The organism is Pseudoxanthomonas sacheonensis, assembly GCF_010093305.1.
GTDB lineage: Bacteria > Pseudomonadota > Gammaproteobacteria > Xanthomonadales > Xanthomonadaceae > Pseudoxanthomonas_A > Pseudoxanthomonas_A sacheonensis.
Genome location: NZ_PDWS01000021.1, coordinates 1 through 54110, shown reverse-complemented (window position 1 = coordinate 54110; position 54110 = coordinate 1). Strand labels below are relative to the sequence as shown.

Below are 54110 nucleotides of genomic sequence, written 5' to 3'. Positions count from 1 at the left end.
GTTGCGACTACCTGGACCCGTCGCTGGCCTGGACCGGCGTCAAACACACAGGGCGCGGCGCCACTTTGTCGCGCGTGGGTTATGAAACCCTTACCCGCCCCAAATCCTTCCATCTGCGCCACGCGATAACGAACTGAGAAGCCACCCATGACTGTCCGCGCCAACTGGAACTACCCCACCTCGATCCGCTTCGGTGCGGGACGAATCGGCGAACTGGCCGAAGCCTGCCTGGCCAACGGCATCCGCAAACCCTTGCTGGTGACCGATGCCGGCCTGGCCAACGCGCCGATCACCACCGACGCGTTGGCGTCGTTGCGCGCCGCCGGACTGGATGCCGAATTGTTCGCCGATCTTAAGCCCAACCCTGTGGAAGCCAATCTCAACGCCGGCCTTTTGGCATATCGCGATGGCGGCCACGACGGCGTGGTGGCCTTCGGCGGCGGCAGCGGCCTGGACACCGGCAAGCTGATCGCTTTCATGAGCGGGCAGTCGCGCCCGGTCTGGGACTATGAGGACATCGGCGATTGGTGGACCCGCGCAGACCCCGATGGCATCGCCCCCATCATCGCCGTGCCCACCACCGCCGGCACCGGTTCGGAGGTCGGCCGCGCGGGCGTGCTGACCGACGAAAAGACCCATACCAAGAAAATTATTTTCCACCCGAAGATGATGCCGCGCGTGGTGATCTGCGACCCGGCGCTGACCGTGGGCATGCCCGCCAGGATCACCGCCGGCACCGGCATGGATGCGCTGTCGCATTGCCTGGAAGCCTATTGCGCGCCCGGCTATCACCCAATGGCCGACGGCATCGCGGTCGAAGGCATGCGCCTGGTCAAGCAGGCGCTGCCGCGCGTCTATGCGCAAGCCGGCGACATCGAAGCGCGCGGCGACATGATGGCCGCCGCGGCGATGGGAGCCACCGCATTCCAGAAGGGACTCGGCGGCATGCATGCGCTGTCGCATCCGGTCGGCGCACTGTACGACACCCATCACGGCATGACCAATGCGGTGTTCATGCCCTACGTGCTGGCCTTCAACCGCAGCGCGGTCGAGGAACGCATCGAACGTCTGGCCGCCTACCTGCGGCTTCCGCGCCAGGATTTCACCGGCTTCTTGGATTTCGTGCTCGAACTGCGCGCCTCGTTGGGGGTGCCGCATACGCTGGAGGAGTTCGGCGTGAATGGCGACCGTGCCGGGGAAATCGCGACGATGGCCGAAGCGGATCCTTCGGCGGGGGGAAATCCGGTGAAGTTCGATGCGGCGGCGGCGGGCAAGGTGTTCGATGCGGCGATGGCTGGGCGCGTGTAGGGGGCTGCATCCTCAGCATTGTCATCCCGAACGCAGTGAGGGATCTGCTTCAAGTTTCGACTCGCGCCATACAGCAGATCCCTCACTGCGTTCGGGATGACAGTCGAATTCGAATGACAGTCAAGTTGCGATGACGCCACAATCAGGCCGTCTCACCGCATCAACACCACTTCCTCAGCCGAAGTCGGATGGATCGCCATGGTGTCGTCCAGATCGCGCTTGACGATGCCTTTCTTCAAGGCCACCGCGAACCCCTGCAGCATCTCGTCCGCGCCTTCGCCCAACAGGTGAATGCCGATCACCCGTTCCTCTTCGCCCACGCATACCAGCTTGAACAGGCTGCGCTGCGGCGAATCGGCCAGCGCATGCAGCATCGGGCGGAAGCGGGCGCTGTAGGTCTTCACCCTCGCATCGCCGTGGCGTTCGCGCGCTTCGGCTTCGGTCAGGCCGACCATGCCCAGCGGAGGATGCGCGAAGACCACGGTGGCGATGTCGTCGTAATCCAGCCTCGCTTCGGGTTTGCCTCCGAACAGACGGTCCATCAGACGGCGAGCTGCGGCGATGGCGACCGGCGTAAGCGCGAGCCGGCTGGAAACATCGCCTACCGCATGCACATTGGCGACGCTGGTGTCCTGGAATTCGTCGACCACTACGAAACCTTCGCCATCGACGGTCACGCCGATATTCTCCAACCGGAGCTGCCGGCTGTTGGGCGTACGGCCGGTGGCGAAGATCACGCTGTCGAAAGGCTCGCTTGCCTGTCCGTTGCGGGCATGCAGCACCCGCTGTTCGCCCATCTGTTGCAACGAGGCCAATGGATGCGCGAAATGGCAATGGACGCCGTGTTGCCTGAGGTTCTCCGCCAGTTCGTCGGTCAGCTCGTGGTCGAAGGAATCGAGCAGGCGCGGCCCGCGCACGAACAATTCCACCTTGCTGCCCAACGCCTGCAGCACACCGCCCAGTTCGACCGCGATATAACCGCCGCCCACTATCGCTACGCGCGCGGGCGCCTCGCAAAGATTGAAGAAGTCGTCGGAGACCAGGCCCAGTTCCGCGCCAGGCATATCCGGTCGCTGCGGTTTGCCGCCGGTGGCGATCAGCGCATGCGCGGCGGTGATGCGCAATCCCTGGTGGGTTTCCACCGTGTGAGCGTCGATGAAATGTCCGTAGCACGGCAGATGCACGATGCCCGCGGCGTCCAATCGCTTGCGGTAGCTGTCGTGGATGCCGGCGATGTAACGCTGGCGATGGACGATGAATTCGCGCCAGTCCAGCTTGGGCGGCGGCAGGCCGAAACCCAGCCGCGAAGCCATATCGATGCGCTGCGCCAGTTCGGCCGCCAGCCACATCGCCTTCTTCGGTACGCACCCCACATTGACGCAGGTTCCGCCGAACTCGCCAGGTTCCAGCAGCGCCACGCGCGCACCATGCGACGCCGCGCGGAAGGCGCCGGCCAGGCCGCCGGAGCCGCCGCCGATCACCACCAGGTCGTAGTCGTAAGCCGCTTTGTCGGCGCTCACAGGAAACGCTCCAGGCGATAAGGCGCCGGATCGATCGCAGTGCTGCGTCCGGCGATCAGGTCGGCCATCAATTGTCCGCTGGCGGCGCTCATGCTGACGCCGAGCATGCCGTGCCCGGCGGCCAGCCACAGGTGGCGATGGCGCGGCGCCCGCCCGAGTATCGGCAGATCGTCCCAGGTCATCGGCCGCCAGCCGTACCAGCGCTCCTGCACGGTGGCGCCTACGGGTTCGTGCAGATATTCGGCGGCGCCGCGTTCCAGTGCATTCAAGCGGGTGGCGTTCAAACTCTCGTCGTAACCGGAAAACTCCATGGTGCTGCCCAGGCGGAAACCGCTGTCCCATACCGTCACGCATACCTGGCGGTCCTTCAGCACCATGGCGCGCCGGGGTACCAGGGAGGGACGCGAATAGGTGATCGAATAGCCCTTGCCGGGCTGGATCGGCAGTTTGATTCCCAATGTGCGCGCCAACGCCGGCGACCAGGCGCCGAGCGCGATGACCGCCTCGCCGCCGCTGCGCGTGCCCAGGCTCGTTTCCACGGTTACGCCATTGGCCGAATCCTGCAGCGATTGGACCCGGCAGTTTTCCTCGATTACGCCGCCGCGTTCCCGCACCGCCCTCGCCAGCTCGGCCACGTAGCGGTCCGGGCGCAGGCGCGCGTCGTCGGGGAACCGCACCGCGCCGGCCACGCCGGGTTTCAACGCGGGTTCCTGGCGCAGATAGTCGGCACCGTCGAATATCTCGCTGACGATTCCGAACTCGCGCAGCGCTTCGCATTCTTCCGCGTAGTGGTCGAACCGGGCGCGTTCCCGGAACACGTAATCGAGTCCCTCCTCCGCGAATTCGCACTGCAGCCCGTAACGTGCGACCCACTCGCTCAAACGGGTGCGCGAGTCGTTGAGGATCGCCGAGCGCGATTTGGTGCTCTGCCGCCAGTCCCTGGGGTTGCAGCGGGCGGCGAAATGCGCGAGCCAGCGCCACAGGGCCGGATCGAGCCGCGGTTTCAGATAAAGCGGCGCATCGGGGGTCGACATCCAGCGCAGCCCCTGCGCGACCATGCCGGGAGCGGCCAGCGGTGGCGCATGGCTCGGCGTGATGGTGCCGCAGTTGCCGTGCGAGGCGCCGCTGCCGGCAGCGGCCGCTTCGAGCACGCGCACGCCCCGGCCGGCTTCGATCAACGCCAGCGCCGTGGCCAGGCCGATCACGCCGCCGCCGATGATCAGTACGTCATCTTGTTGTGCATTCATCGCCCTAGTCTATGGCAGCAACGGATCTGGATGCGCAGCGCGCCTCATGCTGGACAGAACGTCGGGAGCGGAAGTCTTGCCGCCGAATGCCGGATACGAAGACGGCCCGCCTGGGCGAGCCGTCCGTACCGATCCGTGGCCGGGATCAGCAGCCGGGATCAGTGATGGTGGCCGCCGTCGCCGTGCACGTGGCCGTGTTCCAGTTCTTCTGCGGTGGCTTCGCGCACTTCCACGATTTCCACGTCGAAATGCAGATCCTTGCCGGCCATCGGGTGGTTCAAGTCGACGTCGACCACGCTCATGCCGACCTTTTGGATGGTCACCGCGCGCGGGCCGAAGTTGGTCTGCAGCACTACCTGCATGCCGGGCTCGAGCTTCTGCGCGCCGAAATGCTTCTTGGGCACGCGCTGGCTCAGGCCGTCGCGCTTTTCGCCGTAGGCATCGGCCGCGGCCACGTCGACGCCGAAGCTGGCGCCGGCTTCGCGGTCCAGCATGGCCGTTTCCAGGCCCGGGATGATGTTGCCGTGGCCGTACAGGATGGCCAGCGGTTCGCGGTCTTTGGAACTTTCCAGCGATTCCTGGCCCACCTCGGACACGGTGTAGTGGAAACGGACCACGCTGTCTTTTGCGATTTTCATGTTCGACTCTGGCTGGGCTGCACCGCGCTTGGCTGGGCGATCGCAGACGGGGGCGGCTTGTGGGCCGCAGGGGATTGCGGTCAATATTGCCCGCAATGAAGGCCGCGCATTATCCCGGCTTGCCGGGTCCCACGCCAGTTGCCGCCCGTAGCGCGGCAGGTCGCGGCGTCGCTTTCCGTGGTGCGGCCTTGCTTGTGCTTGCCCTGCTGCTGGCCGCGTGCGGCAAGGAGCAGGTGCGCCCCACCGCGCCCACCGGCGCAAGCCAGCGGCACTGGCCGCAGGTCAGGCCCACCGATCCCGAGGCCGCCAATGCGGTATTGATGCGGGCCATCGGCCTGGTGGGCACGCCTTATACCTATGGGGGCAATACCCCCGAATCGGGTTTCGATTGCAGCGGCCTGGTCGCCTACGTCTATCGCGACATGCTGGACCTGCGCCTGCCGCGTACCTCGCGCGAGCTTGCCGGCATTCAGGGGCCGCGGATCGCCCCGGAAAAGCTGGCCGCCGCCGATCTGGTGTTCTTCGGCAGCAAAGGCAACGTGAGCCATGTGGGCATTTACGTCGGCGAAGGGCGCTTCGTGCATGCCCCCAGCACCGGCGGGACAGTGCGGCTGGACCGGTTGGACGGCCCTTACTGGCGCGATCATTATTCCGGCGCCAAACGCGTACTGAACTGAAAATGTGACATAAGTCGCGTTACATTCACGGTTTTATAACGAAATTTGAACCACGTGAAGGACTGATGACGGCATGATCGTTGCCTAATTCGCTACACAGAATTCCGCGTGACGACCGACGACCTGCCAAAAGGCCTGCCCGCCGCCCGCCGTCCCCTCCGGGGCGTGACCTTTACCCTCTTCTGTTCTGCCGCTCTTTGTTCTGCCGCTCTTTGCATGGCGGCTTTTTCGGCCCAGGCCCAGACCGCGCCTGCGGCCGCCCCGCTGGAAAATGCCCCCGCCAACGCCCTGGTCGCACCCAGTGCCGATGCCGTTGTGGCCGACGCCCCGGCCAAGACGTTGCCGGCCGTTGCCGAAAAGACCGCCTCCAGCGTCGTCCGCGACAAGGCCACGCAAGCCGCCACCGCCACCCTGACCGCCCTGCTGCCGCGGTTGGCCGCCAGCGACACCATGCCGATGCTGGACCGTTCGGCGATGTTCGCCAGCGACCTGAGCCGCCTGCTGGCCAACTACGACCTGAGCCGGACCGGCGTACTGGCGCCGCAGGACGACGGCGGCAAGGTGCAGACGGTACTCAAGCGCGCGCTGACCCTGCTGGGCACGCCGTACCGCTGGGGCGGCACTTCGCCCGACAGCGGTTTCGACTGCAGTGGTCTGGTCGGCTACGTCTTCCGCACCGCGCTGGGCATCGATCTGCCGCGCGTATCGCGCGACATGGCCAGCAAGACCGACGCCGAACTGATCAAGAACCGCGACGAACTGAAGCAGGGCGACCTGGTGTTCTTCGGCCGCAGGGGCCGGGTCAACCATGTGGGCATCTACGTCGGCGAAGGCCGCTTCCTGCACTCGCCCAGCACCGGCAAGGACGTGCGCGTGGACAGCCTGCTCACCGGCTACTGGAGCGCCAAGTTCATGCAGGCGCGACGCGTTGCGATGTAACGCGTATATCCAGCTTCAACACGATCCGAAGGCCGCCTAATCCGCGGCCTTCTACGTTGAGGGCTGCTGGTAGTGGGCGATGGTCTGCTCGATGCCCTTGCTCAGTTCCATCACCTTGATCGCGTACTCGGACATGCGGCGGTCGTCGTCGGTTTCGGGCTTCCAGGAAGGCACCGGCATGGGCTTGCCTTCCACGCCATCCAGCGCCACGAACACGATGATGCAGTGGGTGCACAAACGGTTTTCCGCCTGGCTGGCGTCCAGCCCCGGATCGCGTGCGCGCACGTCGATAGCGAAATGCATGCTGCTGGTACCGGTGTAGACCAGCGTGGCGGTGACGGTGACCAGGTCGCTGATGCGGATGGGCGCCACGAAACGGATGCCGCCTACGGCCACGGTCACGCTGTAGTGGCCGCTCCAGCCCACCGCCGCCGCATAGCCCGCCTGGTCGATCCACTTCATCACCACGCCGCCGTGCACCTTGCCGCCGTAGTTCACGTCCGTGGGCTCGGCCAGGAAACGGAAAGTCAGCTCGCGTTGTTCGCCGCTCATGCGTCGATCTCCTTTCAATCTTGGTGCCAGCCCGCAGCTTATCCGGTTGCAGGCCGCAAGGCTTGGCGTCATCCTGCGCGGCACGGGGTTCGGATGGGGATCGACCTATGTGGCGTACCTTGCTTGGCGTCGTTGTCGGCGTACTGGCGATGTGGCTGGTGGTGGCGGGCATCGAGTTCGCCAGCCACGCGATCTACCCGCCCCCGCCCGGGTTGGACCCCATGCGAACGGCCGACCTGGAGAAAATACTGGCCGCCTCGCCCTTGGCCGCGTTGGCCATGGTGGTGGCGGCCTGGGTCTTGGGCGCTTTCGCCGGCGGCTGGGTCGCCGCGCGTATAGCGAAGCATCGGCGGGTTGCCGCGGTCCTGGTCGCGCTGGGCGTCATGGCAGGCGTGGCGGGAATGATTGCGATGATGCCCAACCATCCGCGCTGGATGAGTGTCCTGGGCATTCTGCTGCCGATACCGGCCGCGCTTATCGCCGCGCGCCTGGCGAAGCCGCGCGACACGCACCCACCAACGGCGACTTGAGCATGCGTCCGCGATGCCGGCGGTGAAAGCTTCCATTGCGCCAAGGAGATAGACGGTGCAGGCTTCCTTGCTGACCAACCTGCTGTTGCCGCTGGCCCTGGGCGTGATCATGCTGGGCCTGGGCATGGGGCTGACGCTGGACGATTTCCGCCGCGTCGCGCGCTATCCGCGGGCGGTGCTGACGGGCCTGATCCTGCAGGTGCTGATACTGCCGGCCGTGGCGTTCGCACTGGCGCTGGCTTTCGGCCTGCCGCCGGAACTGGCGGTGGGACTGATGCTGCTGGCGGCATCGCCTGGCGGCGCCACCGCGAACATCTACAGCCACCTGGCGCGCGGCGATGTGGCGCTCAACATCACTCTGACCGCGATCAACAGCCTGCTCTGCCTGCTGACCCTGCCGCTGATCCTCAATCTTTCGCTGGAATATTTCCTGGGCGCCGGCCAGTACGTGCCGCCGCCGGTACGCAAGGTGATCGAGGTGGCGGTGATCATCGTGCTGCCGGTCGTCATCGGCATGGTGGTGCGCGCGTACGCGCCGCGATTCGCCGCGCGCGTGGAAAAACCCCTGCGGCTGCTGTCGGTGCTGGTGCTGGTTTTGCTGGTGACGGCCGCAATAGCGCAGGAACGCGACACCCTGGTCGGTTTCTTCGCAGTGGTGGGGCTGGCCTGTTTGTCCTTCAACCTGATCAGCATGGGCGTGGGCTACGCCGCGCCCATCGCGCTGAAGTTGCCGCGCCGTCAGGCCATCGCCATCGCCATGGAAATCGGGATCCACAACGGCACCCTGGCCATCTTCATAGCGCTCAACGTACTGGGCAACGCCAGAATCTCGGTACCGGCCGCCGTCTACAGCCTGTTGATGTTCGCGACCGCGGCGGTGTTCGCTTTCGCGCTCAATCGGCAAGTGCGGGAACCGGCTTGAGGGCCCGTCTGGAGGTGCGGGTTGCGACTTCGTTTTAGTCGCGCCATGCTTGTAGTTCGAACATAGGAGAACAATGCGATGGTACGCACAGTTTTGGGGACTTTTTCCGGCGCGCTGGTCGCCAGCCTGGCGCTGATCGGCTGCTGGTACGGCATCGCGCAGATCTACCCGCTGCCGACACACGCCGATTTCGCCACCACCGAATCGTTATCGGCTTACGCCGCGGCGACTCCCTCCTCCGCGCTGGCCTGCATCCTGGGTGCCTGGGCGCTGGCGGGACTGCTGGGTGGCTGGACTGCGGCAAGGATCGCGCGCGCGCATCGCGGCGGCGCGGCGCTGGTGATCGGGGGTTTGCTGACGGCCACGGTGATCGTCTACGCCACGCTCATTCCCAACGCCGAATGGATGACGGTGGTCGGCGTGCTGCTGCCGATTCCGTTCGCGGTCCTGGCCGCGCTGATGGCGATGCCGCGCAACGAAATCTGAAAGTCATCTTCTGACGATGTAGTCCATCCCCACCGAAACCGGACCGGCCTCGACGAATCCGTATTGGGCATACAGATGCCGCGCGTCGCCATCGGCGAACAAAGAGACATTGGACGAATCGGGCGCATGCGCGCGCAGCCAGGCATCGAGCGCGCCCATGATGCGTTTGCCGAGCCCGCGCCGCTGGTATTCGGGTTGCACCGCTATGTCGACCACGACGAAGAAGCAGCCGCCATCGCCGATGATCCGGCCCATGCCGATGGTGTCGTCGCCCCGCTTCAGGCTGACCCCATACAGCGTGTTCGCCAATCCCAGTGCGGCCGCTTCCGCCGATTTCGGCGACAACCCGGACACGCTGCGCAGGCGACGGTAGTCGTCCACGCCAGGGAAACGTTCCACCAGGACGATCTCTTCAAGCTCGCTCACGTAGTTTCTCCGGCGCCTTCAGATCCCCGTCTTCGAGGCCGATGTTGGTAGGCGCCGCATCGTAGATCTTGCGGTCCAGCACCCCGGTCTCCTTCGCCACCAGCACCGGCACCAGCATCTGTCCGGTGACGTTGGTCATGGTGCGCATCATGTCCAGCACCCGGTCGATCGCGTACAGATAACCGATGGTCTCCAGCGGCAGGCCTGCGGCGCTCAGCACCACCGTGGCCATCACCACCGCCGTGCCGGGCACGCCGGCGGTACCGAAGCTGCCCAGCACCGAGGCGATCATCACGATGAAGTACTGGTCCGCGCTCAACGGATGTCCGGTGTATTGGGAAATGAACACCGCGCACAAAGCCGGATAGATCGCACCGCAACCGTCCATCTTGATGCTGGCGCCCAACGGCACCGCGAAAGAGGCGTAGTCCTTGTCGACACCCAGGTTGTGGGTGACGCTGCGGATGGAGGCCGGCATCGCCGCGAAACTCGATGAGCTGACGAACGCGACCTGCATGCCGGCCGTCGCGCCGCGGAAGAACTTGAGCGGGTTCAGCCCATGGGCCAGCAGCAAGCCGCTGTAGACGAAGACGATATGCAGGGCGCAGGCGAGGTACAGCGCGCCGACGAAGCTCAGTAGCGGCAGCAGCTTTTCGAAACCATAGGCGCCCACCAGCGCCGCAATCAGGCCGAAGGTACCGATGGGGGTGACCTCGAGCACGAAGCGGGTGACCTGGATCATCACCTCGCTCGCTTCGCCGGCCAGCTTGCGCGCGCCGGCCACGCGGTCGCCCAGCTTCACCAGGGCGAAGCCCAGCAGCATGGCGAAGAAGATCACCGGCAGGATCGAGCCCTTGCCGGCGGCCAGCACGGTTTCGCCCGCTGCGTTCTTCACCGTGCCGATGCCGGTCAGCGCCTGGAACGGATTGGAAGGCACCACGTTCAGCAGCACCTGGACCGGGCTGGGAATGTCCTTGGGCACGTAGTCGGGATCGACTTGCAGCGTACCCACGCCCACGCCCGGCTGCACCACGATGCCCACCGCAAGGCCCACGCCCACCGCCAGCACGGCGGTGATCACGAACCACAGGAAGGTGCGTCCGCCCAGCGCGGCGACCGATTTCTGGCCGTGCAGGCTGGACACCGCATTGATCACCGCGAAGAACACCAGCGGTATCGCGATCATCTTGATCAGGGTGACGTACAGATCGCCCAACGGACCGAACCAGGTTTCCGCCGAAGGCCCGAACGCCCAACCCGCCAGCGCGCCCAGCACGAAACCGGCGACCACGCGTTGCCAGAACGGGATCCTGAACCAGGCAGCCACTAGCTTCATTTCATCGACCTGCAATAAACCTGCGCGAACGATAGCCCAGCCGGTCCTGCGGCGCGACGGCAGCATTGGAATTGCGCAATGTCATCGGCAGGACACTGTCCCGCAGGCATAATCGCGCATTGCCTTGCATGGACCCCATGATGCGTCGATTGGCCCCCGCTCTGACCTGCCTTTCCCTGACCCTGCTTACCGCCTGCGCAACGACAACCTCCAACCGCAGCCAGCCAGCCGCATCCACCGTCATCGAAGTTCCCGCCATCGCGCACCCTGCCGGAGAAACTCCCGCCTGGTGGTACCGCAACGGCGCTGCGCGCGCGGCGGGCAACGGCGCGATGAAAGGACGCGCGAAGAACGTGATCCTGTTCCTGGGCGACGGCATGAGCCTGACCACCGTGGCCGCCGCCCGCATCCTGGAAGGCCAGCGCAAAGGCGGCCCGGGCGAAGAGAACCAGCTGTCGTGGGAAACCTTCCCCAACACCGCGCTGAGCAAAACCTACAATACCGATTCGCAGACGCCGGACTCGGCCGGCACCATGACCGCCATCACCACCGGCGTGAAGACGCACATGGGCGCTATCGGCGTCACCGCCGGCAGGCGCGACGACTGCGCCGACAGCCTGCGTAAAGCCGCGCTCACCTGGCTTGAACTCGCCGACAGCGCCGGCATGGCCACCGGCATCGTCACCACTACCCGTCTCACCCATGCCACGCCTGCCGCAACCTATGCCCATGTCCCGGAACGCAACTGGGAAAACGACGCCGACGTGCCGGCCGAGGCCAAAGCGAAGGGTTGCAGGGACATAGCGCAGCAGCTTGTGAGTCCGCACTTCGGAAAGGGTCCCACGGTGGCGCTGGGCGGAGGCCGCGGCGAATACACCACGGTCGAACAACGCGACCCCGAATACGACGACAAGGTCGGCCAGCGCCTGGACGGACGCGATCTGGTCGGAGAATGGCGCCATGCCCATCCGCAGGGCGCCTATGTCTGGAACAAGCGCGAACTCGAAGCGGCCGGCGACGCGCCGGCGCTGCTTGGGCTGTTCGAACCCGACCACATGCAGTTCGACCACGACCGCAACAAGGGTCCCGACGGCGAACCCTCGCTGGCGGAAATGACCAGCGCGGCGATACGCACGCTGTCGCGCAATCCGGACGGTTATGTACTGATGGTGGAAGGCGGGCGCATAGACCACGCCAACCATTACGGGAATGCGTTCCGTGCGCTGGACGAAACCATCGCGCTTTCCGATGCGGTGAGGGCCGCGGCCGAAGCCACTTCGCCGGAGGACACCTTGATCCTGGTGACCGCGGACCATTCGCATACGCTCAACTTCGTGGGCTACCCGGTCCGCGGCAATCCCATGCTGGGCAAGGTCCGCGGAGTGGGCGGAGAAGACGGCAACCGCGACGATTATGCGCGCGACCTAAACGGCCTGCCGTACACCACGCTCAACTACGCCAACGGCCCGGGTTATGTCGGCGCCAGCAATGCGCAGGAAGCCGGTCCGAAGAAGTTCCTGCACGAACCCAGCAGCTACGAGGCCTCCGATGGCCGTCCCGACCTGACCAGGGTGAACACAGAGGACCCGGACTACCTGCAGGAAGCGACGACCCCCCTGAAAGCAGAAACCCATGGCGGCGAAGATGTCGGCATCTGGGCACGCGGCCCTGGCAGCGATGCGGTGCGCGGCACGGTGGAGCAGAACACGATCTACCATTTCATCGTGCAGGCCACGCCGAAATTGCGCGAGCGCCTGTGCGCGGCGAAGACCTGCGATGCCAACAGCGTACCGGTGGAATTGCCGAAGCCCAGCGACTTCGAGAAGAAATAACGCCGCTCGGTGTGCCGTAGGAGCGACGTGAGTCGCGAAGGGCCTCGCCGCGAGATCCAACGTGCTGGAATGAGCTGCACCACGATGGGTCGCGTTTTTCAGTCGCGACTCACGTCGCTCCTACGGCACCTATGACTTCAGAACGGCTTGGCCAGCACCAGATAAACCACCGCTATCAGCAACAGCAACGGCAATTCGTTGAACCACCGCAGCGCTTTGGAAGAAGGCAATGCGCGGCCTTTCTCGACGCCTTTCAACCAGCGGCCCGCAACGATGAAATGCGCCAGCATCAGCGCCACCAGGGCGAGCTTGGCGTGCAGCCAGCCACCGCTGATATGGAAGTAGAGCCACAACGCCAAGCCCAGAATCAGCGCCAATCCGAACATGTTGTGACCGAAGCGGTACAGCTTCTTGCCCATCAGCAACAAGCGCGTCTGCACCTCGGGCTGGCCGGCGGTTTCGGTCAGATTGACCAGGATCCGCGGCAGATAGAACACGGTCGCCATCCAGGCGATCACGAAGACCAGATGTGCGGTCTTGACCCAGAAGTAGAGGCTGGCTTTGTCCACGCTGGCGAACTCGATTGATTGGATGGGCGAACAGGATACTCTGACATCCCTTGCCTCACCTCCAGCGCATCGCTCTCCAGGTCGTCATCCATTTTCCTGGCTTCCTGAACTTCAAAGCGGATTCTTTTCCAATGACCAAACAATACGACCAGGCCTACTTCCAGCATTGGTACCGCCGCAGCGACATCGGCGGCCCGCAACGCCTGGCGCGCAAAGTCGCGCTGGCGGTGGCTTGCGCCGAGTACTACCTGGAACGCCCCGTCCGCACCGTGCTGGACATCGGTTGCGGCGAAGGCGCCTGGCGCGCGCCGCTGCTGAAGTTGCGGCCGAAATTGCGTTATCTTGGTTTCGACAGCAGCGAATTCGCGGTTTCCAAATACGGCCCGCGCCGCAACCTGCATTACGCGCATTTCGGCGATTTCGCCCAGTTGCGTCCTTGCCCGCCGGTAGACCTGCTGATCTGCGCGGACGTGTTGCACTACCTGCCTTCGCGCGAGCTGCAGCGCGGACTGCCCGGGCTGGCGGAACTTTGCGGCGGGGTTGCGTTTCTGGAGGCCTTCACCCGCGAGGACGAATTCGAGGGCGACCATGTGGGCTTCCAAGCCCGTCCCGCGGGCTGGTACCGCAAACAGTTCGGCGTCCACGGGCTGCAGTCCGTCGGATCGCATTGCTGGCTGTCTCCCGCCCTTGCGGGTGAAGCCGCGGCACTGGAAAGGGGCATTTAGCCCCGTTGAGAAGCAAGGACAGGCTGAACAGGGATTCATCGGACATCCCGCTAAGATCGCCCCTCCCAGCCTCCCCTGCCTGCTGTACGGGCGAGGCAGGAGTAGAGCCGCTGTTTTGCGGTATGCTGCGACGCAGCAACCCGCTACCCGCCGGACTCCGCACCCGATGATGCTCTACCAATGGCACGAACTGAGCCGCAACCTGATGGCTCCCTGGATCCATCAGGCCGAGGCCAACGTCAAGCTCTTCTCCGATCCCAACAGCTGGCTCTCCACCCTGCCCGGCGCCGACCGTGTCGCCGCCGGCAACGAGCTGGTGCATCGCCTGGGCAAGGACTACGAAAAGCCGCCGTGGGACATCCACCAAGTAACGGTCAACGGCGCCAAGGTGCCGGTGGTGGAACAGGAAATCATCGCCACCCCGTTCTGCCGCCTGCTCCGCTTCAAGCGCTACACCGATGAAGTGGAAAGCATCGCGGCCATGAAGAAGGAACCGGCCGTACTGGTGGTCGCACCCTTGTCCGGCCATCACGCCACCTTGCTGCGCGACACCGTGCGCACGCTGCTGCAGGACCACAAGGTCTACGTGACCGAATGGATCGACGCGCGTCTGGTGCCGACCGAGGAAGGCGAATTCGGCCTGGACGATTACGTGGCCACCATAGAGGATTTCATCCGCCACATCGGCGCAGAAAACCTGCACGTCATCAGCGTTTGCCAGCCCACCGTGCCGGTGCTGGCGGCGGTATCGCTGATGGCCGCGCGCGGCGAAGCCACGCCGCGCTCGCTGGTGATGATGGGCGGGCCCATCGATGCGCGCCACAGCCCGACCCAGGTCAACGATCTGGCCACCAAGAATCCGCTGTCCTGGTTCCGCAACAACGTCATCCATACCGTGCCTCCGGCTTATCCCGGCCGCGGGCGCCCGGTATATCCGGGCTTTCTGCAGCACGCCGGCTTCATCGCCATGAACCCCAGCCGGCATTTCATGTCGCACTGGGATTTCTACACCGATCTGGTCAAGGGCGACCTGGACGATGCCGATGCGCACCGCAAGTTCTACGACGAATACAACGCGGTGCTGGACATGCCGGCCGAGTACTACCTGGATACGATCCGCACCGTGTTCCAGGAATTCCTGCTGCCGCGCGGCAAGTGGAAGGTCAAGGGCGAGCTGGTGAATCCGGCGGCGATCAAGAGGACCGCGCTGCTGAGCATCGAAGGCGAGCTGGACGATATTTCCGGCCTGGGCCAGACCGCTGCGGCGCACGACCTGTGCACCGGCATTCCGAAAGCCAAGCACCAGCACATAACGGTGAAAGGCGCCGGCCACTACGGCATCTTCAGCGGCCGCCGCTGGCGCGAAGTGGTTTATCCGGACGTGCGGGACTTCATCGCCAAGTACGCAGGCTAGATACCTTCTCCTCTCGGGAGAAGGTGCCCATAGGGCGGACGCCGCGTAGCAAGCACCCTTGGGGTGTGGGGGTACGGCGGAGTCCATGATGTTTGTACAGCACCGATTCCGCCGTACCCTCACCCCAACCCCTCTCCCGAGGGGAGAGGGGCTTCAACATCACACCACCGGATTGCGCACCAGCAGATGCTTGGCCAGCAGCCCGTGCAGCTTGCCGATGCCGCGCGCCAGGTGCAGCGTGGCGAACAGCAGCAGCACGCCGGCCAGGCAGATCAGCGGCAACAGCCAAGGCGCATCGGGTATCACGCTGTAACTGTCGATAGTGAAGGCATAGTTTTCAACTGCGAACAAATACGCTATCGGCGCGGCGATGAAGGCCAGCGACACGGTCAGCAAGGTCACCGCCACCGTGAAGTAGGCCGTGCCCAGCGGCATCATCAGCAGGAAGTACAGCATCGCCGTCCAGGTGCGGCCGTCGGTGAACATCTCCTTGATGCGTTCCAGCCAGCCCTTGCCGCGCTGCGTGTACAGAGGCCTGCGCGGCATGCGTTCGCCAAGCAGCACTTCCACGATGCGTCCTTCCACCAGCGACAGCACCCTGATCAGACCCAGGAACAGCACCAGCAGCGGGATGCCGATGATCAGGATCAGCAAGCCGACCGACAGGCTCGCGCCGGTGGTGACCACGGTGAAATAGACGATGCCGGTGGCCAGCGAAAGCAGCATGTAGAACAGCGCGCCGTAGGTGCGCGGGTCGGCGATGACGCCGAAGAACTTGCCGATGGCCGACTTGCGTTTCTGCGGGGCCGGCTGGCGCAATGCGCGATTGACCGTCACCTCGGTGTCGCGATAGATGTCGGCGACTTCCTCCGGCGCGCCGTAACTGCCGGCGACCGAAGCGATGACCTCGGCTTCGCTCTTGCCGCTTTGTTCGGCGAGTTCGGAACGCAGATATTCTTCCGCGTCGTAGAGCGCATCCTGGACCATGGCCGGATCCGCTCCGCGCAACGCGGCGCGCAACTGCTCCAGGTATTCGGGAATCGTGGTGGGCAGACGGCTTTCGGGAGGCATGGTGGCGTTCATTCGAGTATCCCCAACAGGACGGAATCTACGGAGTCGCGGGTGGCGCGCCAGGCGCCAATCCATTCGCGCAGGGTGAGCCGCCCTGCTTCGGTGATGCGGTAATAACGGCGCGGCGGACCGGACATGGAAGGCTCGACGAAGCTGTCGAGCAATCCTGCGCCCTCCAGGTTGCGCAGGACCGGATACAGCGCGCTCTGCTTGCCGCTGAGCACGCCTTCCCCCACGCGCTCCAGCTGCTTGGCGATCAGATAGCCGTACATCGGCTCCTCCGCTTTCGACAGCACCGCCAGCAGGGCCAGCGAAACAGTGCCGGCGCTGAGCTCCTTCTGGAACTTCTTCAGGTGGACTTCGGGATCGTTCATGGTCTCCCCTTTCGGCAAGGCCGCTAGGTTGGAGGGAATACTAGTGTTGAGTTAGGTATAGCGAATGTGCCATTAGTCACCGGGCGCTTGGTCATGGGCTCCGAGTCCGGCGAGAATCGGGTTCACCTACCTTCCGGCTATCTCCATGACCCTGCGTCCTGCCCTGCTCGCCTGCGCCATCGCCCTGGTTTCTTCGCCGCTGGCTGCCGCCGAACAATCCAAAGCCGAGCCGCCCAAGTACAGGAGCGCGCAGGAAATCGTCGATGCCGCGCCTGCCGATGCCTGGCGTACCCTGGATCCGGCCAACACCCTGTATCTCGAACTGGAAACCGGCCGCGTGATCATCGAACTGGCGCCGCAGTTCGCGCCCGAGCATGTGGCCAACATCCGCACGCTGGCTCGCGAACATTTCTGGGACGGGCTGAGCATCTACCGCTCGCAGGACAACTTCGTGGTGCAGTTCGGCGATCCGGACGGAGACGACCCGGCCAAAGCGCGCCCGCTGGGAACGGCGAAGAAAAAGTTGCCGGCCGAATTCCATCGCGCCTCCGCGGGTCTGAAGTTCGACCGGCTGCCCGACCCCGACGGCTGGGCGCCGCAGGTCGGCTTCGTCGATGGCTTCCCGGTCGGACGCGACCCCAAGACCGGCCAGACCTGGCTGGCGCATTGCTATGGCACCCTGGGTGCAGGACGCAACAACGAAGCGGACAGCAGTATCGGCGCGGAACTCTACGTCGTGGACGGCCAGTCGCCGCGCCAGTTGGACGACAACATCACCGTGGTGGGCCGCGTAGTGCAGGGAATGGAGCTGCTGAGCGTCATTCCGCGCGGACCGGCGCCGATGGGTTTCTACGAGAAACCCGAACTGCGCACCACCATCAAGTCGATCAAGCTGGCCAGCGAGTTGCCGGAAGCCGAACGCATGCCGCTGCAGTTGCTGCGCACCGACAGCAAGACCTTCGTGGAAGCCACCGAAGCCCGCCGCAACCGGCGCGACGATTTCTACAAGCGTCCGGCCGGGCATATCGATCTGTGCAATGTGCCGTTGCCGGTGCGCGTCAAGAAATAGCCGCCAAGTGGGACAGCGCACATAAGCGCCTTCATCCCGGCGAATGCCGGGACCCAACTCGACGTTGTCGGATATTCGGGTCCCGGCATTCGCCGGGATGACGGTCCTTCAATTATCCGGTGCGCTTGTGCGCTTCCTCGATGATCCGCTTGTTGCGGATACGCACCGCGCCCACCATCAGCAGGCGCATGTCGTCGACGATGTAATCGGCCAGCTCGGCATCGGAAATATCGTCGCCGTCGATATCCAGCCGGAATTGCTGCCCCTGCAATCCGCCGCCATTGCTGAAATCGATCTCGAAATCGAACACCACCCGTTTCTGCGCCGTCGCGACAGCGCTCATTTCCTGGGCACCGCACGCTGGCTGACGGCTACGCTGCCCAGGATCAACAGACCGGCGGCGATCATCGTCGGCGTCACCGGTTCATCCAGGAACAGCCAGGCGAACGCGGCGCCGAACAGCGGCACCAGATAGGTCACCACCGCCGTGCGGGTGGGACCGATGCGCTGGATCAGGCGGTAATACATCAGGAAAGCCAAGCCGGTGCAGAGCACGCCCAGAGCGATCGCGCTGAACCAGGCCGCTGCTGAAACGGGTTCCGTCGGCCAGTGGGTGGCCGCGAACGGCGCCAGCAACAAGGCCGAGCAACCCAAGGTACTGCCCGCAGACGCCGCCGGCGGCAGGTGCGCCATGTGCCGGCGCACCAGATTCAAGCCCACGCCGTACAGCAGCGCCGCGCTGGCGCCGGCCACCACGGCCCAGCCCACGCTCAAGCCGGCCACCTTGCTGGTGGCCAGCAACACCACGCCGGCGAAACCCACCAGCAGCGCCAGCGCGCGGCGCATGCCGATCTTTTCGCCGAAGAACAGGAAAGCCACCAGGGCGGCGAACAGTACGGTCATCGCATTGCAGATGGCGCCGATCGCCGCTGGCGACCGCTGCGCGGCCCAGGCGAACAGCAAAAAGGGGATGGCCGAATTGATCAAGCCGATCAGCGCCAGCTTCGGCCAGATTCCACGACTGAAAGCGGCACGGTCGCGCCACAGGAAGGGCAGCATCACCAGCGCCCCCAGGGCCAGGCGGATATCCACCAGCGCGAACGCGCCGAACGGCTTGGCCGCCACCCGCATGAACAGGAACGAGCCGCCCCAGATGGCGCCCAGCAGCAGCAATTCCAGCGGGGTCCGCCAGTCGCGCGCGGCTGCTATGGGCTCCTGCACGACCGCTACCGCTGCATCATTCGCCGACATCGCACCACTCCCGCTTTGTGTCTGTTGGCTATTTTCCTTGAACCGCACAGGCCCACAAGCGCGTACTATCCGGGCCAGCCACAAATCTGGCTTGTGTCTCAGGAATAGCCCGCATGAACCTGCGCCCCGCCCTGCTGCCCGCCCTTGGCGTCTTCGCCGCCGCCGCGCGCCACCAGAATTTCGCCCATGCCGCCGAGGAGCTGCACCTGACCGCCAGCGCCGTCAGCCACCATGTGCGCAAGCTCGAAGCCAACCTCGGCGTGGTGCTGTTCCAGCGCAATGCCCGCGGGGTGACTTTGACCCCGGAAGGCCGCCAGCTGGCCGATGCCGCCACCGCAGCAATGACCGATATCGCTGCCGTCGCCGCCAACCTGCACCACAGCGGCAGCATCACCTCGCTACGTATTTCCACCCTGCATTCGCTGACTTATTGCTGGCTGCTGCCGCGCCTGCCGCGCTTCTGCGCCGCACACCCCAACATCCGCATCAATATCGACGCCAACATCGCCTTGACCCGTTTCGACGACGACGGTCCCGACCTGGCCATCCGCCACGGTGCCGGGCAATGGGCGGGCCTGACTTCGCACCACTTGATGGACGACGAACTATTCCCCGTGGCCTCGCCAGCGCTGGCGGATGTCGACAAGGTCAGCGAACCGCGCCAGATCGCCACACTACCGCTGGTGAGCGACATGGCCCTGCAAGGCTGGCGCGACTGGTTCCGTGCCGCTGGCGTGCGCGGACTCAACCTGCCGCCCATGCACATCTTCAGCGACAGCACCGACGCCATGCGCGCAGCGGTGTACGGCATCGGCGCGGCGTTGGCGCGCAAGCAGATCGTCATGCCCTACCTGCAACGCTACGAACTGATCCGCCTGCCCGGCCCGGCGCTGAAAGCGCGCTTCGCCTACTACGCGGTCTACCCCACCCACCGCCCACTCAATCCCGCCGCCGCGCTCTTCATCGATTGGATGAAACAGGAGGCGTTGGACGAACGCACGCCGATGCCCGCGATTCCTGCAGAGTTGCTGGGAAGATGATGCTGCAGGCAGCCCTTGTAGAGCCGAGCTTGCTCGGCTCTACAAGAAAAGCGCGGGTGATCAGGGAATGGTTTTAAGGGCCAGCACCACGGGCCCTTTGAGCGCCTTGATCGGCGCATCGGCCGACTGGTCGGCCTCCAGATACACGCTGGTCAGGAACGCGAGCAGATCGTGGCGCCGCGCCAGCCAGGCGGTGTCGGAATAGGCTTTTTCGCGTTCGCCGATGCGTGCCGGCAAGCCCAGGAACCAGGCCGACCAGTCGGCGTCGGCCAGCACGCCGCGCTTGGCGATGTAGAGCACCGGCCGTGCGAGCCGGCCCGGTTCGCCGAACACGTAGGCGTGCGCGCTTTCCGGCACGGCCTGGGTGGCGATCGCGGCCAGCATGCTTTCCAGTTGCGCGCGTTCCAATGCGGGGTTGAGCGCCAGTTGCATCAACCAGTCGCTGCCGTGCGCCACGCCATGGCGCCAGCCCTGCGCATTGTCGAATCCGCGATAGTCCTGCACCGAACGCAGATAGCCTACGGCCTGATCCACCATGGCCACGCGCTCGCCGGGCGTCATCCACGGGGCGATCCGGTCGGTGCGTGCGACTTCGGAGAGCACCAGCGCCGCGAAGGGCCGTGCGAAGCCTTCCGTATCGGGGGCCTGCAACATCGCGTAAAGGTCGTCGCGCAATCGCGCGCGGGTGCCGGCTTCCAGCGCATTGCCGCGCAGCCATGCGGTGAGCGCCTCGTAGGCGATGCCGTCGCGCAGCGCCGGGTCCGGACTGGACAGGCAGCCGAGCAACCTTATCGCAAGCGTGTTGCGCGTGGCCGCGTCCTCGACCTTGAAATCCTGCTGCTTCAACAGCTGCAGCGAACCGGCATCGGTGCCCTCAGGCGGACAGGCGTCCTCGGCCCAGGCCGACAACGGCAACAGCAATGCGAAACCGAGCAGCGCGCGCGGCAGCCGCCGGCCCTGATCGACGCGCCCGGTACTCACAGGCTGGCGCCATCGAATTCGTTCACCTTGAGCGTCTTGAGGTCCACATCCGGCAGGCAGCGCACATTGACCGCGAGCATCTTCGCGCCGGTCTTGGGATTGTCGGCTTCACCGAACAGGGCAACGCCGCAGGCCGCGCAGAAGCGATGCTGGATGTGGTGCTTGTTGAAGGTATAGGTGGACAGATCGGATTCGGGCGTCTTCAGCGTCAGCGCCTCGCGCGGGCCGAACCACAGCAATCCGCCGCGGCGCCGGCATAGGGAGCAGTTGCAGTCGGTGACTTCGTGGATGTCGCCTTCGACCTCGAAGGCGACTTTGCCGCAATGGCAGCTTCCGGAGTGTTTCATGGGCGTCTTCCCCTCGCTGGTGTGGAGGCGAGCATAAGCCATGGGCACATGCATTGGCTGGCGGGATTGCCTATGCTTTTGGTCTTCGTGCGATGCCGCACTGCAACGGGAACCATAGGAATGATGCGCCACAGCCTGCTCGCCCTCGCCCTGCTCTCCTCCCTCGCCGCCTGCCAGAAAGCCGAAGCGCCCGCCGCCGCCCCGGCAGCGACCGGAACGGCCACCGTCGCGGCCGACACCGCCGAAGCCGATGCGAAGTTCGCCGACCTGTCCAAGCGTGCGCTGGATGGCTGGTTCCAGCTGTCGCCGGTTTCCGCTACCCAGATCGGCGAACACAAATACGACAGCGAGCTGGACGATCTGAGCGCCGCCGGCCGCCAGAAGAGCCTGGACTTCGGCAAGAAGATCCTGGCCGAACTGGATGCGCTGGACGCCAGCAAGCTCTCGCGCGAAAACCAGGTCGACGCCGCGATCCTGCGCAACCAGTTGCAGTACGACATCTGGGGCACCGAGACCCTGCAGAGCTGGGCCTGGGATCCGCAGGTGTACAGCGGCCTGACCGGCGGCGCCGTCTACAACCTGATGGCGCGCGAGTTCGCTCCGTTGCCCGACCGCATCCGTTCGGCCACGGCCCGCATGGAGAAGATCCCGGCCCTGCTGGCGCAGGCGCGCGAGAACCTGGATCCGGCGCGCGTTCCGAAGATCCATGCCGAAACCGTGGCCAAGCAGAACAAGGGCGTACTGAGCATCGTTGGGACGTTCATCACTCCGCACCTGAAGGAACTGCCCGAAGCCGATCGCGTGCGTGCCGAGAAGGCCACCGCCACTCTCGAAAAGGCCATCGCCGAACATCAGCAATGGCTGGACAAGACCCTGGTGCCGAACGCCAAGGGCGATTTCCGCATCGGCGCCAAGCTGTACGACCAGAAGTTGCAGTTCGCGCTGCTGTCCTCGCTGTCGCGCGCCGATATCAAGCAGCGCGCCGAAGGCGAACTCAAGCGCGTACGCGAAGAGATGTACGGCATCGCCCGCACCGTGTTGAAGGACAAGGCCGGCGCGCCGGAGATGCCGGATGCGCCCAGCGACGATCAGCAGCAGAAGGCGATCGAGACGGCGCTGGAACTGGCCTACGCCGACAAGCCTGCACGCGACAAGGTGGTGGAAGCCGCTGAGGCCGCGCTGAAATCGGCCACCGACTTCGTCCGCGAGAAGGATCTGGTCACCCTGCCCGATGCCCCGGTCAAGATCATCCTGATGCCGGAATTCCAGCGCGGCGTGTCCGTGGCTTACTGCGACTCTCCCGGTCCGTTGGACAAAGGCCTGGATACCTTTTATGCGGTATCGCCTATTCCCGACGAATGGGACGCCAAGCAGGTCGATTCGTTCCTGCGCGAATACAACAACCGCATGATCCACCTGCTCAGCATCCACGAAGGCACGCCAGGCCACTACCTGGAAGGCTGGCATTCGGCCAAGTTCCCCTCGACCCTGCGCGGCGTGCTGCGTTCGGGCATGTTCGCCGAGGGCTGGGCGGTGTACACCGAGAAGATGATGACCGACGCCGGTTACATGGATAACGATCCGCTGTTCCACCTGGTGCAGCTGAAGTTCTACCTGCGCGCGATCTCCAACGCGATCCTGGACCAGGGCGTGCATGTGGATAACTGGACCAAGGAACAGGCCATGGACCTGATGGTGCGCCAGACCTTCCAGCAGGAGCGCGAGGCCGATGGGAAGTGGAAACGCGTGCAGCTGACCTCGGCACAATTGCCCACTTACTTCGTCGGCGTACAGGAGCACTTCGACACGCGCAAGGCCATGGAAGCCAAGCTGGGCGACAAGTTCAACCTGAAGGCCTACAACGACCAGATCCTGTCGTATGGCGCGCCGCCGGTGCGCTTCGCGCGCGAGCTGATGCTGGATCAGCCCATCCAGTAACCAGTCCGGACCGTAGGAGCGGGCCCTGCCCGCGACGCTTTTCGCCTTGTAGAGCCGAGCTTGCTCGGCTGCTTCTGATCCTGGATTGTGAGGAGCAGCCGAGCAAGCTCGGCTCTACAAACACAGGTCAAGAGCGTCGCGGGCAGGGCCCGCTCCTACAAAGGGTCGTCGGCCGCTACAAAACCGCCGGTCTGCCGCTGCCACAGCCGCGCATACAACCCTTCGCGCGCTATCAACTCGGCGTGCGTGCCGGTTTCCACCACTTCGCCACGATCCATCACCACCAGCCGGTCCATGCGCGCGATGGTGGACAGGCGGTGGGCGATGGCGATCACCGTCTTGCCTTCCATCAGCGTATCCAGGCTGTCCTGGATGGCCGCTTCCACTTCCGAATCCAGCGCGGAAGTCGCCTCGTCCAGCACCAGTATCGGCGCGTCCTTCAGCAGCACGCGCGCGATGGCGATGCGCTGGCGCTGGCCGCCGGAAAGCTTCACTCCGCGCTCGCCCACCTGCGCGTCGTAGCCGCGGCGTCCTTCCCCATCCACCAGATCGGCGATGAAGCCATCGGCGCGCGCGCTGCGCACCGCGGCGATCATCTCTTCCTCGCTCGCGCCGGGGCGTCCGTACAGCAGATTCTCGCGGATGGAACGATGCAGCAGCGAAGTGTCCTGCGTTACCACGCCGATCTGCCCGCGCAGGCTTTCCTGGCTGACCGTGGCGATGTCCTGCCCATCGATGAGGATGCGCCCAGACTCCAGGTCGTACAGGCGCAGCAGCACGTTCACCAGGGTCGATTTTCCCGCGCCCGAGGGACCGACCAAGCCGATCTTCTCGCTCGGCCGTACGTGCAGGTTAAGGCCGGCGATCACGCCGCCCCGCTTGCCGTAATGGAAGTGGATGTCCTGGAATTCCACCTCGCCGCGCGTGATCGCCAGCTTGCCCGCCTCGGGCGAGTCCATGACCGCATTGGGCTTGGCCACGGTCTCCATGCCGTCCTGCACCGTGCCGATGTCCTCGAAGATGCCGTTCACCACCCACATGATCCAGCCGGACATGTTCTCGATGCGGATCACCAGACCGGTGGAAAGCGCGATGTCGCCCACCGTGATCAGACCCTTCTGCCACAACCACAGCCCCAGGCCAGCAGTGATGACCACCAGCAGTCCGTTGAGCACTGTCAACGTCACGTCCATGCCGGTGGTCATGCGGGTCATGGTGCGCACCTTGGCCACGTTTTCCTGCACGGCCTCGGCCACGTAGGCGTCTTCCTGGCGCGTGTGCGCGAACAGTTTCAGCGTGGAGATGTTCGTGTAGCCGTCGACGATGCGGCCCATCAGCTGCGAGCGCGCTTCCGAGGCCTTCCACGAACGCTCCTTCACCCGCGGCACGAAGAACGCCAGCGCGCCGATATACAGGAACACCCAGACGATCAGCGGCAAGGTCAACCGCCAGTCCGCCTGCGCGAACAGGACCAGCGCGCTGCCGGTGTAGACGCTGACGTACCACAGCGCATCGACGATCTGCACCGCCGATTCGCGCAGCGATGCGCCCGTCTGCATGATGCGGTTGGCGATGCGGCCGGCGTAGTCGTTCTGGAAAAACGAAAGGCTTTGCCGCACCACGTACTGGTGCTGCTGCCAGCGGATGCGCGCGGTCAGGCCCGGCGTGACCGCCTGGTGCATCAGCAGATCGCTCAAGCCGATCAGCACGGGCCGGGCGATCAGCGCGACGAACGCCATGAACAGCAGCTCGCGCCCGTGGCGCGCGAAGAAATCGGGCGCGGGCACGTCCTTGGTCAGATCCACCAGCCGGCCGAGGAAATCGAACAGCGCCACTTCCACCAGCGCCACCACGAAGCCCAGCGCGCACATCACCCCCAGCACCGGCCACGCCTGGCGCAGGTAATGCGCGTAGAAGCGCCACACCCCGCGCGGCGGCATGCGCAGGTCCGGTTTCCCGAACACATCGATCAGCGATTCGAACCAGCGGAAGATCATGCGCGCATTATCACGTAGGAGCTGCGTAAGCTGCGACCCATGGACCGCCAGGCTTGCAAAAGCATGCGCAATACCGAATATCCGGCCGCAGCTTACGCAGCTCCTACGAGAGCAAATCCCTTTCCGCCACGATCACGCCGTTGCCATCGGCGTACAACCATCGCCCCGGCAAGAACGCGATGCCGGCGAAGGCCACCGCCACATCCACCTCGCCTGCCCCCAGCTTCTCGGTCTTGACCGGACAGGCGGCCAGCGCCTTCACGCCCAGCGGCAGTTTCGCCAGCGCCTCCACGTCGCGCACGCAGCCGTTGATGAGCAAACCGCTCCAGCCGTTGGCCACGGCCCTTTCCGCCAGCATGTCGCCCAGCAGCGAGCGCCGCAGCGAACCGCCGCCCTGCACCACCAGCACCTTGCCGCGCCCATCGGTGGCGACCAGGTCGCGCACCCGCGAGTTGTCCTCGAAGCAATCGATGGTGACGATGCGTCCGCAGAATGCCCGGTTGCCGCCGTAGTCGCGGAAGGCAGGATCGGCGACAGCGACGTCGGGATGGTCGTCGCACAGATCGGGCGTAGTCCAGTTCATGACGGCTCCGGAAGCGGGTTCAACGCATTCTAGAACGCCCGGCTGATGGTGAAACTGCCGAATACCGGCGCCTCCACCTGTCCCTCGAATTCGCGGCTGCGGTTGTAGCGGGCCAGCGCGAACTTCCATCGTCCCTTGGTGAGGGCGAAGCCGTAACCCACCTCGCCCACCAGCGCCTTCTTGTCCACGCTGTGGCTGTGCTTGAACGTGTTGCCGTCCAAAGTGATGTCGCGCAGTACCCAGCGCGCATCGAAGGTCAGGAACATGTGGATGCCGAACGGACCGCCGACCTGCCGGCTGGGCGTAGGCGCGGTGTTTTCGCCGGCCGGACGCAGCGGCGTGCTGCCGAAATCGTCGGGCAGGTGGCGTCCGAAGCGCAGCTCCGCGCCCGCGTTGGCGTAGGTGGCCAGATTGCCCAGACTGCCGCCATAGTGGGTGATGGCGTCCCAGCCCCAGATGCCGTTGTCGGGCGAGAAACGGCGCATGCGCTCGTGCACCAGGCGGACCACCGGCTCATCGCGGAGCTGATTGTCCCAACCTTCGAAGCGCGGATCGCCGAGGATGCGGTGTACTTCGTTCTGCACCTGTTCGCCCAGTGCGGAAGGGCCCACGATGCCGAACTGCAGCTGGGTGGTGCGCAGATGGTCGCCATTGCGGGCGTTGTAGCCCAGGCCGATCAGAAAGGCCGCGGCATAGGGCCGGTCCTCCACGATCAGGTCGCTGCGGGTGTAATCGGTCGGGGTGAAAATGCCGTGAGCGAAGGTGACCACCATGTTCTGCTGCTCGAAACCTTCCGGCGTCAGCGCATCCAGGTGGCGATTCACCCAACGCGCCAGACGCGGCAGGCAGGGGTCGTCGGTGTAGTCGACCAGATTGGGCGATACCAGGGTCAGTTGCACGCCATTGCTGTAGCCCTGGTCCTGCTTGCCGAACAGGTCGTTGTCGATACGGAAATTGACCGTGGGCGGCAAGTCGGTGCGTTTCTCGCATGTCTCTGCGTCGGCGGCCAGCGCGTTGCCGCAGGCGAGCGCGGCCAGGAACAGCCATCCTGTTCTCAGCATCGTATTTTCCGTGGGTTTTGTGGGGGGTGCGGCCTAGATGTAGATGCGCGCGGCTAAAAACAATGTGAAGGGCTCCGCTTTTTTCCCGATCCCGCATGCGGGATCGCAAGCTCTGCGACGCGGATCACTCAGGATGGCGACGGCCGGTGTCCTGGACTATCCTGCCGAAACCAAGGGGGAAACCCGTGCAATTCCTGTCGCTGGTCCCGCAAGCGCCGCTCAACCTCCTGGTCGAAACGATCTGGGACTGGGAAGCTGCGTTCCAATCGCATCGCCTGGAACGGGTACTGCCGGTCGCCAACGCCGGGCTCATCATCAACCTGGCCGAGGACCAGACCCGCGTCTACGACGAACTGTGCCGTTGCACCCGCTTCAGCGGATCGACGCTCGACGGTCCCCGCACCCGCAGCAGCATCATCGACAGCGAAGAGCAAGTGGCGGTCATGGGCGTGGTGTTCCGCCCCGGCGGCGCGGCGATGTTCTTCCGCGAAAGGATGGACCGGCTGGCCAACGACAGCGTCGATCTGCAGGACCTCGCCGGCAACGACGTCCCACTGCTACGCGAGCGGTTGCTGGAAGCCGATGGCCCGCACAACCGATTGGCGTTGCTCGTGCGATGGCTGGAGAAACGCTCGGCGCCGGCCGCACCGAACCATCCCATTCTGCATGTGCTGGCCGTTCTGGATTCGGACCCGCGCATCGGCGCGTTGACCGCCGCCGCGCGCAGCCTCGGCTGGTCGCCGCGCCAACTGGGAGAACGCTTCCGCCAGCAGGTCGGCATCACTCCCAAGCGCTATCTGCGCCTCAGGCGTTTCCATCAAGTCGTCGCGGCGACCGAAAACCGCGAACGCATCGACTGGGCCGGCCTGTCGCTGGATTGCGGCTATCACGACCAAGCCCATATGGGCCACGAATTCCGCGAATTCTCGGGGCTCAGCCCTGCCGCCTATAGCCGCCAGCGCGGCCCGTGGAGCAACCATATCGCTTTGCCATGACCGCGGAAATCTACAAGACCCGCGCCGCCGGATGACCCCAGCATGCCCGCACACCAGAACCAGGAAGAAATCCGATGCCACTCGCCGCCGATACCACCAGCACCATCATCCCTTGCCTGCGCTACCGCGATGCGCATGCCGCCATCGACTGGCTGTGCAAGGCCTTCGGCTTCAGTAAGAACGCGGTCTACGCCGACGGCGACACCGTGCATCATGCGCAGCTGACCTTCGGCAACGGCATGATCATGCTGGGGTCGGCCGACAACGTCAGCGAATGGGGAAAGCAGATCGTGCAGCCGCAAGACATCGGCCTGCGCGAAACCCAGAGCCCTTGCGTGATCGTTACCGACGCCGATGCGCACTACGCGCAGGCCAAGGCTGCTGGCGCAGCCATCGTCATGGAGATCGCCGACCAGGCTTACGGCGGACGCGGTTATTCTTGCCGCGACCCGGAAGGACATCTCTGGTGGTTCGGCAGTTACGATCCCTGGAAGGCAGAATGAGCCCAAGCAAAGACAAACCCACGGCCGATCTTTTTTCTTCCCCGCCGCCGATGCCGTCGCGCATCCGCGTCGGCATCGGCGGCTGGACTTACGCGCCGTGGCGCGGCGGCATGTTCTATCCGGCGGGACTGGTGCAGCGGCGCGAGCTGGAATACGCCAGCAGGCAGCTGAATTCCATCGAGGTCAACGGCACCTATTACGGCGTCCAAAAGCCTGTCACCTACGCCAAATGGCGCGATGAAACGCCGGAGGGTTTCGTTTTCTCCGCCAAAGCGCCGCAGCGGATCATGGAATCGAAGGCGCTGTCCAAGACCGGCCATCAGATCGAGGATTTCATAGGCGGGATCGTCGAACTCGGCGACAAGCTGGGGCCGCTGGTCTGGCAGTTCGACAAGGGCAAACGCATCGATGCCGAAGAGTTCAAGGCCTTCGTCGGATTGCTGCCTGCCGAATATTCCGGGCGCAAACTTCGGCATGTGCTGGATGTGCGCGATCCGGCGTTCGTGGACAAGGATTATCTGGCGCTGGCGCGCGGACACGGCCTGGCGACGGTATTCACCGACTCGGAAGAGCACCCTTCCTTCGCCGATCTTACCGCCGATTTCGTCTATGCCCGGCTGATGCGTTCGCAAGCCGGAATCGTGACCGGCTATCCGGGCGCCGCGCTCGACCAATGGGCCGAACGCGCCATGCGCTGGTCGCAAGGCGACGACCCGACGGATCTTCCGCATATGGAAACCGCCGTCGCGGCGAAGCGCCCGCGCGAGGTCTTCCTCTATTTCATCAGCAGCGCCAAGGAGCGGAATCCCGCCGCCGCGATGGCTTTGCTCGAACGCCTGGGCGCAATCGCCATTGGCGGCAACGGAAATTAAGAACCTCCGGACAAATCCTGCCCTGTCATCTCGAGCGTAGCGAGGGATCTGTTTCCCCCTGCAGAACAGCAGATCCCTCGCTACGTTCGGGACGGCATTCGCCTCGTTCGGATTTTCCTTAATCCGTTCGTGGTGAGCCTGTCGAACCACGCCCTTTGCCACAAGCCTGCGCTTGCGATACGTCGCTTTATTGCGAAAATCGTGGTTCGACAGGCTCACCACGAACGGAGTCTGGTATTTCTTGGAGTTTTCGTGGGCCTGGTTGAACTTCTTCCGGGACCCGACAAAAAAGAAAAAACGAGTTAGCTATTTACTTGGCTTCTTTTCAGTCCCCTTCTCAACTTTCTTCTTGGCCTTCTTCACAGGATTCTTTTCGGAATTCTTCCGCACCGCCGCCTCATAAGCCAGCTTCGCCCAGGGGCGCATCGCCTGCGCAGACTCCATCGCCTCGGCGGGCGGCAGCCAGTAGCTCATCGTCACCGGCTTGCCCTTGCCCCGATACACGAAAGGATGCCCGCCCGCTTGCTCGAAGGCGCCCACGGTGGCTGCATCGGTCTTGAGAAAAAGCTCCTCGCCGATCACCAGCCCGATGATCAGCCCATCGTGGTACAGACCCTGTCCGCCGAACATCTTGCGCAGCACTACAGGTCCCAATTCGGAAAACAGGTCCCGCAGGTAGCTGGTGAAGGACTCGCTCATGGCCGCATCCGTGAAATCGTATCGCCAGCGCACGCCGGCATCGGCGACAATAGTCGCATGCCTCTATCGCCTGTCGCCAAAGCCCAGCTGCAAATCCACTTCTGCGTGCTGCTATGGGGCTTCACCGCCATCCTGGGAAAGCTGATCACCCTGCCCGCGTTGCCGCTGGTGTGGTGGCGGATGCTGGTGGTGGTGGTCGCGCTGGCCGTGTTGCCGACGGTATGGCGCGGACTCCGGGCCATGCCGCTGCGCACTCTGCTGGCGTATTCCGGCATCGGCGCGTTGGTGGCGCTGCACTGGCTGACCTTCTACGGCGCCGTGAAGCTGGCCAATGCTTCGGTGGCAGCGACCTGCATCGCCCTGGCGCCCGCCTTCACCTCGGTGATCGAGCCCTGGCTGACACGCAGGCCGTTTTCCGTGCGGGAACTCGCCTTCGGCCTGGCCGTGTTGCCCGGCGTGGCGCTGGTGGTCGGCGGCGTACCCGATGGCATGCGCATGGGCATCGCCGTGGGAGCGTTGTCCGCATTGCTGGTCGCGGTCTTCGGTTCGCTCAACAAGCACATGGTCGACGGAGGCGATCCTTTGACCGTCACCGGCGTGGAGCTGGGCGCGGGCACGCTGCTGCTGACCTTGCTGGCGCCGCTGATGCCCATGCTGTTTCCCGCCTTCGCCGGCGACCTGCTGGTGATTCCCAGCCTGCACGACAGCCTGTTGCTGCTGACGCTGTCGCTGGTCTGCACGCTGCTGCCCTTCGCCCTGTCGCTGGTCGCTCTGCGCCATCTGAGCGCGTACGCCGTGCAGCTGGTCACCAACCTGGAGCCGGTCTACGCCATCCTCCTGGCCATCGTGCTGCTGGGCGAACAGCGCGAACTCACGCCGCTGTTCTATCTGGGCGTGGCGATCATCCTGGCGGCCGTGTTCCTGCATCCGCTGCTGGACCGCAACAAGCGCGTCCGGCATCCCGAGGTGATCGGCATCTCCGAGGCCAAAGGCATCGTCGAATGAACGCCGCTCACCACTCGGTGCGCTGAGGCAGCAGTCCCCGCAATTCCATCTCGGTGAGATTGCGCCACTGGCCGGGCTTCAACGCGCCCAGTTTGAGGTTGTCGATGCGCACCCGGCGCAATTGCTTGACCCGGTAGTCGAACGCCGCCGACATCAGGCGGATCTGCCGGTTCAGGCCCTGGGTCAGCACGATGCGGAAACCGAACTTGGCCAGCTTGGCGGTCTTGCACGGCAGCGTGGTCTGGTTGTGCACGCGCACGCCGCGGGCCATGCCGCGCAGGAATTCGTCGGTGACCGGCTTGTTCACCGCCACGTGGTATTCCTTCTCGTGCCTGTTCTCGGCGCGCAGGATCTCGTTGACGATGTCGCCGTTGCTGGTCAGCAGGATCAGGCCTTCGGAGTCCTTGTCCAGGCGGCCGATCGGAAAGATGCGTTCCTGGTGGTCGATGAAATCGATGATGTTGCCTTCCACCGCCTGCTCGGTGGTGCACGTGACGCCCACCGGCTTGTTCAACATGATGTACACATGCTTGCGGCCGCCGGCCTTTTTCTGGCGCGCGCGCAGTTCCTGTCCGTCCACCTTGACCTCGTCGCCCTCACCCACCACCGCGCCCATGCCCGCGGGCATGCCGTTGACGGTGACGCGGCGGTCCGCGATCAAGCGATCCGCTTCGCGGCGCGAGCAGAAGCCGGTCTCGGCGATGTGTTTGTTGAGGCGGGTGGTGGTCATGGCGGCATTATCCGGGATAAATCCCGGAGCGCGGCGGGCGAAGGGCGGTCAGGACGCCGCTTTCTTCGCTTTCTTGCTTTCGCGCTTGATCGGGCCGGCCACCGGGCAGATCTCGAAGGCGAACTGGGTGAGCGTGTTGACCAGGCTGTCGGGAATCAGCTTGTAGATCACGAACTGGCCACGTCGCTCTCCGGCGATCAGGCCCGCGTTCTCCAGCACCGCCAGATGACGCGAGATGGCGGGCGCACTCATGTCGAAGCGCGCGGCGATGTCGCCCGCGGGCAATTCCTGCTCGGAGAGATAGGCCAGTATCTGGCGCCTCGGCATGGACGCCAGGGCTTCGAAGATCTTGTCGGTGCTCATTTCACTTGTAGTTTTCGATCATGCCGGACCGGTCCAAACGCCTTGCAGGAATATACCCATGCGTACCAGAACGCCAGCGCGCTGATTACGCCAAATGCGCCCCATATTGCCATGAACCCGACAGTTCGAAGCCATTCGTCCGACTGGGGCCAACCCGCCTCCAGATAGAGCAGCAAACCGCCCAGCGGTACAAGCGCGCCCGCGAAACCGGCAAGCGTCATTGAGAATGGACTGGCGCGACCGGTGCGCCTGAGCAAAGCGAATGCCGGCAAGCCGATCACCAAGACATGCAACAACGAAACCGTCGCGACCGGGATGAGTATTCCCGCATCGCTAATCGCCCGTTCCAATCCGCTGACTGCCAATGCGATGGCGGACAAGAGGATCGGCACCATGAGAACCGCAGCCGCAGTCGCCGCCAGGAGCGGCCTTATGCCGAATTCCGGGGAAAGTGCGTACTCCTGGCCGGTCGAGACCGGCACAGGAGCCAACCGTGTCGAGGTACACATCTTCCCGCTCAACGATACGAACGCGGAATCGGCGGAATGCCCAGCGGAGCCTCGGCCTGCGCAGCGCGGTTGTCGGCTGCCCACGCGGCGACCGTGCGGCCATAACGCGCGATCATCATCATGTTGAAGAAGTGCATCGCACCCAGCACCAGCACCGACAAACCCACCTTGCTGCCGACGTAGGGAATCATCGACACCACGGCTTTCTGCGCATCCCAGCCGTCCAGGCGCAGGGCGATGAAACCTATGTTGATGAGATAGAACCCCACCACCAGCAGATGGTTGGTCGATTTGGCCAGCACTTCGTTCTGCCCGAAGCACATCACCAGGAAGACTTCTCCGTTCTTGGACAGCGTGCGCGCTACCCAGATCGTCATGGCGATGGAAATGCCCAGGTACAGCAGATAGCTCAGTTGCAACGTCATGGCCCTACTCCTTCAGTCAAGATAAGTAATATGCTTATTTAACTAATATCTTAAATAAAGAAAGCAAACGGTCAAGCCTTGATCGGCTTGATCCGACGAACGGTAAAAATCGTGCTTCGGCCAAAACCCCGGGGAGGTCCGAGCAACCTTCGTCCTGTCATCCTGAGCGTGCTGCAAAACAGCAGATCCCTCTATGCTCGGGATGACATTCGAATTGTTCGGGAGGCCCCCTCGACCGCAAGCCGATCAGGCGCGCGGCTTGGGCGGCCCTTTGCGATGCAGCTTGCCCGGCGGGCCCGGTTTGAAGCCGGAAGGCTTGCCGGTGCGCGCCGCCGCGGGCTTGAACTTGCGCGGCGCGGCATCGCCGCCGGTATCGCCCTCGCCCACCTTGTGGATACGGAGCTGCTGGCCGGACACCCATACCTTCTTCAGGTGCATCAGCAGTTCCTTGGGCATGCCTTCGGGCAGATCCAGCACGGTGTAGTCGTCCTGGATATCGATGCGGCCGATGTACTTGCTGTCCAGGCCGGCCTCGTTGGCGATGGCACCGACGATGTTGGCCGGCTTCACGCCATGCGCGTGGCCTACTTCGATGCGGAACGATTCCATGCCCACATCGGGCTTCTCGCGCGGCGCGCCCTTGTCGATGCGCGGGCGTTCGGCGACCGGCTTGTCGAAGCTGGGACGTTCGATGCGCGAAGTCTCGCGCGCCGGCTTGTCGAAGCTGCGCGGTGCAGGACGCTCGAATGGAGCGGACTCCTCGCGGCGGGGAGTGGAACGCTCCTCGCGCGCAGGCCGCTCTCCGTAAGCCGGGCGTTCGCCATGCGCAGGACGTTCGCTGCGTTGCGGACGCGCGGGACGTTCGCTGCGTTCATGGCGCTCGTAGGCTTGCGCCGCCGGCGCGGGCGTGCGGTCCGGGCGCAGCAGCAGCGGCGTCTCGCCCTGCAGCAGGCGCGCCAGCGCGGCGGCGATGTCCACCATGGGCACGTTGTTTTCCTGTTCGTAGCGCTCCACCAGCGAACGGTATTCGCCCGGTTCGCCGGTCGCCAACGTGTCGGTGATGCGGCCCAGGAAGCGCTCCACGCGGCGGTCGTTCACCGCTTCCACGCTGGGCAGCTTCATCTCGTCGATAGGCTGGCGGGTGGCGCGTTCGATCGAACGCAGCATGCCCTTCTCGCGCGGGGTGACGAACAGGATCGCATCGCCGCTGCGCCCAGCGCGGCCGGTGCGGCCGATGCGGTGCACATAGCTTTCGGTGTCGTAGGGAATGTCGTAGTTCAGCACATGGCTGATGCGCTCCACGTCCAGGCCGCGCGCGGCCACGTCGGTGGCCACCAGGATGTCCAGCTTGCCGTCCTTGAGCTGCTGGATGGTGCGCTCGCGCTGCTGCTGCTGGATGTCGCCGTTGATCGCGGCGGCGGCCAGTCCTCGCGCCTGCAGCTTCTGCGCCAGTTCCTCGGTGCCGGCCTTGGTGCGGGCGAATACGATCATGGCTTCGTAGGGCTCGGCTTCCAGGATCCGGGTCAACGCATCCAGCTTGTGCATGCCGCTGACGAACCAGTAGCGCTGCCGGATATTGGTCGCGGTGGTGGTCTTGGAAGTGATGGTGACTTCCTGCGGCGCGTGCAGGTAGGTCTGGGCGATACGACGGATGACCTGCGGCATGGTCGCCGAGAACAGCGCGACCTGGCGCGTGGGCGGGGTCTTCTTCAGTACCGCTTCTACGTCGTCGATGAAGCCCATGCGCAGCATTTCATCGGCTTCGTCCAACACCAGCGTGGTCAGCTCGGACAGGTCCAGCGTGCCGCGGTCCAGATGGTCGATGACCCGGCCCGGCGTTCCCACCACCACATGCACGCCGCGCTTCAATGCGGTCAGCTGCGGCGCATAGCCTTGCCCGCCGTAGATCGGCAGCACCACGAAACCGGGAATCTTGCGGGCGTAGCGCTGGAAGGCCTCGGCCACCTGGATGGCCAGTTCGCGGGTCGGCGCCAACACCAGGGCCTGCGGCTTCTTCTGGTCCAGCTTGAGGCGCGACAGGATCGGCAGCGCGAAGGCAGCGGTCTTGCCGGTGCCGGTCTGGGCCTGGCCCAGCACGTCCTTGCCTTGCAGCAGCGCCGGGATGGTGGCCGCCTGAATGGGCGAAGGGGACTCGTAGCCCACCTCGGTGACCGAAGCCATGACGGGCTCGGAAAGACCAAGATCGGCGAAAAGAAGGGGGGGGGTGGACTCGTTGGGCGACTCGTTGGACATGACAGAAAACTCCGGCGCGCCCCGGAACAGGGCCTACGCAAGGCGATATTGTGCGCCCTGGGACAAGAGCTGTCGCCCTAAACCGGCCTGGCCACACCCGGAAACGGGGGAAATCCGCCTTGTAGAGCCGAGCTTGCTCGGCTGCTTTTGGCGCAGTTTACGGGGAAGAGCAGCCGAGCAAGCTCGGCTCTACAAAGACTTAAGCGAGCGCCTTGGCCCGATAGCCGAAGCCGACCATGCGCCGGGACTGTTCGTCCCACAGCTTGAGGCGGGCGGACTTCAGGCTGGACCACAAAGTCAGGCGCGGGGCCGACTGCAGCAGTTCGCTGGATTCGAAAGCCTCGCGCAGCCGGTAGTTGGGGATGCGGCTGGCCAGGTGGTGGATGTGGTGGTAGCCGATGTTGCCGGTGAACCAGTGCAGCACGGCCGGCAGGTCGAAGTACGAACTGCCCGAGACCGCGGCCTTGCCGGCGTCCCACTCTTCCTTGTTGGTCCAGTAAGCGCCTTCGAAGGTGTGCTGCACATAGAACAGCCACACGCCGATGGCGCCCGCCAGCAACACCATGGGCAGATGCACCAGCAATACGGTATGCCAGCCGATGGCGTAACCCAGCGCGCCGCCGACCAGCAGCAGCATCAGGTTGTTCAGCATCACGCTGGCCCATTCCTTCTTCCAGGAGAAGGGAAGATCGAACGGAAAGCGGTGCTTGATGACGAACTGGTACAGCGGGCCGATGCCCAGCAGCACCGGCGTGCTGCGGTAGAAGCGGTAGCAAAAACGGCCGAACCACGAGCGCGATTCGTACTCGGCCACGGTCAGGGTTTCGATGTCGCCCATCTCGCGCCGGTCGAGATTGCCGGAAGTGCCGTGATGGATCGCGTGGGTCTTCTTCCAGTAGCCGAACGGAAACAGGGTGATCAGTCCCAGGCAAGCTCCGACGATATGGTTGGCGCGCTCGCTGGCGAAGAAGGAACCGTGGCCGCAGTCATGCTGGATGATGAACAAGCGCACGTAGAAGCCGGCGGCGGGAACGGCCATCAGCAGCGTCCAGCCGTAGCCCCATTGATCGACCACACTCCAGGCCATCAGCGCCCAGATCGCCAGCAAGGGCGGCAGCGTATTGAGCAATTGCCAGATGGCGCGGCTCAGACGGGGCTTGGCGAAATGCGAGCACAACTTGCGTAGCTGGGCGGCCGTGGCGGACGCCTGAGGGTCGGAACTCAAGAAATATCTCCCATGGGAACCCGGATTGTCAGGGACAGGGCAAGTCAGCGCAATGACATCCGCTGGCGTATGGCCTGTTTTGTTCATCCCTGCCCACTTTGCTCGCGCATCGGGCGCCCCGAGCCGTGATTTTCTCCGCGCCGGTGCGAATCATGGTGCAGACCAGCACAATCGCGCAGGCAGCTGAATGGGGCAGACGGCAATCATGGCAAGGGATACGCAACCGCAGGAGCGCTTCGGCGAGCTACTGGAAAGGCACCGCGGGATCGTGTTCAAGGTCGCCAACACCTACGGCTTCCACGCGGACGACCGTGCCGATCTTGCCCAGGAGATCGCCGCCCAGCTGTGGCGGGCCTTTCCCGGCTACGACGCCGAAAGGCCGTTCTCGACCTGGATGTACCGGATCGCTCTGAACGTGGCCATCACCTACGTGCGCGGCACCGCTCATCGGGGCAAGCACTCGGTGCCGCTGGACGAGGCGCTGCACGACATCGCCGACGACAACGGAGCCGATCCCGAAACCGACCAACAAGTGCGCGCTCTGCACCGCTTCATCGCACAGCTGGACAAGCTCAACCGCGCCTTGCTGCTGCTGTATCTGGAAGACCAGAGCTATCGCCAGATCGCCGAAATCCTGGGCATCAGCGAAACCAACGTGGCCACCAAGATCAGCCGCCTCAAGCAACGCATCCGCAACGAAATCTGATTCCTACACAACGCAAAGCGAAATCATGGAAAACATCATGGAACTCGACGAATTGAAAACCGCCTGGCTGGCCCTGGAGCGCCGGCTGGAACAAGGCAACGCCATCAACCTGCAGCTGTACAAGGAAGGCAGGATGAAGAAGCTGCGCAGCAGCCTGCGCCCGCTGTATTGGGGACAGATCCTGCAGATGCTGTTCGGCCTGCTCTTCGTGGTGCTCGCCGCCTCGTTCTGGCCCCACCACCGCGACGTGCCGCAGATGCTGGTATCCGGTCTGATCGTGCACGCCTATGGCGTGCTGTCCATCGTCATGGGTGGCATCACCATCGGCATGATCAGCAGGGTCAACAGCGACTACAGCCAGCCCGTGCTGGAAATCCAGAAGCGATTGGCCCAGGTGCGGCGCTTCTATGTGCTCGGTGGGATGATCGTGGGATTGCCATGGGCGCTGATCTGGTTGCCGCTGTGCGTGGTGCTGGCGGGCAAGGTCGGCGTGGACCTGTGGACACAGGCGCCCTCGGTGTTCTGGATAGGCGGCGGCGTGGGCATGGTGATATTGCTGGGGACCTGGTGGTTCCATCGCTGGTCGCGTAGCCCCAAGCGCCCGCGCCTGGCCCAGGCGATGGAAGACAGCGTCACCGGCGCCAGTTTGCGCAAGGCCGGGCGCATCCTGAGCGAGCTGGAACAATTCGAGAAGGAATGAGACTGCGGTCTGGTGCACGGCGACATGGCGGGAACGATGGGGCCATGCGATCCTGCCGCCCTCGCCTTCATCTCCAAAAAGACAACCACCCATGCCCGTGCTCGAATTCGAACTGGACCGCGACCACGTCGAACTCAACCAGCTGTTGAAGCTGACCGGGGTCTGCGACAGCGGTGGTGCGGGCAAAGCGTTGGTTGCCAGCGGCGAAGTCTTGGTAGACGGCGTTACCGAGCTGCGCAAGACCTGCAAGATCCGCGCGGGCCAGACCGTGCGACTGGAAGACGTGACCATCCGCGTGATCGACCCGTCCCACTGAGTTTCTGCGTGCGCCTTGCCGCGGCCTGAAGTCGAGAGCGGCTTTATCGACAACCACTGGTACGGCCAGCGAAGACAGGTCATTTATGCCCGGACATCAAAAACCGCCCTCGTCCTGGTACGTCTACCTGATCGAATGCCGCGACGGCAGCCTGTACACCGGCATAGCCATCGACGTGGCGCTGCGCTACGCAAAGCATGTGGCAGGCAAAGGAGCGCGCTACACCCGCGCGCATCCGCCGCTGCGTCTGCTGGGTCATTGCGCGTACGCCAATCGCTCAGAAGCCAGCCGCGCGGAATACCGCATCAAACAGCTGACGCCGGCGCAGAAGCGGGCCTTGTGCGAGGACTGGGCGGCAAACATGTAGGAGCGACGTGAGTCGCGAAGCAAGGGAAAGTTCCGGCGTTGTGGATTCGCGACTCACGTCGCTCCTACGGCGCTCACAGCCGCATCGACGCACTGATCGAAGGCCGGGCTATTCGCTGCCTACATTGCCCGCCGCCTGTCGCGTGTCGCCATGGGAGGAGAGCGGACTCTCGATGGGGCATTTGCCATCGGGGAAGCCGAAGCTTTCCCGCAACGCAAGACCGCAGGCGTCCACCGCCTCGCTGGTGCTGCCGGGCGACTGGCATTCGCGCTCGAAAACGCGCATGAACTCATCCTTGCGCCGCACGAAATCCTCGCCGCACTTGCGCGTCAGCCGGATGCGCTCAAGATCGTCCTGCACGGCATTGGTGCCATCCAGCCCGTATTCCACCAGCTCGTCCGCCGACAACAGCCGCAGCTTGCGGTTGGGCACGGTCATCATCAGATCCGCGACCGCTACCGACGCGCCATTGCGCTCCAGGTATTCCTTCATCTTTTCGTAGACCTCGCGCAGCTCCTGGCTCAGCTCCGCGCGCGTGGTCGCGGTGGAGTCCACGCGGATCATCCGGTGGATACCGACCTTGCCGGCGATCTGGCGATCGTCGCCCGCAGCCAGTATCAGCACGCAGGCGCTGTGGCAGATGGCGTGCTCCCCCACGTGGATGGTCCATTTCGAAGCGCCGATGGCATCGCCCGCCTTCATGGCGTCTTCCACGTGGCCGCCGCTTGAATCCAGATCCAGGATGCGCTGCTCTATTTTCAGCCGTTCGGCGACATTGCCCACTCGCTCCACCAGGGCGGTGAAATCGGTCGCGATCTTGCCCCCGTAGTTCAATCGAAGGGTTCCGGTTTCTTTACACTTCTCCAGCGCTGCGGTTACCCCCGCATACGAGAGATCGGTAAGCGGCTGACCGCTCGTTTCTTCGATTTGACCGCTTGCTTCGACTTGATCCTTCTCCTTGATCGGACCCTTGGCTTCGATCGGAACGGATTCGCAGCTGATCGAAGCCTCTCCGGAAGTCAACTCGGCCGCCGGCCAATCCGTGCCTTTCAGCACATCGGTTTTGCGCGCGACCGACGCAGGCGCCGGCGATCCGCCGCTCAGCGCGCCGCCCTGCCCTGCGTTGGCGGGCAGATCGACGATGGTGGCCGGGGCCCGGACAGGAGCTTTTTGCTGACAGGCCGTCAGGCAGACGGCTAGAACGAACAGAAATCTTTTTGGATTGGGCATGCCGCGTCGCTTTCCGGGATGAGGGGAGCACCGCTGGGGCGCAGCATCGCGATATGGCGCGATGGGCCCAGTCTAGTGCGTGCCCGGGAAACGAACAAAACCAAGGATGAATGCACCCTCGATGACGGGAAGTTCCCGTGCACGCGCAATTCACGGAAGCAAAGCGCCGGTAGCGCTCCGTCGTGCGGCGCATCACTCCATCGCCATTGCCGCCAGTCGGGAGACGGTGTTCATGTTGCGGCCCGTCCCGCTCTTCGCTGCGGGGATCTTGAGCTTCGAATCGGCCATGCCCTCGCCGTAGTGCACATAGATCTCGCGTTTTCCCAGTACCACTTCTTCTCCGTTGCGATGGCTGAGCGTGGCCAACGTGTCCGCTGGCGGTGCGTTGTCCAGGAAGATCGCCACGACGCGGTTGGGTGCAGCCTTTGGAAAGGGGTTGGCGGCCAGGACCGCCGCCATCTCGGCAGCGGTGCGCAGCAACACCCCTACCGGCTTTCCGGCATACCGCGCCAATGACGCTTCCAGCGTCGCCTTCACTTGCGCAGCGGTAGACGTGCTCCGCAGCACCACGTTGCCGCTGGCGATGTAAGTGCGCACCTCCTGGAAACCGGCCGACTCGCACAGCGCGCGCAGATCGGCCATGGGAAGCTTTCCGGTTCCGCCGACGTTTACCGCGCGCAACAAGGCGATGTAGTTGTTCATGCGGACCTCGTGGAAGCCGAACCGGCGGATGGCCGGCTGGCGGGTTACTCTTCCCCATTATCGAGGAAGCGGCAATGAGAATAATCCTGCTGGGTGCCAGTGGCATGGTCGGACAAGGCGTGCTGATCGAATGCCTGCGCGATCGGCGGGTCGAACGCGTGCTTTCGCTCGGCCGCACCGCCAGCGGGCGCCAGGACGCCAAACTTGAGGAACTGGTCCACACCGATCTGTACGACCTGTCGGCCGTGGAGGACCGGCTGCGCGGTTACGACGCATGCTTCTACTGCCTTGGCGTGTCCTCGGTCGGCATGGCCGAAGCGGAGTACGCGCGCATCACCTACGACATGACCCTGGCCGTGGCCGGCGCGCTGGCCCGGCTCGATCCCGGCATGACCTTCATCTACGTCAGCGGCGCCAATACCGACTCCAGCGAGCAAGGACGGTCGATGTGGGCCAGGGTCAAGGGCCGCACCGAAAACGCATTGCTGCGCCTGCCGTTCAAGGCCGTTTATCTGTTCAGGCCCGGCGGTATCCAGCCTCTGCATGGGGTGCGGCCCAAGGTCGGGTGGATACGCGCCATCTACGCGGCGACGGCGCCGCTGTTGTCGTTGGCCGTACGTTACTTGCCGGGAGCGATGACCACTTCCGAGCGAGTGGGCCGGGCAATGATAAATGCGACCGTACGCGGCGGGCCCAGCCGCGTTTTCGAGAGCCGCGACATCAACGACGAAGCGCGCGCGGATTAAGTCCGGCGTACCGGACTCAGGCGTCGCCGCTGCTGCGCCGCAACGACCAGAACGGGATATCGCGGCGGATGCGATATCCGTTTTGTTCGTACAGTTCCTTGGCCCTGCCGTTCTCATGGCTCACGTGCAGAAAGGGCGTCAACCCACGGTCAAGCACGTCGTTGGACAGCCACGCCAGCAGGCGCCGCGCGTAACCGCGCCCGTTGAAATCGGGATGGGTGCAGACCGCGCTGATCTCCGTGTACTCGTCCATGCCCATGCGCTCGCCGATCATCGCGGCCAGCCGGCCGTGCTGATAGATGCCGAAATAGCGGCCCAGCTCCACAGTGCGCGGGCGGAAATAATGCGGGTAGACCAGCGCCGTCAGCGCCAGCACATCGGCGCGGTGGACTTCGGTCAGCTCGATAAGCTCCGGGCCGTCGACTTCGGCAATCCGGGCCGGGCAAACCATCTGCGCCAGCAAGGCCAGCCGCTGCAACCGCCAGTCTTCGGCCTCGGCCGGCGCCCGACCCAGCAGCAATACGGTGTCGCCGTGCGGAACCAGCGCTTCCAGCGATGCCGCCGCGTCGGCGCCATCGGTCGGCACGCCCAGAAAAGGCGCGACTTCCGGCGGATAGCGCGCCGCATCGTTCTGACGCAAGGCCAGCAAACGGTGCCGGCTGGTCAGCGATTCCCAGATGGGATTGTCGAGAGGATGCGGGTTCATGGAAGCGCAGAGTCTGCCATCGTTAGCGCAAACTTTTCCAGCGCGTTATGACAGGAATGCGGCACCGCTCTTCGGCCATGGTCGATCCGCAAACAATCGCTAAATGCTTGCGGCGATGCGCCCGACTTCGGCGATGACCGCGTTGCGAGCTTCCTGCGGCTGCGGATACTCGGCGTAATACGCCGTTACCAACAAAGGCGCGCGACCCGGCGGCCAGACGATGGCGATGTCGTTGGTGACGCCGTTGTTGCTGGTGCCGGTCTTGTCGCCCGCCCGCCATTCTTTCGGCAGACCGCCACGGATGCGCTTGTCGCCGGTGGTGGTGGCGACCAGCCAGTCGGCCAGCTGCTTGCGCGAGGCCGGCGAGAGCGTATCGCCCAGCAGCAGCGAGCGCATGTCCTCGAGCATCGCGGCCGGGGAAGTGGTGTCGCGCGGATCTCCGGGAACCGCTTCGTTGAGTTCGGTTTCCCAACGGTCCAGCCGGGTCACGCCGTCGCCCAGCGAACGCGCGAACGCGGTCAGGCCCGCTGGACCGCCGAAGCTGGCCAGCAACAGGTTGCCGGCGGTGTTGTCGCTGACGGTGACGGTGGCGTGGCACAACTCGGCCAAGGTCATGCCGGTGCCGACATGCTTTTCGGTCACCGGCGAGTACGCGACCAAATCGTCCTTGGTGTAGACGACGCGGCGATCCAGCCGCTCCTCGCCGCGATCCACCCGCGCCAGCACCTGCGCCGCGGCCAGGAACTTGAAGGTGCTGCACATCGGGAAGCGCTCATCGGCTCGATGGCCGATGCGCTTTCCGGTGCCCGTATCGAAAATGGAGACGCCGAGACGGCCGCCATGAACGCTTTCGAGCGCCTGCAGCCGGCTGTTCGCATCGGGAGTCTGCAAACTCTTTGCGAATGCCCGCTCGAAGTGCGCGAGCGCGGCAGCGCTGGCGCCGGCAAGCAGCAACGAGCGCCGGGTCGGATTGAAGTCCAAGTTCTGTACGCCTCTCATTCCGGGATGAGAAAAGTGTAGTTCGGATCGATGCGTTTATCTCTACGCGCTCCACTGGCGGTGCGCCTCGCCTTTGGGCCTGGTTCATCACTGGAAGCACGCGGCTTCGTCATGAGGGATGCCCTCGGTTATCCTTGTCCCGACGCGTGGACGGAGTTGGCAATGAAAGCCCTGTTTTTCAGCCTGGTCTTCGCTCAATTTCTATTCGCGTCCGCTTCGGCACAGTCATTCGAAGAACAGACTCGTAACCCGACACCGGCAACGGGCGCGCGGCAGCCGAAAACCCAAGCGCCAACGGTCCGCGCAGCGCAGGATCCGCGAACCGATCCCTATGGCGCGCTGGTGGAGAACGTAAGCCGGTCCGCGGATCAATTCCGCGACGACAACACCAGCCGCAATCAGGACAGGGACCGCATCGAGGGCGCGGATTACGGCCAACCTGCGGCGACCTCCGATAAAAAGCCTCAGCAGCGCAAGCCGAAGAAGCCGTCGCCCTGACGCAGGGCGGCTGTGCTCAGCCGGTTGCCTGGTCCGGCACCACCACCATCCACGACACGCCGAAACGGTCGGTCAACATACCGAAGCTCGAAGAAAAAAACGTCGGCATCAAGGGTTGCTGGATTTCGCCGCCTTCGGCCAACGCATCGAACAAGCGCTTGGCCTCGGCCCAGCGGGATCGACATCGAACAGGCATCGAGTTCGTCCCGTTAGGGATCCGGCCACTGGCTTTCCAATACCTGCGCCAGCAGATCGTCCAGCGGCGCGCCCGCGCTCAGATGCGCAAGCTTGCCGTCGAGTGCGAGATGCGCGAAACCGTGGACCGTCGACCAGGTGGCCAGCAGCGCCGCTTGCGCTTGCGGGTCGAGCGGCTGTTGGTTCGGCAGGGAACGGATCGCGCGGATGGTTTCCTCAAGCAGCAGCAAGGCACGCCTGCCCGCTTCTTGCAGAGCGGGGTGGTCGGGGCTGAGCAGATCGCGGCGGAACATGAGCTGGAACCGTCCCGGATAGGTCATGGCGAAACGCACATAACCCATTCCCTGCAGCCGCAATCGCTGCGTGGGCGTTCCCTGGGAAGCATCGACCTGCAGGTTCTTCGCCAACTCCTGGAAACCAAGCACTGCCACCTCCGAAAGCAGCCCGGCGGCGCCGCCGAAATGGTGGGCCGGCGCCGCCGCCGAAACGCCGGCGCGCCTGGCCGCTTCGCGCAGGCTGAAGCCTTCCAGGCCATGCTCGGCCAGGATTTCGTCGGCCGCGCGGATCAAGGCGGTTCTGAGATCGCCGTGGTGATATCGATCGGCAGGGCGTTCTTCAGGCGGCTGATTTCTATTCATTCCGGATATCTTTACACTGTTCAAATTATGCGCTAGCCTCATGTTAACACCGTAAAGATCAGGCTGCGACATGAGTAATTCCTTCGGACAAGCGGACCCATCGGCATGGACCCTGAGAGACCTGCCCGATCAGACAGGCCGCACTGTGCTCGTGACCGGGGCCAATAGCGGGCTTGGCTATCTCACCTGCCTGCAATTGGCCAAGCAGGGCGCGCACGTGATCATGGCAGTGCGGGATTTGGAGAAAGGACGCCTGGCCCAGGCCAGGATTCTGGCCGCGCGGCCAAGGGGAAGCGTCGAGCTGCGACAACTCGATCTGGCGGATCTGGACGAAGTGAAGACGTTCGCTAAGCGCCTGCTCGACGAACGCAAGCCTATCGACGTGCTGGTCAACAACGCGGGCATCATGATGCCGCCCCGCTCGATGACGCCACAGGGCCATGAATTGCAGTTCGGCGTGAACCATCTGGCGCATTTCGCCCTCACCGGCCTGCTGCTGCCGCTGTTGCTCGAAGGCCGCGACAGCCGGGTCGTCACCGTGAGCTCCGACCTCCACAAACGGGGCCGGATCCATTTCGGCGATCTCGCCGGCAACCGCAACTACGGGCGTATCGCCTTCTACGCGCAATCCAAGTTCGCCAACGTGCTGTTCGCCCTGGAACTGGATCGTCGCCTGCGCGCCGCCGGATTGCCGGTCAAGAGTTTGTTGGCCCATCCCGGTTATGCCGCGACGAATCTGCAGATGAGCGGCCCCACGGGCGTGCTGAAGCTTTTCATGCGCTTCGGCAACCGCTTCCTTGCGCAACCGGCGGAGATGGGCGTATTGCCCCAGCTCTACGCCATTGCCGCGCCGGAGGCGAGCGGCGGCCAGTTCATCGGACCCGATGGGCCGAACGAGAAAAAGGGCTACCCCACCCAAGTACGGCCCGTGGAAACGGCGCGCGACCGCGGTCTTGCCGAACGGCTCTGGCGATTGTCGGAAGCGCTCACCGGCGTGCGTCCCGGCTTCGCCGGCATGAAGGGGATCGCGGCATGACAGCCATGGACACCTTCACCTTCTTCCGCATCTGGATCTCGAATCCTCTGCGGGTGGCTGCGGTCGCGCCGTCAGGCAGCGCTCTGGCAGGCTTGATGACCAAGGAGCTGTCCGCCGAAAGCGGACCCGTTCTGGAACTGGGCCCTGGTACCGGCGTCTTTACCCGGGCATTGCTGGCGCAGGGTTTGCGCGAATGCGATCTCACCCTGATCGAGCACGATTCCGGTTTCGCCAACCTGCTCCGTCTGCGCTTTCCCGCAGCGCATGTCCACCATGCGGATGCGGCACGGCTGGCCAGGTCGGGACTTTTAGAAGACAGGGTCGTCGGCGGCGTGGTGAGCGGCCTGCCGCTGCTTTCCATGAGTCAAAGAAAAGTCATGGCCATCCTTTCCGGCACTTTCGATTCGATGCGCCCGGGCGCTTCTTTCTATCAGTTCACCTACGGACCGAATTGCCCCGTGCCGCATCGCATACTCGACCGGCTAGGCCTCAAAGCCACGCGCATCGGCCGCACCCTGTTGAATGTCCCGCCGGCGAGCGTGTACCGCATATCGAGACGATCGCCGAGAAGGCAATATCTCTGACCCGACGCATCGACTCAGGCCAGCACTTCCACCGCATCGCCAACGCGCACGCTGCCCAGGGAGCGCGGGATGAGATTCTGGCCGAAGGTGACGCCCTCGGGAGTGCGGCGATAGCCGATCAGAGTGCGCAGGGGCTCGCCGTCCGGATCGCGTTCGCCGCGCGCCGGATCGACCGTGGTGAAGACGCAGCGCGTGCAGGCCTTGGCCACCTCGAACTCCACTTCGCCGATGCGGATGCGCTTCCAGCCATCCTCCGCATGCGCAGCCACGCCATCCACTACCAGGTTGGGGCGGAACTGCAGCATGGACACGGGCTTGGCCAGCCGCGCGTTCAAACCATCCAGTGCCGCGCGTGAGATCAGCAACAGAGGAAAAGCGTCGGCGAAGCTGACTTCATCGCCCGGTCGAGAATGCGGGTCGGTCATCGGCCGGGCGACGCCGGCGTCCATATGCACCAGATGCACGGGCAGTTGCAGGAATTCGCTCAGCCACGCGTCGGCGGCTGCGTCTACGCGCTTGGCGGCGACTTCGTTCTTCCACACGTGGACCGGTACGGTCGCTTCGGTTTGCGGAAACGGGACCTGCAGCGACGGCATGCCGGGAGCATCCAGCGAAAGGCCCTGTGGGCCCGGCTGTGCGCGCACCAAGGTCAAGCGCGGCAGCTGCCGCCCGGTGAGGAAGCGGTCCTCCGCATCCACCACCATCCAGCGGCGGTCGTGCCGGAGGCCGCGTGGTTCCACCACCGCCGTTCGCATCTCGAGCGGCGCGGAGGACTTGATCGGGTAGAGATAGAGGCCGGAGAGCTGCATCGAACGGTTTCCGAATTGCGGAAACCCGCATGGTAGAGCCTGTTTACGATCTGTCGGAAGGCGGCTTGCCTGAAGACATCGTATTTTCTGCGGATGATCTGGAGCAGAATCGCCGTCCCCGCGTAGGCGGGGATCCATCGGCTCCGGGCTTTTTCCGCAAACCGTACGGCTGCGGGACGAAAGGCACCGGATCCCCGCCTGCGCGGAGACAACGGGTTTTCCCTGCTTGGAACACCAGGCGAACGTCTTTGTGACCCCGCATTAACCTCGCCAAGCGCATCTTGGGCTGCGGCACCCCAACCGCGCGAAGGAGACCAGAGATGCCCTACATCGACGGATTTGTGATTGCGGTACCCACCGCCAACAAACAGAAATTCATTCAGCATGCGAAAGACGGAGATTCGGTCTTCGTGGAGCACGGCGCCACCCGCATCCTAGAGTGCTGGGGGGACGACGTGCAGGACGGCAAGCAAACGGATTTCCGCCGCGCCGTGAAAGCGAAGGAAGACGAAACCGTGGTGTTCTCGTGGGTCGAGTGGCCCGATAAGGCCACGCGTGATGTCGGCATGGAGAAGGCGATGAAGGACCCCAGACTGTCGCCCGACCAGAATCCGATGCCGTTCGACGGCGCGCGCATGATCTTCGGCGGCTTCTCGCCGGTGGTCGAACTCGGGCCCAAGACCAAGCACTGATCGACAAGCACTGATCGAATCGATAGGAATGCTTCGGAAAGAAACGGGCGGGCCGAAACGGCTCGCCCAAGGCCGCGAGCGGCAATATTCAAGCTACGCCGGCCACCCCTATTTCTCGATCAATCTGTAGACCCTGACGTAATCGACCTGCATGCGTGCGGGAAAGCTGCCGTCGTCCACGCCTTTTTGCCCGCCCCAGTCGCCGCCGACCGCGATATTCATCAACAGGTGGAAGCGCTTGTCGAAGGGCCACACCCGGTAGCCCTTGCCTTCGTTCGGGAACTCGAACACCAGCGCATCGTCGATATAGCCGCGGATCGCGTCGGGCGTCCAGTCCACGCGATAGAGATGGAAGCGGTCCATGGCGCCGTCGATGACTTTCGTGGCGGTCTTCTGCGTTTTGATCTGGAAGTAGTAGGCTTCGGTGTGCGTGGTGACATGCACCCGGTTCGGGTCGAAGCCGACATGCTCCATGATGTCTATCTCCCCCGACTTCGGCCATCCACCGTACGCCTGGTCCGTGGGCAGCATCCACAACGCCGGCCAGGTGCCTTTGCCGGAGGGAAGCTTCGCTTTTATTTCGAAGCGCCCGTAGAGGAAATCGCCCTTCCCTTTCGAGATCACCCGGGCCGAGGTGTAGTCGCGGCCTTCCTTCTTTTCCTTCCGTGCGACGATGGTCAGCACGCCGTCGGCGACGAACGCATTGCCGGTGCTGTCGGTGTAGTACTGCAGCTCGTTGTTCCCCCACCCATGGCCGCCTATGTCGTAGCCCCACTTGGCCGGGTCCGGAGCGCCGGTGTAATCGAACTCGTCCTGCCATGCGGGAGTCGCTTCGAAAGACCAGGTCTCCGCAGTCGCTTGCGGCAATCGCGCAGCGGGAGCGACGGAATTGTCCTGCTGCTGCGCCAGACAGGAGGTTGCCTGCAATGCGATCAGCAGACCCCATCCACCGAGCATCAAGTCTGTTCGCTTCATCGGGCGTCTCCTGAGTCTCTGCAAACGAAGAAGGTGTGAGGAAGAAAACGAGAGCACGCATCCCGGCAGCGCGAGCCGGAACAAGGTTATACGGAATCGGGGACGGATACGGAAAGCGAACGATTCTTCGCGCAGAACGCGATCATTTCAGAACGATCCTGGGTGCTTGGGGCGCCAGTTCATGCCTTTGTATTCCACTCCCTTGGCGGGAGCAGCGGCAGGCGCATCCGCTCGGGTCATGGAAGGCGGAAGCGTCGCCCCTTTCAGCTTGGCGGCAATCCTTCCGAAAGCTTCGATGTCGTTATTGGTCAAAGTGTATTCGTTCCGGCAAACGCGGTAACGCACGTCCTGGGCGCTGCCGACGGCGCTCGCCCATTGCGGGGTGACGTTCTGGCCGATCAGCTCGATCATTTCCCCGTCCACGACTTTGCCGCGGTACGACGTTGGTCCTGCGGACAAGGGCTGGCCATCCACTCGCCAGTCGATGTCGTGGCATGCGGAGAACCGCGACGCGGAAGCACCCGACCCTTCCTCGGCCGAAACGAAGGCCAGCGTGATCGTCGACGAGGACGTATCGCCAACGAGAATGGCTTCGAAGGTGAAGACCGGCATGCTCGTGTCCATGCTGCCGTCGGCAGTGTAGGCGACAGTGCGCTCGCCGCTGATGCGATCGAAATTCTCGCTGATGGTCTGGGCGCAAGCCGGCACAGCGGCCGCCAGGGCGATCGCGAATAAAGCAATACGCATCAGCCGGCCGCCAGGCTGACGGCCGGTAAGTGGAATCCTGGCTTCATCACACTCCCCAGTGTGTTGCGGCATCGAAAAACGCCAGGCCGTTCGGCTTCCCCGCCATGGCCTTGCATGCACAGCTTGCCATTCCCGGCGCATCCGCGCACCCGAACAGGAGAATTTGCCAGATGCGACTGTGCGCACCGTCACATTGGCGGCAAGTTCCGCTCCCGCGTCGGACGGACTCGAGCCGCCGTGCGCAAGGTTGCGGATTTCGCTAATTCAATCGCAAACGCGCGGCCAGGCGGAGTCTGCGCCTGGCTCCAGATCGACCAGGAACAGCTCGCCCGACTTCTGATCGTCGGCCTGCGCGAACAACAGCCGCTTGCCGTCGGGCGACAGCAACGGGCCGACCTGGAAGACGTCCTGCCGCGCCGGCACCTGTCCCCGGTCGCGCCATTGGCCGTCCACTCGTTCGTAGCGGTAAAGATGCGAACGTTCGCCGCGATTGGCCACCACCACCATCACCCTGCCATCGAGCGAGATATCGGCCTCGTACTCGTCGCCGGCAGTGTTCACGCCGCCGGGCAGCGGTTCCACCCGCCATTCACCGTCGCCCTGCGGCGTCGCCAGATACAGGTCGCGGCCACCGGGTTCGCCGGGCCGATTGGATCCGAACAACAGACGGCCATCGGCCAGTTCGCGCGGCAACAATTCGCTGTGGGTCGAATTGACCGGTTCCGGCAAGCGGGTCGGCGCGCCCCACTCGCCATCGGCGGTGCGTTCGACCTTCCAGATATCCAGATCGTCCTTGCGGTGCCGGTCGGTGCCGTAATAGAGGCGGCGGCCATCCGGACTGAAGGCCGGATCGGTTTCGAGCACGCCCGGTGTGGCGGCGAAGGCGGGCTCGGTAGGCGCCGTCCAGTGGCCGCCTACGCAGCGCGTGGACAGCAGGCGGCAATGGTCGAACTGGCGGTCGGCGCGGAAGAAGAACAGTTCGCGGCCGTCGGGCGACAGCGTCGGCGACGATTCGTACAGATCGGTCGAAATCTCCGCCGGCGTCCAACGCTCGGGCGCGGCCGCCGCGGCCAGCAGAAAACCCAGGACCATTGCCGAAGCGGAAACGGACTGCAGCGACATACTTTCGCTCCCTCGAGCCGGATCGGAAAGCGACGATATTGGAGACGCACGCGGAAGGCGTGAAGTGAATATTCCACAAACCAGGGTTGAACGAAAATAAAGCCGACCGTCCCTCGCGATGCGATGATCGGCCTTTGTCGATTCCGGGCACGCCCGGTCGTCGTGGAGACAGAGGGCTTTCCTCTGCAAACGAGAGAATCCGATATGACCGCCAATACCGTAAGGCTGCACCGTGTACTGCGAACCACGCCCGAGCGCCTCTATCGCGCCTTCCTGGATGCGGATGCATTGGCCAAATGGCTTCCGCCCAACGGCTTCACCTGCAAGGTCCATCACCTGGACGCGCAGGTCGGCGGAACCTACAAGATGTCGTTCACCAATTTCTCCACGGGCAACAGCCACAGCTTCGGCGGCACCTATCAGGAACTGACGCCGAACCGGCTTATCCGCTACAGCGACCGCTTCGACGATCCCAACCTCCCCGGCGAAATGCAGACCACCATCTCGCTGACCGAAGTGTCTTGCGGTACCGAACTGCATGTCGTGCAGGAAGGCATCCCCGAGGTCATCCCGGCCGAACAGTGCTATCTGGGCTGGCAGGAGTCGCTGGTATTGTTGGGGAAATTGGTGGAAGCCGAAATTCCGGACTGAGAATGCGGCATCCGGACCCCGAACTCAGTTCCGGGGAATGAAGGCGATACGACTTTACCGGTGCCACCGTAAGCCGGCGTCCATGCCTGCCCCCTTTGCAAAAGGGGGCGACAAGACGCGACAGCGGCTTGTGGGGGATTTGCTCTTCGCGCGAAAAGCAAATCCCCCGTCGTCCGCTTCGCGGCCGCCCGCCCCCTTTTTCAAAGGGGGCACTAGCGTGCTTTCTTTTGCAAAGAGGGGGCGCTGGCATGGCGTGAATGCAAAGTCGATCGTATGCTGCCGGCACGAGCGGAAATTACCGATGATGCAGTCGCACCCAATGCCCACACACACGGTTGTATCCACTTCGCCAAGCAATTGGAGGCCATGCCTATTACGGCGCATGGCATACCTGTTGCCCATCCTGCTGACCGCCTGCGCGACGCAAGGGCCGCTGCAACCAGGACAACGCCCCGTCGATGTGCGCGCCGAGATTGCGCGACGGATCCCGGCGGTCACGGACCGGGCCGGCTGGGCGGCCGATATCCAGAGCGCATTCGCCGCCCAACGCATCGAGCCCAATAGCGAGAACATCTGCGCGGTGCTCGCCGTGACCGAACAGGAATCGGGCTATCGGGCCGATCCCGTCGTGGCCGGCCTGCCGAAAATAGCGCGCGGCGAGATCGACCGTCGTGCGGCTTCCAAGCACATTCCCAAATTCCTGGTGGACGCTGCGCTCAACTTCAAATCGTCCGACGGCAGGTCGTATGCGCAACGCTTGCAAGCCGCGCGCACCGAACGCCAGCTCAGCGAGATCTATGAAGACATGATCGGCCGCGTGCCGCTGGGCAAGCGCCTGTTCGCGGACATGAACCCGGTACAGACCGCCGGACCGATGCAGGTGAGCATCGCCTTCGCCGAATCCCACGCCGCCGACTACCCCTACCCCATCGACGGTTCGATCCGTGACGAAGCGTTCACCCGCCGCGGAGGCCTGTATTTCGGCATCGCCCATCTGCTGGGCTACCGCACGCCTTACACGCGCAAGCTGCACCGTTTCGCCGACTACAACGCCGGCTGGTACGCCAGCCGCAATGCGGCGTTCCAGAACGCGGTCAGCCTGGCCTCGGGCATTCCGCTTGCACTGGATGGCGATCTGCTGCGACCCGGCGCGCGCATGGACAGTCCCGGCAAGACCGAATCGGCGGTACGCGCGCTGAGCAGACAACTGGGCCTGGACGAACGGGCGATCCGCAATGCGCTGGAACGCGGCGACCGCTTGGATTTCGACGACACCGATCTCTACGCCAGGGTTTTCGCGCTGGCCGAAGCCCACGAGCGCAAACCGCTGCCGCGCGCGATGATCCCGGGCATCAAACTGGAAAGCCCCAAGATCACCCGCGAACTGACCACCGCCTGGTTCGCCACACGGGTGGACGAGCGTTACCAGCGCTGCATGCGGCGGTAAGGGAAGTTCCAGGCCATTCGTACATAGGGCGGGCTCAAGCCCGCCGAATGAACCCCAAGCCTACACCTGCGCCGTCTTCCATCTGCCACGCGAAAACAACCACAGAGTGAACAGGCCCACCGACGTCTCGGAAACGAACACGCCCCAGAAAACGCCCGTGTGCTGCCAGCCCAGGGTGATGGCCAGGACGTAGGACAGAGGAATCTGAAGCAACCAGAAAAACACCACGTTGATCTTGGTGGGCGTGACCGTGTCGCCGGCGCCATTGAAAGCCTGCACCGCGACCATCCACCAGCCGTAGACGAAATACGAATACGACAAGATCCGCAGCCATTGGCCGCCGATGTCGATCACCTGCGCATCGTCGGTGAAGATGGCGATCAGGCGGTCGTGCAGGAAGAAGAACAACACGGAGATCAGCAGCGTGAACGCCATGTTGTACCAGCCGATCCGCCATACCGATGCTTCCGCGCGGCCCGGCTGGCCGGCGCCCAGATTCTGCCCCACCAGGGTGGCTGCGGCATTGGACATGCCCCAGGCCGGCATCAGCGTGAACATCATGATGCGGATGGCGATGGTCGCGCCGGCCACCGCCTCGCTGCCGATACCGGCCAGGATGCGCATCAGGAAGATCCACGAAGTCATCGCCACGATCATCTGGCCGATGCCGCCCAGCGAGGTGCGCACGATGTTCCACATGATCGCGCCGTGCCAGGCCAGTTGCGAGGCCGCCACGCGGATGTGCTTGCCGCCGCGGAACAGGACCCACAACTGATACAGCACACCCGTTCCGCGGCCGATGACGGTGGCCAGGGCGGCGCCCTCGATGCCCATCTCGGGGAACGGGCCGATGCCGAAGATCAGCAGCGGGCACAGCAGGATGTTCAGGCCATTGGCCAGCCACAGCACGCGCATGGCGATGGCCGCATCGCCAGCGCCGCGGAAGATCGCGTTGATCACGAACAGCAGGATGATCACCACGTTGCCGCCCAGCATCCATTGCATGTAGGGATAGCCGTGCTCCAGCGTCCAGGGGTCGGCGCCCATCAGGCGCAGCAGGTCCTTGGCGAAGAAAATTCCCGCCACCGCGAACGGCACCGCCAGCAGCACCGCGACCCCGATCGCCTGCACTGCGGCCACCGCCGCTCCCTCGCGGTTGCCTTCGCCGATGCGCCGCGCGACCACCGCCGTGACCGACATCGCCAGCCCCATGGCGATGGCGTAGAGCAGGAACAGCAGGCTTTCGGTAAGCCCCACTGTGGCCACCGCGGACGGGCCCAGCTTGGCGACGAAGAAGATGTCCACCACCGCGAAGGTGGATTCCAGCACCAGCTCCAGCACCATCGGCACGGCGAGCAGGAACACCGCCTTGCGCATCGGAATCTTGGTGTAGTCCGCATTGGTGCCGCGGATCGCGTCGCGCAATTCCGCCCACAGCGATTGCGCGGGCGCTGGCGCCTCCGCAGCGCTGGCTTCGATCTGGCCGGTGGATTGCGGTTCGGTACTCATGCGCGCATGGCTCCCTGATTCGCGAAAGCGCCGATGGTAACCGCAGAACGGGTTCTGTTCCGCGTTTGAGCGCTGCTCGCACGCAGCGCGCCGCATCGAACGCTTTCAACGGACAGGCAACTCTCGATGTGGGACATGGCTCCTCCTGTGGATGGGCGAGAAGGGCCCATGCCCGCCGCCTTTCCCATTGCGACGAACGGGCCGGTCCGGAATCGACATGGCCGAACAGCGCACCTGTTCTGCAAGCGCCGTTCTCACATGGGTTAGAGTCGAAACCCCGGCTTTCACAGTCAGGACCTGATCATAGGAACCCTCCCATGCCC

Annotated in this window: 62 protein-coding genes (1 of these 62 running past the window's edge); 28 read left to right on the top strand and 34 right to left on the bottom strand. The window is 64.2% G+C overall.

Annotated features, from left to right (window positions below):
- On the top strand, nt 1–137 hold the 3' portion of the coding sequence (locus CSC73_RS16045) for an aldehyde dehydrogenase family protein (protein WP_163842333.1). 1261 nt of this gene lie to the left of the window's left edge; 137 of the gene's 1398 nt are visible here — the last part of the coding sequence; the start codon falls outside the window, past its left edge; it ends in the stop codon at nt 135–137.
- Between the two features lie 10 nt (nt 138–147).
- Nucleotides 148–1308: an iron-containing alcohol dehydrogenase gene (locus CSC73_RS16040; RefSeq protein WP_163842331.1), complete on the top strand. Its 1161-nt coding sequence runs from the start codon at nt 148–150 to the stop codon at nt 1306–1308.
- A gap of 152 nt (nt 1309–1460) precedes the next feature.
- Here CSC73_RS16040 and gorA read toward each other — a convergent pair whose 3' ends face one another.
- The 3 genes from gorA to CSC73_RS16030 all read right to left on the bottom strand — a co-directional run bounded on the left by gorA (nt 1461) and on the right by CSC73_RS16030 (nt 4809).
- Nucleotides 1461–2828 (bottom strand): glutathione-disulfide reductase, encoded by a 1368-nt coding sequence (gene gorA / locus CSC73_RS16035; protein WP_246197547.1) that lies wholly within the window; start codon nt 2826–2828, stop codon nt 1461–1463.
- Nucleotides 2825–4075, bottom strand: coding sequence for an NAD(P)/FAD-dependent oxidoreductase (locus tag CSC73_RS18525; protein WP_246197546.1), 1251 nt, complete (start codon nt 4073–4075; stop codon nt 2825–2827). The genes gorA and CSC73_RS18525 overlap by 4 nt, the downstream gene beginning before the upstream one ends.
- Before the next feature lie 158 nt (nt 4076–4233).
- Complete coding sequence (locus tag CSC73_RS16030) at nt 4234–4809, bottom strand: FKBP-type peptidyl-prolyl cis-trans isomerase (protein WP_425502337.1); 576 nt, start codon at nt 4807–4809, stop codon at nt 4234–4236.
- Here CSC73_RS16030 and CSC73_RS16025 point away from each other — a divergent pair.
- Nucleotides 4809–5390 (top strand): C40 family peptidase, encoded by a 582-nt coding sequence (locus CSC73_RS16025; RefSeq protein ID WP_163842325.1) that lies wholly within the window; start codon nt 4809–4811, stop codon nt 5388–5390. The genes CSC73_RS16030 and CSC73_RS16025 overlap by 1 nt on opposite strands.
- 216 nt (nt 5391–5606) lie before the next feature.
- Entirely contained in the window at nt 5607–6329 is a 723-nt protein-coding gene (locus tag CSC73_RS16020; protein WP_163842322.1) for a C40 family peptidase, read from the top strand.
- Between the two features lie 51 nt (nt 6330–6380).
- Here the strand turns inward: CSC73_RS16020 and CSC73_RS16015 are convergent, their stop codons facing one another.
- Nucleotides 6381–6881, bottom strand: a complete 501-nt coding sequence (locus tag CSC73_RS16015) for an acyl-CoA thioesterase (RefSeq protein WP_163842319.1) — start codon at nt 6879–6881, stop codon at nt 6381–6383.
- Between the two features lie 107 nt (nt 6882–6988).
- On the opposite strand from CSC73_RS16015, the gene CSC73_RS16010 reads away from it, so the two are divergent.
- From CSC73_RS16010 to CSC73_RS16000, 3 genes are all read left to right on the top strand, one after another.
- Complete coding sequence (locus tag CSC73_RS16010) at nt 6989–7411, top strand: hypothetical protein (RefSeq protein WP_163842315.1); 423 nt, start codon at nt 6989–6991, stop codon at nt 7409–7411.
- Between the two features lie 55 nt (nt 7412–7466).
- Nucleotides 7467–8333: a bile acid:sodium symporter family protein gene (locus CSC73_RS16005; RefSeq protein ID WP_163842312.1), complete on the top strand. Its 867-nt coding sequence runs from the start codon at nt 7467–7469 to the stop codon at nt 8331–8333.
- Between the two features lie 78 nt (nt 8334–8411).
- On the top strand, nt 8412–8819 hold the full coding sequence (locus CSC73_RS16000) for a hypothetical protein (RefSeq protein WP_163842309.1): 408 nt from the start codon (nt 8412–8414) through the stop codon (nt 8817–8819).
- Nucleotides 8820–8822: 3 nt separating this feature from the next.
- Here CSC73_RS16000 and CSC73_RS15995 read toward each other — a convergent pair whose 3' ends face one another.
- Nucleotides 8823–9245, bottom strand: coding sequence for a GNAT family N-acetyltransferase (locus tag CSC73_RS15995; protein ID WP_163842305.1), 423 nt, complete (start codon nt 9243–9245; stop codon nt 8823–8825).
- Nucleotides 9232–10581: a dicarboxylate/amino acid:cation symporter gene (locus tag CSC73_RS15990; RefSeq protein ID WP_163842304.1), complete on the bottom strand. Its 1350-nt coding sequence runs from the start codon at nt 10579–10581 to the stop codon at nt 9232–9234. Before CSC73_RS15990 ends, CSC73_RS15995 begins: the two co-directional genes overlap by 14 nt.
- 140 nt (nt 10582–10721) lie before the next feature.
- Here CSC73_RS15990 and CSC73_RS15985 point away from each other — a divergent pair, with 140 nt between their 5' ends.
- Complete coding sequence (locus tag CSC73_RS15985; RefSeq protein WP_163842454.1) at nt 10722–12413, top strand: alkaline phosphatase family protein; 1692 nt, start codon at nt 10722–10724, stop codon at nt 12411–12413.
- A 137-nt stretch (nt 12414–12550) separates the two neighbouring features.
- Here CSC73_RS15985 and CSC73_RS15980 read toward each other — a convergent pair whose 3' ends face one another.
- Nucleotides 12551–12982, bottom strand: coding sequence for a CopD family protein (locus CSC73_RS15980; protein WP_163842301.1), 432 nt, complete (start codon nt 12980–12982; stop codon nt 12551–12553).
- A gap of 131 nt (nt 12983–13113) precedes the next feature.
- On the opposite strand from CSC73_RS15980, the gene CSC73_RS15975 reads away from it, so the two are divergent.
- Both CSC73_RS15975 and CSC73_RS15970 read left to right on the top strand, forming a co-directional pair.
- The gene (locus CSC73_RS15975) at nt 13114–13707 is read left to right on the top strand and encodes a class I SAM-dependent DNA methyltransferase (RefSeq protein ID WP_163842299.1); all 594 of its coding nucleotides are present in this window, start codon (nt 13114–13116) and stop codon (nt 13705–13707) included.
- Nucleotides 13708–13876: 169 nt separating this feature from the next.
- Complete coding sequence (locus tag CSC73_RS15970) at nt 13877–15121, top strand: polyhydroxyalkanoate depolymerase (RefSeq protein WP_163842448.1); 1245 nt, start codon at nt 13877–13879, stop codon at nt 15119–15121.
- 159 nt (nt 15122–15280) lie between these two features.
- Here CSC73_RS15970 and CSC73_RS15965 read toward each other — a convergent pair whose 3' ends face one another.
- Entirely contained in the window at nt 15281–16204 is a 924-nt protein-coding gene (locus tag CSC73_RS15965; protein WP_246197545.1) for a sensor domain-containing protein, read from the bottom strand.
- On the bottom strand, nt 16201–16566 hold the full coding sequence (locus tag CSC73_RS15960) for a PadR family transcriptional regulator (RefSeq protein ID WP_163842294.1): 366 nt from the start codon (nt 16564–16566) through the stop codon (nt 16201–16203). The genes CSC73_RS15965 and CSC73_RS15960 overlap by 4 nt, the downstream gene beginning before the upstream one ends.
- Nucleotides 16567–16711: 145 nt before the next feature.
- On the opposite strand from CSC73_RS15960, the gene CSC73_RS15955 reads away from it, so the two are divergent.
- Nucleotides 16712–17635 carry a peptidylprolyl isomerase gene (locus tag CSC73_RS15955; RefSeq protein WP_163842291.1) on the top strand — a complete coding sequence of 308 codons (924 nt, stop codon included), beginning with the start codon at nt 16712–16714 and terminating at the stop codon, nt 17633–17635.
- A gap of 112 nt (nt 17636–17747) precedes the next feature.
- On the opposite strand, the gene CSC73_RS15950 is transcribed toward CSC73_RS15955, so the two are convergent.
- Both CSC73_RS15950 and CSC73_RS15945 read right to left on the bottom strand, forming a co-directional pair.
- Nucleotides 17748–17978: a cyclase gene (locus CSC73_RS15950; RefSeq protein ID WP_163842288.1), complete on the bottom strand. Its 231-nt coding sequence runs from the start codon at nt 17976–17978 to the stop codon at nt 17748–17750.
- A complete protein-coding gene (locus tag CSC73_RS15945) occupies nt 17975–18886 on the bottom strand; it encodes a DMT family transporter (RefSeq protein ID WP_163842285.1) in 912 nt (303 codons plus the stop codon). Before CSC73_RS15945 ends, CSC73_RS15950 begins: the two co-directional genes overlap by 4 nt.
- A gap of 113 nt (nt 18887–18999) precedes the next feature.
- Here CSC73_RS15945 and CSC73_RS15940 point away from each other — a divergent pair, with 113 nt between their 5' ends.
- Nucleotides 19000–19926, top strand: a complete 927-nt coding sequence (locus CSC73_RS15940; protein WP_163842282.1) for a LysR substrate-binding domain-containing protein — start codon at nt 19000–19002, stop codon at nt 19924–19926.
- A 60-nt stretch (nt 19927–19986) separates the two neighbouring features.
- Here the strand turns inward: CSC73_RS15940 and CSC73_RS15935 are convergent, their stop codons facing one another.
- Nucleotides 19987–20907: a DUF2785 domain-containing protein gene (locus CSC73_RS15935; protein ID WP_211840905.1), complete on the bottom strand. Its 921-nt coding sequence runs from the start codon at nt 20905–20907 to the stop codon at nt 19987–19989.
- Nucleotides 20904–21254, bottom strand: a complete 351-nt coding sequence (locus CSC73_RS15930) for a GFA family protein (RefSeq protein WP_163842280.1) — start codon at nt 21252–21254, stop codon at nt 20904–20906. The genes CSC73_RS15935 and CSC73_RS15930 overlap by 4 nt, the downstream gene beginning before the upstream one ends.
- 123 nt (nt 21255–21377) lie before the next feature.
- Between CSC73_RS15930 and CSC73_RS15925 the strand changes: the two genes are divergently transcribed.
- Nucleotides 21378–23192 carry a DUF885 domain-containing protein gene (locus tag CSC73_RS15925; RefSeq protein ID WP_163842437.1) on the top strand — a complete coding sequence of 605 codons (1815 nt, stop codon included), beginning with the start codon at nt 21378–21380 and terminating at the stop codon, nt 23190–23192.
- Between the two features lie 155 nt (nt 23193–23347).
- Here CSC73_RS15925 and CSC73_RS15920 read toward each other — a convergent pair whose 3' ends face one another.
- The 3 genes from CSC73_RS15920 to CSC73_RS15910 all read right to left on the bottom strand — a co-directional run bounded on the left by CSC73_RS15920 (nt 23348) and on the right by CSC73_RS15910 (nt 26833).
- Nucleotides 23348–25189: an ABC transporter ATP-binding protein gene (locus CSC73_RS15920; RefSeq protein WP_281352964.1), complete on the bottom strand. Its 1842-nt coding sequence runs from the start codon at nt 25187–25189 to the stop codon at nt 23348–23350.
- A gap of 103 nt (nt 25190–25292) precedes the next feature.
- Nucleotides 25293–25772, bottom strand: coding sequence for a ribonuclease E activity regulator RraA (gene rraA, locus CSC73_RS15915; protein ID WP_163842276.1), 480 nt, complete (start codon nt 25770–25772; stop codon nt 25293–25295).
- A 29-nt stretch (nt 25773–25801) separates the two neighbouring features.
- Nucleotides 25802–26833, bottom strand: coding sequence for a lipid A deacylase LpxR family protein (locus CSC73_RS15910; protein ID WP_163842273.1), 1032 nt, complete (start codon nt 26831–26833; stop codon nt 25802–25804).
- A 185-nt stretch (nt 26834–27018) separates the two neighbouring features.
- Here CSC73_RS15910 and CSC73_RS15905 point away from each other — a divergent pair, with 185 nt between their 5' ends.
- The 3 genes from CSC73_RS15905 (at nt 27019) to CSC73_RS15895 (ending at nt 29203) form a co-directional block, all read left to right on the top strand.
- Nucleotides 27019–27828, top strand: a complete 810-nt coding sequence (locus CSC73_RS15905) for a helix-turn-helix domain-containing protein (protein ID WP_163842270.1) — start codon at nt 27019–27021, stop codon at nt 27826–27828.
- Between the two features lie 74 nt (nt 27829–27902).
- On the top strand, nt 27903–28331 hold the full coding sequence (locus CSC73_RS15900; protein WP_163842267.1) for a VOC family protein: 429 nt from the start codon (nt 27903–27905) through the stop codon (nt 28329–28331).
- A complete protein-coding gene (locus tag CSC73_RS15895; RefSeq protein ID WP_163842265.1) occupies nt 28328–29203 on the top strand; it encodes a DUF72 domain-containing protein in 876 nt (291 codons plus the stop codon). The genes CSC73_RS15900 and CSC73_RS15895 overlap by 4 nt, the downstream gene beginning before the upstream one ends.
- A 306-nt stretch (nt 29204–29509) precedes the next feature.
- Here the strand turns inward: CSC73_RS15895 and CSC73_RS15890 are convergent, their stop codons facing one another.
- The gene (locus CSC73_RS15890) at nt 29510–29902 is read right to left on the bottom strand and encodes a TfoX/Sxy family protein (RefSeq protein WP_163842262.1); all 393 of its coding nucleotides are present in this window, start codon (nt 29900–29902) and stop codon (nt 29510–29512) included.
- 57 nt (nt 29903–29959) lie between these two features.
- Between CSC73_RS15890 and CSC73_RS15885 the strand changes: the two genes are divergently transcribed.
- A complete protein-coding gene (locus tag CSC73_RS15885) occupies nt 29960–30907 on the top strand; it encodes a DMT family transporter (RefSeq protein ID WP_163842259.1) in 948 nt (315 codons plus the stop codon).
- A 7-nt stretch (nt 30908–30914) separates the two neighbouring features.
- On the opposite strand, the gene CSC73_RS15880 is transcribed toward CSC73_RS15885, so the two are convergent.
- From CSC73_RS15880 to CSC73_RS15855, 6 genes are all read right to left on the bottom strand, one after another.
- Nucleotides 30915–31637, bottom strand: a complete 723-nt coding sequence (locus CSC73_RS15880) for a pseudouridine synthase (protein WP_163842255.1) — start codon at nt 31635–31637, stop codon at nt 30915–30917.
- Nucleotides 31638–31685: 48 nt separating this feature from the next.
- Entirely contained in the window at nt 31686–32000 is a 315-nt protein-coding gene (locus CSC73_RS15875) for a metalloregulator ArsR/SmtB family transcription factor (RefSeq protein ID WP_163842252.1), read from the bottom strand.
- A complete protein-coding gene (locus CSC73_RS15870) occupies nt 31997–32395 on the bottom strand; it encodes a hypothetical protein (protein WP_163842250.1) in 399 nt (132 codons plus the stop codon). Before CSC73_RS15870 ends, CSC73_RS15875 begins: the two co-directional genes overlap by 4 nt.
- 122 nt (nt 32396–32517) lie before the next feature.
- The gene (locus CSC73_RS15865; RefSeq protein WP_211840904.1) at nt 32518–32934 is read right to left on the bottom strand and encodes a hypothetical protein; all 417 of its coding nucleotides are present in this window, start codon (nt 32932–32934) and stop codon (nt 32518–32520) included.
- Between the two features lie 246 nt (nt 32935–33180).
- Complete coding sequence (locus tag CSC73_RS15860) at nt 33181–35187, bottom strand: DEAD/DEAH box helicase (protein ID WP_163842247.1); 2007 nt, start codon at nt 35185–35187, stop codon at nt 33181–33183.
- 199 nt (nt 35188–35386) lie between these two features.
- Entirely contained in the window at nt 35387–36412 is a 1026-nt protein-coding gene (locus CSC73_RS15855) for a fatty acid desaturase (protein WP_163842244.1), read from the bottom strand.
- Nucleotides 36413–36617: 205 nt separating this feature from the next.
- Between CSC73_RS15855 and CSC73_RS15850 the strand changes: the two genes are divergently transcribed.
- From CSC73_RS15850 to CSC73_RS15835, 4 genes are all read left to right on the top strand, one after another.
- The gene (locus CSC73_RS15850) at nt 36618–37118 is read left to right on the top strand and encodes an RNA polymerase sigma factor (RefSeq protein ID WP_163842241.1); all 501 of its coding nucleotides are present in this window, start codon (nt 36618–36620) and stop codon (nt 37116–37118) included.
- Between the two features lie 37 nt (nt 37119–37155).
- Entirely contained in the window at nt 37156–37818 is a 663-nt protein-coding gene (locus tag CSC73_RS15845) for a serine/threonine protein kinase (RefSeq protein ID WP_163842238.1), read from the top strand.
- Nucleotides 37819–37909: 91 nt separating this feature from the next.
- On the top strand, nt 37910–38134 hold the full coding sequence (locus CSC73_RS15840; protein WP_163842234.1) for an RNA-binding S4 domain-containing protein: 225 nt from the start codon (nt 37910–37912) through the stop codon (nt 38132–38134).
- Between the two features lie 85 nt (nt 38135–38219).
- Entirely contained in the window at nt 38220–38501 is a 282-nt protein-coding gene (locus tag CSC73_RS15835) for a GIY-YIG nuclease family protein (protein WP_163842231.1), read from the top strand.
- Nucleotides 38502–38609: 108 nt separating this feature from the next.
- On the opposite strand, the gene CSC73_RS15830 is transcribed toward CSC73_RS15835, so the two are convergent.
- Together CSC73_RS15830 and CSC73_RS15825 are read right to left on the bottom strand one after the other, a co-directional pair.
- Complete coding sequence (locus CSC73_RS15830) at nt 38610–39731, bottom strand: COG3904 family protein (protein WP_163842227.1); 1122 nt, start codon at nt 39729–39731, stop codon at nt 38610–38612.
- 192 nt (nt 39732–39923) lie between these two features.
- Entirely contained in the window at nt 39924–40433 is a 510-nt protein-coding gene (locus CSC73_RS15825; RefSeq protein WP_163842224.1) for a DUF1697 domain-containing protein, read from the bottom strand.
- Between the two features lie 74 nt (nt 40434–40507).
- On the opposite strand from CSC73_RS15825, the gene CSC73_RS15820 reads away from it, so the two are divergent.
- Nucleotides 40508–41179 carry an NAD-dependent epimerase/dehydratase family protein gene (locus CSC73_RS15820; protein WP_163842222.1) on the top strand — a complete coding sequence of 224 codons (672 nt, stop codon included), beginning with the start codon at nt 40508–40510 and terminating at the stop codon, nt 41177–41179.
- A gap of 16 nt (nt 41180–41195) precedes the next feature.
- On the opposite strand, the gene CSC73_RS15815 is transcribed toward CSC73_RS15820, so the two are convergent.
- Both CSC73_RS15815 and bla read right to left on the bottom strand, forming a co-directional pair.
- Entirely contained in the window at nt 41196–41885 is a 690-nt protein-coding gene (locus CSC73_RS15815) for a GNAT family N-acetyltransferase (protein ID WP_163842219.1), read from the bottom strand.
- A 99-nt stretch (nt 41886–41984) separates the two neighbouring features.
- Complete coding sequence (gene bla, locus CSC73_RS15810) at nt 41985–42866, bottom strand: class A beta-lactamase (RefSeq protein ID WP_246197544.1); 882 nt, start codon at nt 42864–42866, stop codon at nt 41985–41987.
- A 180-nt stretch (nt 42867–43046) separates the two neighbouring features.
- Between bla and CSC73_RS15805 the strand changes: the two genes are divergently transcribed.
- A complete protein-coding gene (locus CSC73_RS15805) occupies nt 43047–43382 on the top strand; it encodes a hypothetical protein (protein WP_163842214.1) in 336 nt (111 codons plus the stop codon).
- A 16-nt stretch (nt 43383–43398) separates the two neighbouring features.
- Here CSC73_RS15805 and CSC73_RS15800 read toward each other — a convergent pair whose 3' ends face one another.
- Both CSC73_RS15800 and CSC73_RS15795 read right to left on the bottom strand, forming a co-directional pair.
- Nucleotides 43399–43578 carry a VOC family protein gene (locus CSC73_RS15800; RefSeq protein ID WP_163842211.1) on the bottom strand — a complete coding sequence of 60 codons (180 nt, stop codon included), beginning with the start codon at nt 43576–43578 and terminating at the stop codon, nt 43399–43401.
- 13 nt (nt 43579–43591) lie between these two features.
- Nucleotides 43592–44215: a TetR/AcrR family transcriptional regulator gene (locus CSC73_RS15795; protein WP_163842208.1), complete on the bottom strand. Its 624-nt coding sequence runs from the start codon at nt 44213–44215 to the stop codon at nt 43592–43594.
- A 70-nt stretch (nt 44216–44285) separates the two neighbouring features.
- Between CSC73_RS15795 and CSC73_RS15790 the strand changes: the two genes are divergently transcribed.
- Nucleotides 44286–45251 carry an oxidoreductase gene (locus CSC73_RS15790; protein WP_163842205.1) on the top strand — a complete coding sequence of 322 codons (966 nt, stop codon included), beginning with the start codon at nt 44286–44288 and terminating at the stop codon, nt 45249–45251.
- Between the two features lie 5 nt (nt 45252–45256).
- Complete coding sequence (locus tag CSC73_RS15785; protein ID WP_246197543.1) at nt 45257–45835, top strand: class I SAM-dependent methyltransferase; 579 nt, start codon at nt 45257–45259, stop codon at nt 45833–45835.
- A gap of 14 nt (nt 45836–45849) precedes the next feature.
- On the opposite strand, the gene CSC73_RS15780 is transcribed toward CSC73_RS15785, so the two are convergent.
- Complete coding sequence (locus CSC73_RS15780) at nt 45850–46644, bottom strand: MOSC domain-containing protein (protein WP_163842186.1); 795 nt, start codon at nt 46642–46644, stop codon at nt 45850–45852.
- A gap of 320 nt (nt 46645–46964) precedes the next feature.
- Here CSC73_RS15780 and CSC73_RS15775 point away from each other — a divergent pair, with 320 nt between their 5' ends.
- Nucleotides 46965–47336, top strand: coding sequence for a DUF1428 domain-containing protein (locus CSC73_RS15775; protein WP_093290048.1), 372 nt, complete (start codon nt 46965–46967; stop codon nt 47334–47336).
- Nucleotides 47337–47444: 108 nt separating this feature from the next.
- Here the strand turns inward: CSC73_RS15775 and CSC73_RS15770 are convergent, their stop codons facing one another.
- The 3 genes from CSC73_RS15770 to CSC73_RS15760 all read right to left on the bottom strand — a co-directional run bounded on the left by CSC73_RS15770 (nt 47445) and on the right by CSC73_RS15760 (nt 50180).
- Nucleotides 47445–48311 carry a glycoside hydrolase family 16 protein gene (locus CSC73_RS15770; RefSeq protein WP_211840903.1) on the bottom strand — a complete coding sequence of 289 codons (867 nt, stop codon included), beginning with the start codon at nt 48309–48311 and terminating at the stop codon, nt 47445–47447.
- A gap of 147 nt (nt 48312–48458) precedes the next feature.
- Nucleotides 48459–49199 carry a hypothetical protein gene (locus tag CSC73_RS15765; protein WP_163842183.1) on the bottom strand — a complete coding sequence of 247 codons (741 nt, stop codon included), beginning with the start codon at nt 49197–49199 and terminating at the stop codon, nt 48459–48461.
- A 123-nt stretch (nt 49200–49322) separates the two neighbouring features.
- Nucleotides 49323–50180, bottom strand: a complete 858-nt coding sequence (locus tag CSC73_RS15760; protein WP_163842180.1) for a TolB family protein — start codon at nt 50178–50180, stop codon at nt 49323–49325.
- 204 nt (nt 50181–50384) lie between these two features.
- Here CSC73_RS15760 and CSC73_RS15755 point away from each other — a divergent pair, with 204 nt between their 5' ends.
- Together CSC73_RS15755 and CSC73_RS15750 are read left to right on the top strand one after the other, a co-directional pair.
- Nucleotides 50385–50831, top strand: a complete 447-nt coding sequence (locus tag CSC73_RS15755) for an SRPBCC family protein (RefSeq protein ID WP_163842176.1) — start codon at nt 50385–50387, stop codon at nt 50829–50831.
- Nucleotides 50832–51213: 382 nt separating this feature from the next.
- Nucleotides 51214–52278 carry a DUF1615 domain-containing protein gene (locus CSC73_RS15750; protein WP_170299070.1) on the top strand — a complete coding sequence of 355 codons (1065 nt, stop codon included), beginning with the start codon at nt 51214–51216 and terminating at the stop codon, nt 52276–52278.
- 60 nt (nt 52279–52338) lie between these two features.
- On the opposite strand, the gene CSC73_RS15745 is transcribed toward CSC73_RS15750, so the two are convergent.
- Nucleotides 52339–53787, bottom strand: coding sequence for an MATE family efflux transporter (locus tag CSC73_RS15745; RefSeq protein WP_163842171.1), 1449 nt, complete (start codon nt 53785–53787; stop codon nt 52339–52341).
- Nucleotides 53788–54110: the final 323 nt, after the last annotated feature.

What these genes read in the sequence shown, in the direction of transcription:
- CSC73_RS15940 (WP_163842282.1), top strand. Translation starts at nt 19,000, where the DNA reads ATGAACCTGCGCCCCGCCCTGCTGCCCGCCCTTGGCGTCTTCGCCGCC.
- CSC73_RS15780 (WP_163842186.1), bottom strand. Translation starts at nt 46,644, where the DNA reads ATGCAGCTCTCCGGCCTCTATCTCTACCCGATCAAGTCCTCCGCGCCG.
- CSC73_RS16000 (WP_163842309.1), top strand. Translation starts at nt 8,412, where the DNA reads ATGGTACGCACAGTTTTGGGGACTTTTTCCGGCGCGCTGGTCGCCAGC.
- CSC73_RS15860 (WP_163842247.1), bottom strand. Translation starts at nt 35,187, where the DNA reads ATGTCCAACGAGTCGCCCAACGAGTCCACCCCCCCCCTTCTTTTCGCC.
- CSC73_RS15970 (WP_163842448.1), top strand. Translation starts at nt 13,877, where the DNA reads ATGCTCTACCAATGGCACGAACTGAGCCGCAACCTGATGGCTCCCTGG.
- CSC73_RS18525 (WP_246197546.1), bottom strand. Translation starts at nt 4,075, where the DNA reads ATGAATGCACAACAAGATGACGTACTGATCATCGGCGGCGGCGTGATC.
- CSC73_RS15870 (WP_163842250.1), bottom strand. Translation starts at nt 32,395, where the DNA reads ATGGTGCCGATCCTCTTGTCCGCCATCGCATTGGCAGTCAGCGGATTG.
- CSC73_RS15805 (WP_163842214.1), top strand. Translation starts at nt 43,047, where the DNA reads ATGAAAGCCCTGTTTTTCAGCCTGGTCTTCGCTCAATTTCTATTCGCG.
- CSC73_RS15920 (WP_281352964.1), bottom strand. Translation starts at nt 25,189, where the DNA reads ATGATCTTCCGCTGGTTCGAATCGCTGATCGATGTGTTCGGGAAACCG.
- CSC73_RS15850 (WP_163842241.1), top strand. Translation starts at nt 36,618, where the DNA reads ATGGCAAGGGATACGCAACCGCAGGAGCGCTTCGGCGAGCTACTGGAA.
- rraA (WP_163842276.1), bottom strand. Translation starts at nt 25,772, where the DNA reads ATGAACTGGACTACGCCCGATCTGTGCGACGACCATCCCGACGTCGCT.
- CSC73_RS15895 (WP_163842265.1), top strand. Translation starts at nt 28,328, where the DNA reads ATGAGCCCAAGCAAAGACAAACCCACGGCCGATCTTTTTTCTTCCCCG.
- CSC73_RS16025 (WP_163842325.1), top strand. Translation starts at nt 4,809, where the DNA reads ATGAAGGCCGCGCATTATCCCGGCTTGCCGGGTCCCACGCCAGTTGCC.
- CSC73_RS15945 (WP_163842285.1), bottom strand. Translation starts at nt 18,886, where the DNA reads ATGTCGGCGAATGATGCAGCGGTAGCGGTCGTGCAGGAGCCCATAGCA.
- CSC73_RS16040 (WP_163842331.1), top strand. Translation starts at nt 148, where the DNA reads ATGACTGTCCGCGCCAACTGGAACTACCCCACCTCGATCCGCTTCGGT.
- CSC73_RS15815 (WP_163842219.1), bottom strand. Translation starts at nt 41,885, where the DNA reads ATGAACCCGCATCCTCTCGACAATCCCATCTGGGAATCGCTGACCAGC.
- CSC73_RS15985 (WP_163842454.1), top strand. Translation starts at nt 10,722, where the DNA reads ATGCGTCGATTGGCCCCCGCTCTGACCTGCCTTTCCCTGACCCTGCTT.
- CSC73_RS15890 (WP_163842262.1), bottom strand. Translation starts at nt 29,902, where the DNA reads ATGAGCGAGTCCTTCACCAGCTACCTGCGGGACCTGTTTTCCGAATTG.
- CSC73_RS15820 (WP_163842222.1), top strand. Translation starts at nt 40,508, where the DNA reads ATGAGAATAATCCTGCTGGGTGCCAGTGGCATGGTCGGACAAGGCGTG.
- CSC73_RS15785 (WP_246197543.1), top strand. Translation starts at nt 45,257, where the DNA reads ATGGACACCTTCACCTTCTTCCGCATCTGGATCTCGAATCCTCTGCGG.
- CSC73_RS15965 (WP_246197545.1), bottom strand. Translation starts at nt 16,204, where the DNA reads ATGAACGCCACCATGCCTCCCGAAAGCCGTCTGCCCACCACGATTCCC.
- CSC73_RS15875 (WP_163842252.1), bottom strand. Translation starts at nt 32,000, where the DNA reads ATGAGCACCGACAAGATCTTCGAAGCCCTGGCGTCCATGCCGAGGCGC.
- CSC73_RS15825 (WP_163842224.1), bottom strand. Translation starts at nt 40,433, where the DNA reads ATGAACAACTACATCGCCTTGTTGCGCGCGGTAAACGTCGGCGGAACC.
- CSC73_RS15990 (WP_163842304.1), bottom strand. Translation starts at nt 10,581, where the DNA reads ATGAAGCTAGTGGCTGCCTGGTTCAGGATCCCGTTCTGGCAACGCGTG.
- CSC73_RS15925 (WP_163842437.1), top strand. Translation starts at nt 21,378, where the DNA reads ATGCGCCACAGCCTGCTCGCCCTCGCCCTGCTCTCCTCCCTCGCCGCC.
- CSC73_RS15975 (WP_163842299.1), top strand. Translation starts at nt 13,114, where the DNA reads ATGACCAAACAATACGACCAGGCCTACTTCCAGCATTGGTACCGCCGC.
- CSC73_RS16020 (WP_163842322.1), top strand. Translation starts at nt 5,607, where the DNA reads ATGGCGGCTTTTTCGGCCCAGGCCCAGACCGCGCCTGCGGCCGCCCCG.
- CSC73_RS15745 (WP_163842171.1), bottom strand. Translation starts at nt 53,787, where the DNA reads ATGAGTACCGAACCGCAATCCACCGGCCAGATCGAAGCCAGCGCTGCG.
- CSC73_RS15840 (WP_163842234.1), top strand. Translation starts at nt 37,910, where the DNA reads ATGCCCGTGCTCGAATTCGAACTGGACCGCGACCACGTCGAACTCAAC.
- CSC73_RS15880 (WP_163842255.1), bottom strand. Translation starts at nt 31,637, where the DNA reads ATGACCACCACCCGCCTCAACAAACACATCGCCGAGACCGGCTTCTGC.
- CSC73_RS15900 (WP_163842267.1), top strand. Translation starts at nt 27,903, where the DNA reads ATGCCACTCGCCGCCGATACCACCAGCACCATCATCCCTTGCCTGCGC.
- CSC73_RS15750 (WP_170299070.1), top strand. Translation starts at nt 51,214, where the DNA reads ATGGCATACCTGTTGCCCATCCTGCTGACCGCCTGCGCGACGCAAGGG.
- CSC73_RS15760 (WP_163842180.1), bottom strand. Translation starts at nt 50,180, where the DNA reads ATGTCGCTGCAGTCCGTTTCCGCTTCGGCAATGGTCCTGGGTTTTCTG.
- CSC73_RS15830 (WP_163842227.1), bottom strand. Translation starts at nt 39,731, where the DNA reads ATGCCCAATCCAAAAAGATTTCTGTTCGTTCTAGCCGTCTGCCTGACG.
- CSC73_RS15910 (WP_163842273.1), bottom strand. Translation starts at nt 26,833, where the DNA reads ATGCTGAGAACAGGATGGCTGTTCCTGGCCGCGCTCGCCTGCGGCAAC.
- CSC73_RS15800 (WP_163842211.1), bottom strand. Translation starts at nt 43,578, where the DNA reads ATGCCTGTTCGATGTCGATCCCGCTGGGCCGAGGCCAAGCGCTTGTTC.
- CSC73_RS15835 (WP_163842231.1), top strand. Translation starts at nt 38,220, where the DNA reads ATGCCCGGACATCAAAAACCGCCCTCGTCCTGGTACGTCTACCTGATC.
- CSC73_RS15865 (WP_211840904.1), bottom strand. Translation starts at nt 32,934, where the DNA reads ATGACGTTGCAACTGAGCTATCTGCTGTACCTGGGCATTTCCATCGCC.
- CSC73_RS15795 (WP_163842208.1), bottom strand. Translation starts at nt 44,215, where the DNA reads ATGAATAGAAATCAGCCGCCTGAAGAACGCCCTGCCGATCGATATCAC.
- CSC73_RS15960 (WP_163842294.1), bottom strand. Translation starts at nt 16,566, where the DNA reads ATGAACGATCCCGAAGTCCACCTGAAGAAGTTCCAGAAGGAGCTCAGC.
- CSC73_RS15790 (WP_163842205.1), top strand. Translation starts at nt 44,286, where the DNA reads ATGAGTAATTCCTTCGGACAAGCGGACCCATCGGCATGGACCCTGAGA.
- CSC73_RS15765 (WP_163842183.1), bottom strand. Translation starts at nt 49,199, where the DNA reads ATGCGCCGGGAATGGCAAGCTGTGCATGCAAGGCCATGGCGGGGAAGC.
- CSC73_RS15775 (WP_093290048.1), top strand. Translation starts at nt 46,965, where the DNA reads ATGCCCTACATCGACGGATTTGTGATTGCGGTACCCACCGCCAACAAA.
- CSC73_RS15930 (WP_163842280.1), bottom strand. Translation starts at nt 21,254, where the DNA reads ATGAAACACTCCGGAAGCTGCCATTGCGGCAAAGTCGCCTTCGAGGTC.
- CSC73_RS15955 (WP_163842291.1), top strand. Translation starts at nt 16,712, where the DNA reads ATGACCCTGCGTCCTGCCCTGCTCGCCTGCGCCATCGCCCTGGTTTCT.
- CSC73_RS16015 (WP_163842319.1), bottom strand. Translation starts at nt 6,881, where the DNA reads ATGAGCGGCGAACAACGCGAGCTGACTTTCCGTTTCCTGGCCGAGCCC.
- CSC73_RS15885 (WP_163842259.1), top strand. Translation starts at nt 29,960, where the DNA reads ATGCCTCTATCGCCTGTCGCCAAAGCCCAGCTGCAAATCCACTTCTGC.
- CSC73_RS16010 (WP_163842315.1), top strand. Translation starts at nt 6,989, where the DNA reads ATGTGGCGTACCTTGCTTGGCGTCGTTGTCGGCGTACTGGCGATGTGG.
- CSC73_RS15770 (WP_211840903.1), bottom strand. Translation starts at nt 48,311, where the DNA reads ATGAAGCGAACAGACTTGATGCTCGGTGGATGGGGTCTGCTGATCGCA.
- CSC73_RS15755 (WP_163842176.1), top strand. Translation starts at nt 50,385, where the DNA reads ATGACCGCCAATACCGTAAGGCTGCACCGTGTACTGCGAACCACGCCC.
- CSC73_RS15950 (WP_163842288.1), bottom strand. Translation starts at nt 17,978, where the DNA reads ATGAGCGCTGTCGCGACGGCGCAGAAACGGGTGGTGTTCGATTTCGAG.
- CSC73_RS15845 (WP_163842238.1), top strand. Translation starts at nt 37,156, where the DNA reads ATGGAACTCGACGAATTGAAAACCGCCTGGCTGGCCCTGGAGCGCCGG.